Raw genomic sequence first — 55,687 nt, 5'->3', positions numbered from 1 at the left:
GCTTGAGTTGGTGGGGGATCCTGCGGACGTTTGCCACGTTGTCCTTGGCGTGGGGATTAATGTGAATATGCAATCGACTGATGAGGTCGACCAGCAATGGACATCCATGTGTCTTGAGGCAGGAAGGGATTTTGATCGAAATGAGCTGGTCGCACGATTGGGTGCGAAGCTTCAGCACTATCTGAGGCTTCATCACGCATCGGGGTTTGCTGCAATACAGTCGGAGTGGGAGCAATACCATCTTTGGCAGGGCAGGGCTGTCTCCCTGATTGCTGGTGTTAATAAAATTGACGGTATTGTGCTGGGCATTGATCACCAGGGTGCGCTGCGTTTGAAGGTAGACGGTGTGGAAAAAAACTTTAGCGGTGGTGAGCTCAGCCTGAGGTTGCGTGATGATTCTTGAGCTTGACTGCGGCAATAGCTTTATCAAATGGCGTGTTCTTCGTGCCGATGGGGTGACGCCGGTCGAAGGTGGCGTGGTCAGCTCTGACAGCGATTTGCTGGTGAGCCTGAGCAATGCCGAGAAGTTCCAACTCAAGAAATGTCGTCTTGTTAGTGTAAGGACTCCGGAGGAGACGGATTCATTGGTCGCCTCTCTCGTTGATGTATTTGGGGTGTCGGTGACCCGCGCTGTGCCTGCCCGAGAAATGGCGGGGGTGAAAAACGGCTACCAGGATTACGAGCGGTTGGGGCTTGATCGATGGTTGGCCTTGCTGGGTGGGTACCATCTTGCTTCAGGCGCGTGCCTGGTCCTTGATTTCGGTACTGCCATTACGGCTGATTTTGTGGCGGCGGATGGTGAGCATCTCGGCGGATTCATTTGTCCGGGCATGCCTTTGATGCGTAACCAACTGCGTACTCATACGCGAAGAATTCGCTATGACGATATGGCTGCCGAGCGTGCCCATGAGAGTCTCGCTCCAGGTCGGACAACTGTCGAAGCGGTCGAGCGCGGTTGCATGCTGATGCTCAGGGGGTTTGTCCTGACTCAGCTTGAATTGGCGCAGCAATATTGGGGAGAGGATTTCATGGTGTTTCTCACGGGTGGGGACGCCAATCTGGTTTCCGGGGTTGTTCCTGATGCCAAGGTGGTGCCCGACCTGGTTTTTGTCGGTTTGGCGATGGCCTGTCCCTTGTCTTGAGGTTTTCTATGCGGTGGTTGTTTCTGTTGTTGCTGGTTTTGAATGTCTTCTACTACATCTGGCATCAGCAGGAGGCCCCGCTTCGCGCCAAGGATGTGACTCCGCTCAGTTTGTACCGCGGTTCGCAGCAGGATATTCACCTGTTGAGCGAAACGGCGGATGCGCTTGTCAGGCGCGACCTGGGTAAATCCGGTGAGGCGCAAAAGACTTGTGTTTACTTGGGTGGTTTTGTTCGTCCGGAGCTGGCCAGGCAGTTGGAGCAGCGATTGGCTGCCTCGGGCGTCGTAAGTCGTTCTGCTGCGCCGAACTCGCCAAATGCCCCTGAGGGTGGGGGATTCTGGGTTCAGGTTTCCCAGGAAAGCGTGGGAAAGGTGAATGAAGCGTTGCTTCAAAACCTTTCTAAAGAATTCAATGAGTTAAAACATAAAATAATGCCGTGCGAGGGGGTTGCACCCGCTGGGTAGTTTGCATAGAATGGCGCCCGCTTCGCAGCGAAGACCTTTAAAGGTTAGCGGTACGAAGCGACGTCAACGCAGCTAACCTCAGGTTTTTAATGAGAAAATGCTTGACAGAAGGCTGGCATGATATAGAATGCCGGCTCGCTTAGGAGGGGTTCCCGAGCGGCCAAAGGGATCAGACTGTAAATCTGACGTCTACGACTTCGAAGGTTCGAATCCTTCCCCCTCCACCATTTTTAGCGTGAGCTGCAAGCTCCGCGGGTATAGTTTAGTGGTAGAACCTCAGCCTTCCAAGCTGATGATGCGGGTTCGATTCCCGCTACCCGCTCCAAGTTTGCAGGTTGTGCAAAGTGTTTCGCTCTTGTAGCTCAGTTGGTAGAGCACACCCTTGGTAAGGGTGAGGTCAGCGGTTCAAATCCGCTCAAGAGCTCCATATAACAAGGCAGATATGAAAATATCTGCCTTTGTTTTAATGGCTTGTGTGACTCGCTAAATTCTTCTCCTAGGGGTGATTTCGATGGCTAAGGAAAAGTTCGAACGTAATAAGCCGCACGTCAACGTCGGTACCATTGGTCACGTTGACCACGGTAAAACCACGCTGACCGCTGCTCTGACCCGTGTCTGCTCCGAAGTTTTCGGTTCGGCCAAGGTTGACTTCGACAAGATCGACAGCGCCCCGGAAGAGAAAGCTCGCGGTATCACCATCAACACCGCTCACGTTGAATACGATTCGGCCGTGCGTCACTACGCACACGTTGACTGCCCAGGTCACGCCGACTACGTAAAAAACATGATCACCGGTGCTGCCCAGATGGACGGCGCGATCCTGGTTTGCTCGGCCGCTGATGGTCCGATGCCACAAACCCGTGAGCACATCCTGCTGTCCCGTCAGGTAGGCGTTCCGTACATCGTTGTCTTCCTGAACAAGGCTGACATGGTTGACGACGCTGAGCTGCTGGAACTGGTTGAGATGGAAGTGCGCGATCTGCTGAGCACTTACGACTTCCCAGGTGATGACACTCCAATCATCATCGGTTCGGCTCTGATGGCTCTGAACGGCCAAGACGACAACGAAATGGGCACCACTGCTGTCAAGAAGCTGGTGGAAACTCTGGACAGCTACATCCCAGAGCCAGAGCGTGCTATCGACAAGCCGTTCCTGATGCCAATCGAAGACGTATTCTCGATCTCCGGTCGCGGTACTGTTGTGACTGGTCGTGTTGAGCGTGGCATCGTCCGTATCCAGGAAGAAGTTGAGATCGTCGGTCTGCGCGACACTCAGAAAACTACCTGCACCGGCGTTGAAATGTTCCGCAAGCTGCTCGACGAAGGTCGTGCTGGCGAGAACTGCGGCGTACTGCTGCGTGGCACCAAGCGTGACGACGTTGAGCGTGGCCAGGTTCTGGTCAAGCCAGGCACCGTCAAGCCGCACACCAAGTTCACCGCAGAAGTTTACGTTCTGAGCAAGGAAGAAGGCGGTCGTCACACTCCGTTCTTCAAAGGCTACCGTCCACAGTTCTACTTCCGTACAACTGACGTGACTGGTAACTGCGAGCTGCCAGAAGGCGTTGAAATGGTAATGCCAGGTGACAACATTCAGATGACTGTTACCCTGATCAAGACCATCGCGATGGAAGACGGTCTGCGTTTCGCTATCCGTGAAGGCGGTCGTACCGTCGGCGCTGGCGTCGTAGCTAAAGTCATCGAGTAAACAGTTGTAATGTCTTTTTCGGGCCGGCATAATGGTCGGCCTGATTTTGTTTTAGGTCAGTAGCTCAATTGGCAGAGCGACGGTCTCCAAAACCGTAGGTTGGGGGTTCGATTCCCTCCTGACCTGCCAGATTCACTCGGTGTGTCTGGCTTTCTTTTCACAGGATCTTCATAGATGACTCCTAAAGCTGAAGCTCAAGGCTCTCGCTTCGATCTGCTCAAGTGGCTAGTGGTAGTCGCTTTGGTGGTTATTGGCGTTGTTGGCAATCAGTATTATTCTGCTTCGCCGATCCTGTACCGCGTACTTGCATTGCTCGCCATTGCTGCTGTTGCTGCCTTTGTAGGCCTGCAGACAGCCAAGGGCAAGTCTTTCTTTGTACTCGCTAAGGAAGCTCGCACCGAGATTCGTAAAGTCGTATGGCCGACTCGCCAAGAAACCACGCAGACCACGTTGATCGTTGTGGCTGTTGTTCTGGTAATGGCGTTGCTGTTGTGGGGGCTCGATTCCCTGCTCGGCTGGCTTGTTTCCTTGATTGTTGGCTAAGGGTGTCCCGTGGCTAAGCGTTGGTACGTTGTGCATGCTTACTCGGGTTACGAGAAGCATGTTATGCGCTCGCTGGTAGAGCGCGTAAAGCTGGCTGGCATGGAAGATGGCTTTGGCGAGATTCTGGTCCCCACTGAAGAAGTGGTTGAGATGCGTAATGGCCAGAAGCGCAAAAGTGAACGCAAGTTCTTTCCGGGCTATGTGCTGGTGCAGATGGATATGAACGAAGGGACTTGGCACTTGGTCAAGGATACCCCTCGGGTGATGGGCTTTATTGGCGGTACCGCCGACAAGCCTGCGCCGATCACGGATAAAGAGGCAGAAGCGATTCTGCGTCGCGTCGCTGATGGTAGCGACAAGCCGAAGCCGAAGACGCTGTTTGAGCCAGGTGAGGTTGTACGCGTCACCGACGGTCCATTCGCTGATTTTAACGGCACGGTTGAAGAAGTTAACTACGAAAAGAGCCGGATCCAAGTGGCAGTGCTCATTTTCGGTCGCTCTACTCCGGTAGAGCTAGAGTTCAGCCAGGTCGAAAAGGTCTGATTGAATAGGCATCCCAACCCCGCAGCCCAAGGCTGTGGGGTTTTGTCGTCACCGGGATAAACGCGCAAGTAACCGGGGAGCCTTTCGAGGCGTTCGAACCCGTAATTGGAGTGCCTCATGGCCAAGAAAATTACCGCTTACATCAAGCTGCAAGTGAAGGCCGCTCAGGCTAACCCAAGCCCACCTGTTGGTCCTGCCCTGGGTCAGCACGGCGTGAACATCATGGAATTCTGCAAGGCCTTCAACGCCCGTACTCAGGGTCTTGAGCCAGGTCTGCCGACTCCAGTGATCATCACTGTCTACAGCGACCGTAGCTTCACTTTCGAAACAAAAAGCACCCCAGCTTCGGTTCTGCTGAAGAAGGCTGCAGGTTTGACCAGCGGTTCCGCTCGTCCAAACACCGTTAAGGTTGGCACCGTTACCCGTGCTCAGCTGGAAGAAATCGCGAAAACCAAAAACGCGGATCTGACTGCAGCTGATATGGATGCAGCCGTGCGTACTATCGCCGGTTCTGCTCGTAGCATGGGCCTTAACGTGGAGGGTGTGTAATGGCTAAGCTGACCAAGCGTCAAAAGGCTATCGCCGGCAAAATCGAAGCAGGCAAGGCCTACAACTTTGTAGACGCCGCCGCTCTGCTGGCTGAGCTGTCGACTGTCAAGTTCAGCGAGTCGTTCGACGTTGCTGTGAACCTGGGCGTTGACCCACGTAAATCCGACCAGGTCGTTCGTAGCGCTACCGTGCTGCCACACGGCACTGGCAAGACCGTTCGTGTAGCTGTCTTCACCCAGGGCCCAGCAGCTGAAGCTGCTCTGGCTGCTGGTGCTGATCGCGTAGGCATGGACGATCTGGCTGCTGAAATGAAGGGCGGCGACCTGAACTATGACGTAGTGATCGCATCCCCGGATGCCATGCGCGTTGTAGGTCAGTTGGGTCAGATCCTCGGTCCACGTGGTCTGATGCCTAACCCTAAAGTCGGCACCGTAACGCCAGACGTAGCCACTGCGGTTAAAAACGCCAAGGCTGGTCAGGTTCGTTATCGCACCGACAAAAACGGCATCATCCACACTTCCGTTGGCAAGATCGGCTTCGATGCCGTCAAGCTGAAGGAAAACGTTGAAGCCCTGATCGCTGATCTGAAGCGTATCAAGCCAGCTTCTTCGAAAGGTATCTACGTCAAGCGCGTTACCCTGAGCACCACTATGGGCCCAGGTCTGGTTATCGATCAGAGCTCGCTCGACGCGTAAGACTCGGATTGGCGCAAGTAATTGCGCCAATCAAAAAAATTGGGGTCCCTGCCTGGCGGGGGCTGTCCAAGACCGTAGGCGACGCAAGTCTTAAACCACAAGCCTACGCAGATGGTGCTCCCGGTTCCTTACCGAATCAGACACCAAAACGACATTCGGTTTCGACCGGATGAAACGGTAACAAGCAGGAGTTAAACCCGTGGCAATTAAACTCGAAGACAAGAAGGCCATCGTCGCTGAAGTCAACGAGGCTGCCAAAGCTGCTCTGTCCGCTGTCGTGGCTGATGCCCGTGGCGTAACAGTAGGCGCTATGACCGGACTCCGTAAAGAGGCTCGTGAAGCTGGCGTTTACGTACGTGTTGTACGTAACACCCTGCTCAAGCGCGCTGTTGCTGACACTGAATACAGTGTCCTCAACGACGTGTTCACCGGCCCGACCTTGATCGCGTTCTCCACCCAACATCCTGGCGCTGCTGCCCGTTTGTTCAAGGAATTCGCCAAAGGTCAGGACAAGTTCGAGATTAAGGCAGCTGCGTTCGAGGGCAAGTTCCTCGCAGCTAACCAGATCGACGTACTGGCAACTCTGCCGACCCGTGACGAAGCAATTTCCCAGCTGATGAGCGTGATTCAAGGCGCAACCAGCAAGTTGGCTCGTACTCTGGCGGCACTGCGCGACCAGAAAGAAGCTGCCGCAGCCTAAGGCTCGACACTCCTTTTCGCGTTTTTTGTTTATTTCGATGGTCGCGTAGGCCGTCCCCCAATCCAGGAATTTAGAGTCATGTCTATCTCTCAAAACGATATCCTCGAAGCCGTTGGCAACATGTCCGTAATGGAAGTTGTTGAGCTGATCAAAGCTTTCGAAGAAAAATTCGGTGTTACCGCTGCTGCTGCTTCCGCTGGTCCAGCTGTTGCTGCTGCCGTTGCTGAAGAGCAAACCGAATTCAACGTCATGCTGACCGAAGCTGGCGAGAAGAAAGTAAACGTGATCAAGGCAGTACGTGAACTGACCGGTCTGGGCCTGAAAGAAGCCAAGGCTGTAGTTGACGGCGCTCCTGCCATGGTTCTGGAAGCTGTTGCCAAAGACGCAGCTGACAAAGCCAAGGCCGCTCTGGAAGAAGCAGGCGCTAAAGTCGAGCTGAAGTAAGCATCGACTTTGCGTCTCCAGCCCGAGCGTTAAGCGACAGGCTGATGGCTGGTGGCTCTTGCCACCGGCCTTTTTCCGTTATTGGCAGCCGACTGGGTCGGTGCCGATAGCGAGCTGTAACCACCCTATGTGGTGGCGCAAACCATGGGGTTTGCACGATTTTCTGGCTGCTCCCGTCGGGAGGGGCCAAACAAGCAGGTGACCAAGCTGGGGAACGCTGATGGCTTACTCATATACTGAGAAAAAACGTATCCGCAAGGACTTTAGCAAGTTGCCGGACGTCATGGATGTGCCGTACCTCCTGGCCATCCAGCTGGATTCGTATCGTGAATTCTTGCAAGCGGGAGCGACTAAAGATCAGTTCCGCGACGTGGGCCTGCATGCGGCCTTCAAATCCGTTTTCCCGATCATCAGCTACTCCGGCAATGCTGCGCTGGAGTACGTCGGTTATCGCCTGGGCGAACCGGCATTTGATGTCAAAGAATGCGTATTGCGCGGTGTTACTTACGCCGTACCTTTGCGGGTAAAAGTGCGCCTGATCATTTTCGACAAAGAATCGTCGAACAAAGCGATCAAGGACATCAAAGAGCAAGAAGTCTACATGGGTGAAATCCCCCTGATGACTGAGAACGGTACCTTCGTAATCAACGGTACCGAGCGTGTAATCGTTTCCCAGCTGCACCGTTCTCCGGGCGTGTTCTTCGACCACGACCGTGGCAAGACGCACAGCTCCGGCAAACTGCTTTACTCTGCGCGCATCATTCCTTACCGCGGTTCGTGGTTGGACTTCGAGTTCGACCCGAAAGACTGCGTATTCGTGCGTATCGACCGTCGTCGCAAGCTGCCTGCATCGGTACTGCTGCGCGCGCTCGGCTATACCACCGAAGAAGTGCTGGACGCGTTCTACACCACCAACGTTTTCCATGTGCAAGGCGAAAACCTCAGCCTGGAACTGGTGCCTCAGCGCCTGCGCGGTGAAATCGCCGTCCTCGATATCCAGGATGACAAAGGCAAGGTTATTGTCGAGCAGGGTCGTCGTATCACCGCTCGCCACATCAACCAGTTGGAAAAAGCCGGGATCAAAGAGCTGCAGGTACCTCTGGACTACGTCCTGGGGCGCACCACGGCCAAGGTCATCGTGCATCCGGCCACCGGCGAAATCCTGGCAGAGTGCAACACCGAGCTGAACACCGAGATCCTGGCAAAAATCGCCAAGGCCCAGGTCGTTCGTATCGAAACCCTGTACACCAACGACATCGACTGCGGTCCGTTCATCTCCGACACGCTGAAGATCGACTCCACCGGCAACCAGTTGGAAGCCCTGGTCGAAATCTATCGCATGATGCGTCCTGGCGAGCCGCCAACCAAGGATGCCGCCGAGACCCTGTTCAACAACCTGTTCTTCAGCCCTGAGCGCTATGACCTGTCTGCGGTCGGCCGGATGAAGTTCAACCGTCGTATCGGTCGTACCGAAATCGAAGGTTCGGGTGTACTGAACAAGGACGACATCGTTGCTGTCCTCAAGACCCTGGTCGACATCCGTAACGGCAAGGGCATCGTCGATGACATCGACCACCTGGGTAACCGTCGTGTTCGTTGCGTAGGCGAAATGGCCGAGAACCAGTTCCGTGTTGGCCTGGTGCGCGTAGAGCGTGCGGTCAAGGAACGTCTGTCGATGGCTGAAAGCGAAGGCCTGATGCCGCAAGACCTGATCAACGCCAAGCCTGTGGCTGCGGCGGTGAAGGAGTTCTTCGGTTCGAGCCAGCTGTCCCAGTTCATGGACCAGAACAACCCGCTGTCCGAGATCACCCACAAGCGTCGTGTCTCCGCGCTCGGCCCGGGCGGTCTGACCCGTGAGCGTGCAGGCTTTGAAGTTCGTGACGTACACCCGACGCACTACGGTCGTGTATGCCCGATCGAAACGCCGGAAGGTCCGAACATCGGTCTGATCAACTCCCTGGCTGCCTATGCGCGCACCAACCAGTATGGCTTCCTCGAGAGCCCGTACCGTGTGGTGAAAGACGCCCTGGTTACGGACGAGATCGTGTTCCTGTCCGCCATCGAAGAAGCTGATCACGTGATCGCTCAGGCTTCGGCCACGATGAACGACAAGAAGGTCCTGGTCGACGAGCTGGTAGCTGTTCGTCACTTGAACGAGTTCACCGTCAAGGCGCCGGAAGACGTCACCTTGATGGACGTATCGCCGAAGCAGGTAGTTTCGGTTGCAGCGTCGCTGATCCCGTTCCTCGAGCACGACGACGCCAACCGTGCGTTGATGGGTTCGAACATGCAGCGTCAAGCTGTACCAACCCTGCGTGCCGACAAGCCGCTGGTAGGTACCGGTATGGAGCGTAACGTTGCCCGTGACTCCGGCGTTTGCGTCGTGGCTCGTCGTGGTGGCGTAATCGACTCCGTCGACGCCAGCCGTATCGTGGTTCGTGTTGCCGATGACGAAGTTGAAACTGGCGAAGCCGGTGTCGACATCTACAACCTGACCAAATACACCCGCTCCAACCAGAACACCTGCATCAACCAGCGTCCGCTGGTGAGCAAGGGTGATCGGGTTCAGCGCAGCGACATCATGGCCGACGGTCCGTCCACCGATATGGGTGAACTGGCGTTGGGTCAGAACATGCGCATCGCGTTCATGGCATGGAACGGCTTCAACTTCGAAGACTCCATCTGCCTGTCCGAGCGTGTGGTTCAGGAAGACCGCTTCACCACGATCCACATCCAGGAACTGACCTGTGTGGCCCGTGACACCAAGCTTGGCCCAGAGGAAATCACTGCGGACATCCCGAACGTGGGTGAAGCTGCACTGAACAAGCTGGACGAAGCCGGTATCGTTTATGTGGGTGCTGAAGTAGGCGCAGGCGACATCCTGGTGGGCAAGGTCACTCCGAAAGGCGAGACCCAGCTGACCCCGGAAGAAAAACTGCTGCGTGCCATCTTCGGTGAAAAAGCCAGCGACGTTAAAGACACCTCCCTGCGTGTGCCTACTGGCACCAAGGGTACGGTCATCGACGTACAAGTCTTCACTCGCGACGGCGTTGAGCGTGATGCTCGTGCACTGTCGATCGAGAAGACTCAACTCGACGAGATCCGCAAGGACCTGAACGAAGAGTTCCGTATCGTCGAAGGCGCAACTTTCGAGCGTCTGCGCTCCGCTCTGGTCGGCCACAAAGCCGAAGGCGGCGCCGGCCTGAAGAAAGGTCAGGAAATCACCGACGAAGTTCTCGACGGTCTTGAGCATGGCCAGTGGTTCAAACTGCGCATGGCTGAAGATGCTCTGAACGAGCAGCTCGAGAAGGCCCAGGCCTATATCGTTGATCGCCGCCGTCTGCTGGACGACAAGTTCGAAGACAAGAAGCGCAAACTGCAGCAGGGCGATGACCTGGCTCCAGGCGTGCTGAAAATCGTCAAGGTTTACCTGGCAATCCGTCGTCGCATCCAACCGGGCGACAAGATGGCCGGTCGTCACGGTAACAAGGGTGTGGTCTCCGTGATCATGCCGGTTGAAGACATGCCGCACGATGCCAATGGCACCCCGGTCGATGTGGTCCTCAACCCGTTGGGCGTACCTTCGCGTATGAACGTTGGTCAGATCCTTGAAACCCACCTGGGCCTCGCGGCCAAGGGCTTGGGCGAGAAGATCAACCGTATGATCGAAGAGCAGCGCAAGGTCGCTGACCTGCGTAAGTTCTTGCACGAGATCTACAACGAGATCGGCGGTCGCAACGAAGAGCTGGACACCTTCTCCGACCAGGAAATCCTGGATCTGGCGAAGAACCTGCGCGGCGGCGTTCCAATGGCTACTCCGGTGTTCGACGGTGCCAAGGAAAGCGAAATCAAGGCCATGCTGAAACTGGCTGACCTGCCAGAAAGCGGCCAGATGCAGCTGTTCGACGGCCGTACCGGCAACAAGTTCGAGCGCCCGGTTACCGTTGGCTACATGTACATGCTGAAGCTGAACCACTTGGTAGACGACAAGATGCACGCTCGTTCTACCGGTTCTTACAGCCTGGTTACCCAGCAGCCGCTGGGTGGTAAGGCGCAGTTCGGTGGTCAGCGTTTCGGGGAGATGGAGGTCTGGGCACTGGAAGCGTACGGTGCTGCATACACTCTGCAAGAAATGCTCACAGTGAAGTCGGACGATGTGAACGGCCGGACCAAGATGTACAAAAACATCGTGGACGGCGATCACCGTATGGAGCCGGGCATGCCCGAGTCTTTCAACGTGTTGATCAAGGAAATTCGTTCCCTCGGCATCGATATCGATCTGGAAACCGAATAACACGTGACGCGAATCGAGAGCGGGGCTGTCTTGCCCGCTCTCTGCTCCGCCAGGAGGAAAGGCCTTGAAAGACCTACTGAATTTGCTGAAAAACCAGGGTCAAGTCGAAGAGTTCGACGCCATCCGTATTGGATTGGCATCGCCTGAGATGATCCGTTCGTGGTCGTTCGGTGAAGTTAAAAAGCCGGAAACCATCAACTACCGTACGTTCAAACCCGAACGTGACGGCCTGTTCTGCGCCAAGATCTTTGGCCCGGTCAAGGATTACGAGTGCCTGTGCGGTAAGTACAAGCGCTTGAAGCACCGTGGTGTGATCTGCGAGAAGTGCGGCGTTGAAGTCGCGCTGGCAAAAGTTCGTCGTGAGCGCATGGCGCACATCGAACTGGCCTCGCCGGTTGCCCACATCTGGTTCCTGAAATCGCTGCCGTCCCGTATCGGCCTGCTGATGGACATGACCCTGCGTGATATCGAACGCGTTCTCTACTTCGAGAGCTATGTCGTTATCGATCCAGGCATGACCACCCTTGAAAAAGGTCAGTTGCTCAACGACGAACAGTACTTCGAAGCACTGGAAGAGTTCGGCGACGATTTCGATGCCCGCATGGGTGCCGAAGCTGTCCGCGAACTGCTGCACGCTATCGACCTGGAGCACGAGATTGGCCGTCTGCGCGAAGAAATTCCGCAAACCAACTCCGAAACCAAGATCAAGAAGCTGTCCAAGCGTCTGAAGTTGATGGAAGCCTTCCAGGGTTCCGGCAACCTGCCAGAGTGGATGGTGCTGACCGTTCTGCCGGTTCTGCCGCCAGACCTGCGTCCACTGGTTCCGCTCGATGGCGGTCGTTTCGCGACTTCCGACCTCAACGACCTGTATCGTCGAGTGATCAACCGTAACAACCGCTTGAAGCGCCTGCTTGATCTGTCCGCTCCGGACATCATCGTGCGCAACGAAAAGCGTATGTTGCAGGAAGCGGTCGACGCACTGCTCGACAACGGTCGTCGTGGCCGCGCTATCACCGGTTCCAACAAGCGTCCTCTGAAATCCCTGGCTGACATGATCAAGGGTAAGCAGGGTCGTTTCCGTCAGAACTTGCTCGGTAAGCGTGTTGACTACTCCGGTCGTTCGGTAATTACCGTTGGCCCGACCCTGCGTCTGCACCAGTGCGGTCTGCCTAAGAAAATGGCCTTGGAGCTGTTCAAACCGTTCATTTTCGGCAAGCTGGAAATGCGTGGTCTTGCGACCACCATCAAAGCGGCCAAGAAGATGGTCGAGCGCGAGCTGCCAGAGGTCTGGGACGTTCTCGCCGAAGTGATTCGCGAACACCCGGTCCTGCTCAACCGTGCACCGACCCTTCACCGTCTGGGTATCCAGGCGTTTGAACCGGTACTGATCGAAGGTAAGGCTATCCAGCTGCACCCGCTGGTCTGTGCTGCGTACAACGCCGACTTCGACGGCGACCAGATGGCCGTGCACGTACCGCTGACACTGGAAGCCCAGCTGGAAGCGCGTGCGTTGATGATGTCGACCAACAACATCCTGTCGCCAGCCAACGGTGAGCCAATCATCGTTCCGTCGCAGGACGTTGTATTGGGTCTGTACTACATGACGCGTGAAGCGATCAACGCCAAGGGCGAAGGTCGTGTGTTCGCCGATCTGCAGGAAGTTGACCGTGTGTTCCGTGCCGGCGAAGCCGCACTGCATGCCAAGGTCAAAGTGCGGATCAACGAAACCGTGAACGATCGTGATGGCGGCAGCGTGACCAACACCCGTATCGTCGACACCACCGTCGGCCGTGCGCTGTTGTTCCAGGTTGTGCCTAAAGGTCTGTCCTTCGACGTCGTCAACCTGCCGATGAAGAAAAAGGCGATCTCCAAGCTGATCAACCAGTGCTATCGCGTGGTGGGTCTGAAAGAGACCGTGATCTTCGCTGACCAGTTGATGTACACCGGTTTTGCCTATTCGACCATTTCCGGCGTTTCCATCGGTGTTAACGACTTCGTTATCCCGGATGAAAAAGCCCGCATCATCGGCGCCGCTACCGAAGAAGTGAAAGAGATCGAAAGCCAGTACGCCTCCGGCCTGGTAACCCAGGGCGAGAAGTACAACAAGGTGATCGACCTCTGGTCCAAGGCGAACGACGAAGTCTCCAAGGCGATGATGGCCAACCTCTCGAAAGAGAAAGTCATCGACCGTCATGGCAACGAAGTCGACCAGGAATCCTTCAACTCGATGTACATGATGGCCGACTCGGGCGCACGGGGTTCTGCTGCGCAGATCCGTCAGCTCGCCGGTATGCGTGGCCTGATGGCCAAGCCGGACGGCTCCATCATTGAGACCCCGATTACCGCGAACTTCCGTGAAGGCTTGAGCGTACTCCAGTACTTCATCTCCACTCACGGTGCTCGTAAGGGTCTTGCGGATACCGCCTTGAAAACGGCGAACTCCGGTTACCTGACGCGTCGTCTGGTAGACGTTGCCCAGGATCTGGTCGTGACCGAGATCGATTGCGGCACCGAACATGGCCTGGTAATGACTCCGCACATTGAAGGCGGTGACGTTGTAGAGCCGTTGGGTGAGCGCGTATTGGGTCGTGTCATCGCCCGTGACGTATTCAAGCCGGGCACCGAGGACGTGATCGTTCCTGCGGGCACCCTGGTTGACGAGAAGTGGGTCGAGTTCATCGAGCTCAATAGCATCGACGAAGTGATCGTACGTTCGCCGATCAGTTGCGAAACGCGCTACGGCATCTGCGCCAAGTGCTACGGTCGCGACCTGGCACGTGGTCACCAGGTGAACATCGGTGAAGCGGTCGGCGTTATCGCTGCCCAGTCCATCGGTGAGCCGGGTACCCAGCTGACGATGCGTACGTTCCACATCGGTGGTGCGGCAAGCCGGACCTCCGCGGCCGACAGCGTTCAGGTGAAGAATGGCGGTACCGTCCGTCTGCACAACCTGAAGCACGTCGAGCGAGTGGATGGTCACCTGGTTGCTGTGTCCCGTTCCGGTGAGCTGGCCATCGCTGACGACTTCGGTCGTGAGCGCGAGCGCTACAAGCTGCCGTACGGTGCTGTGATTTCGGTGAAGGAAGGCGACAAGGTCGACGCTGGTGCCATCGTGGCCAAGTGGGACCCGCACACTCACCCGATCGTTACCGAAATGAAAGGTACCGTGACCTACGTGGGCATGGAAGAAGGCATCACGATCAAGCGTCAGACCGACGAATTGACCGGTATGACCAACATTGAAGTACTCGATGCGAAAGATCGTCCAGCTGCCGGCAAGGACATCCGTCCTGCTGTGAAGATGGTCGACGACAACGGCAAGGATCTCTTGCTGCCAGGCACTGACGTAATCGCTCAGTACTTCCTGCCAGCCAACGCCTTGGTCGGTGTTGCGGACGGTGCACGGATCGCGATCGGTGATGTTATCGCTCGTATTCCGCAGGAAACTTCGAAGACCCGCGACATCACCGGTGGTCTGCCGCGTGTTGCCGACTTGTTCGAAGCTCGTCGTCCGAAAGAAGCCTCGATTCTGGCTGAAGTCAGCGGCACCATCGCGTTCGGTAAAGAGACCAAGGGCAAGCGTCGCCTGGTCATTACACCGAACGACGGTAGCGATCCGTACGAAGAGCTGATTCCGAAGTGGCGTCACCTGAACGTCTTCGAAGGCGAACAGGTAAACCGCGGCGAAGTTATCTCGGACGGTCCGAGCGATCCACACGACATCCTGCGTCTGCTGGGTGTGAGTGCGCTCGCCAAGTACATCGTGAACGAGATCCAGGACGTTTACCGTCTGCAAGGCGTGAAGATCAACGACAAGCACATCGAGACCATCCTGCGTCAGATGCTGCGTAAGGTCGAGATCGCTGAATCCGGCGACTCGAGTTTCATCAAGGGCGACCAGATGGAACTGACTCACGTACTGGTGGAAAACGAGCGCCTGGCGACCGAAGACAAGTTTGTCTCCAAGTTCACTCGCGTGCTGCTGGGTATCACCAAGGCGTCGTTGTCCACCGAATCGTTCATCTCGGCGGCTTCCTTCCAGGAAACCACCCGCGTACTGACCGAAGCGGCGGTAACCGGCAAGCGCGATTACCTGCGCGGCCTGAAAGAAAACGTGGTCGTGGGTCGTCTGATCCCGGCCGGTACCGGTTTGGCCTATCACAGCGAACGCAAGCGTCGCCGTGATGCTGACAAGCCGCTGCGCGTAAGCGCCAGTGAAGTGGAAGCTGCACTGACCGAAGCACTGAACTCGAGTGGTAACTGAGTTCTGCGGTAATTGAGTGCCAGGCCCTGGTCGCCCCGTTCGGCGGATCGAGACAAATTGTCGAGATCCGGCGGGCGGGGAGGTCGGGGCCTTGCCTTGACTGGGGACAAGATCCTCTTTAGACTCTTGATCCCCTAAATTTGGCGGGAATTCGTTCCTGCCATTTTGCTTTTCTTGTAAGACAATAGCGTCGCAAGACAACAGTGGAGCTAGTAGATGGCAACTATCAACCAGCTGGTACGTCAGCCGCGTAAGCGTATCGTCGAGAAATCCGACGTGCCTGCGCTGCAGAACTGCCCGCAACGTCGTGGCGTATGCACCCGTGTGTATACCACCACGCCGAAAAAACCTAACTCGGCACTGCGTAAAGTATGCCGTGTGCGTCTGACCAACGGTTTCGAGGTTTCCTCGTACATCGGCGGTGAAGGCCACAACCTGCAAGAACACAGCGTGGTCCTGATCCGCGGCGGTCGTGTAAAAGACTTGCCAGGTGTTCGTTACCACACCGTTCGCGGCTCTTTGGATACTTCCGGCGTTAAAGGTCGTAACCAAGGTCGTTCGAAGTACGGTACCAAGCGTCCGAAATAATCGGCCGTTTAGCAGTTTTTAATTTTATTGAGTCGATAAGAGTAAGGTCGGGCACGCATCCGCTGTCCCGGGCTAACCTGAAGACCGTTTGAGGGCTTATCAATGCCAAGACGTCGCGTAGCAGCCAAACGTGAGATTCTGGACGATCCGAAATACGGAAGCCAAATTCTCGCCAAGTTCATGAACCACGTAATGGAAAGCGGCAAGAAAGCCGTTGCCGAGCGTATCGTTTATGGCGCACTGGACAAAGTTAAGGAACGCAAGAACAGCGATCCCCTGGAAATCTTCGAGAAAGCTCTCGACGCCATCGCTCCGCTGGTCGAAGTGAAGTCGCGCCGTGTAGGCGGTGCTACTTACCAGGTTCCGGTCGAAGTTCGTCCGTCCCGTCGTAACGCCCTGGCAATGCGCTGGCTGGTAGACTTCGCCCGCAAGCGCGGCGAGAAGTCCATGGCTCTGCGTTTGGCTGGTGAACTGTTGGACGCTGCTGAAGGTAAAGGTGCTGCAGTTAAGAAGCGTGAAGACGTGCACCGTATGGCTGAAGCCAACAAGGCTTTCTCGCACTACCGCTTCTAATTTTAGCGTCACTCAATTTGCGAGGGCTTTATGGCTCGTACTACACCGATTAACCGCTACCGTAACATCGGTATCGTTGCTCACGTGGATGCTGGTAAAACCACCACCACCGAGCGCGTCCTTTTTTACACCGGCAAGAGTCACAAAATGGGCGAGGTGCATGACGGCGCCGCGACCACAGACTGGATGGTGCAGGAGCAGGAGCGTGGTATTACCATTACTTCTGCTGCTATCACCGCCTTCTGGAAAGGTTCCGAGAAGCAGTACGCGCACGAGCACCGCTTCAACGTTATCGATACCCCGGGCCACGTAGACTTCACCATCGAAGTTGAACGTTCCCTGCGTGTACTCGACGGCGCTGTCGTTGTGTTCTGTGGTACTTCGGGTGTTGAGCCTCAGTCGGAAACCGTATGGCGTCAAGCCAACAAATACGGCGTTCCACGTCTTGTTTACGTAAACAAGATGGACCGTGCTGGTGCCAACTTCCTGCGCGTGATCGCTCAGATCAAGCAGCGTCTGGGTCACACTCCGGTGCCTATCCAGTTGGCTATTGGTTCGGAAGACAACTTCCAGGGCCAGATCGACCTGATCAACATGCAAGCGGTTTACTGGAATGACTCCGACAAGGGCATGGTCCCTGTTCGCAAGGACATTCCTGCCGAACTGTTGGAAGAAGCCGAGCAATGGCGCAGCAACATGGTTGAGGCTGCGGCCGAAGCCAGCGAAGAGCTGATGAACAAGTACCTCGAAGGTGAAGAGCTCACCAACGAGGAAATCAAGGCCGCTCTGCGTCAGCGTACTATCGCTGGTGAGATCGTTCTGGCTGTTTGCGGTTCTTCCTTCAAGAACAAGGGTGTTCCCCTGGTTCTCGACGCCGTTATCGACTTCCTGCCTGCTCCAACCGACATTCCTGCTATCAAGGGTTCCAACCCGGATAACGAGGAAGAGGAAATGGAGCGTCACGCAAGTGACGACGAGCCGTTCGCGGCTTTGGCGTTCAAGATCGCTACCGACCCATTCGTGGGTACCTTGACCTTTGTTCGAGTTTACTCGGGCGTGTTGGCCTCCGGCGACGGCGTGATCAACTCGGTAAAAGGCAAGAAAGAGCGTGTGGGTCGTATGGTGCAGATGCACGCAAACGCCCGTGAAGAAATCAAGGAAGTACGCGCTGGCGACATCGCGGCCTTGATCGGCATGAAGGACGTCACCACCGGTGAAACTTTGTGCAACGCTGACAAGCCAATCATCCTGGTTCGCATGGACTTCCCGGAGCCGGTTATTTCGGTTGCCGTTGAGCCTAAGACCAAGGACGACCAGGAAAAAATGGGTATCGCTCTGGGCAAGCTTGCTCAGGAAGACCCGTCTTTCCGCGTCAAGACCGATGAAGAGACTGGTCAAACGATCATCTCCGGCATGGGCGAGTTGCACCTGGACATCCTGGTTGACCGGATGCGCCGTGAGTTCAACGTCGAAGCCAACATCGGTAAGCCTCAGGTTTCCTATCGTGAGCGCATCACGAAGAGCTGTGAAATCGAAGGCAAGTTCGTTCGCCAATCCGGTGGTCGTGGCCAGTTCGGTCACTGCTGGATCCGTTTTGCACCGGCTGACGAAGGTCAGGAAGGTCTGCAATTCCTGAACGAAGTCGTAGGTGGTGTGGTTCCTAAGGAATACATCCCGGCGATCCAGAAGGGTATCGAAGAGCAGATGAAGAACGGCGTTGTCGCCGGCTATCCGCTGATCGGCCTGAAGGCGACCGTGTTCGATGGTTCTTACCATGACGTCGACTCCAACGAGATGGCGTTTAAGGTGGCTGCCTCCATGGCAACCAAGCAGCTGGCCCAGAAGGGTGGTGGTGAGTTGCTTGAGCCGATCATGGCGGTGGAAGTCGTTACGCCTGAAGACTACATGGGTGATGTCATGGGCGACCTTAACCGTCGTCGTGGCATGATTCTGGGTATGGAAGATACGGTTTCCGGCAAAGTGATTCGTGCCGAGGTGCCGTTGGGTGAGATGTTCGGTTACGCAACCGACGTTCGTTCCATGTCTCAGGGTCGCGCAAGCTACTCTATGGAATTCAAAAAATACAATACAGCTCCGTCGCATATCGTCGAGACTGTTACCAAAAAGCAAGGCTGATTCAGCCCCTTTAAGCTAGGAGTTAATTGTCGTGGCTAAAGAAAAATTTGAACGGAACAAACCGCACGTCAACGTTGGCACCATCGGTCACGTTGACCACGGTAAAACCACGCTGACCGCTGCTCTGACCCGTGTCTGCTCCGAAGTTTTCGGTTCGGCCAAGGTTGACTTCGACAAGATCGACAGCGCCCCGGAAGAGAAAGCTCGCGGTATCACCATCAACACCGCTCACGTTGAATACGATTCGGCCGTGCGTCACTACGCACACGTTGACTGCCCAGGTCACGCCGACTACGTAAAAAACATGATCACCGGTGCTGCCCAGATGGACGGCGCGATCCTGGTTTGCTCGGCCGCTGATGGTCCGATGCCGCAAACCCGTGAGCACATCCTGCTGTCCCGTCAGGTAGGCGTTCCGTACATCGTTGTCTTCCTGAACAAGGCTGACATGGTTGACGACGCTGAGCTGCTGGAACTGGTTGAAATGGAAGTGCGCGATCTGCTGAGCACTTACGACTTCCCAGGTGATGACACTCCAATCATCATCGGTTCGGCTCTGATGGCTCTGAACGGCCAAGACGACAACGAAATGGGCACCACTGCTGTCAAGAAGCTGGTGGAAACTCTGGACAGCTACATCCCAGAGCCAGAGCGTGCTATCGACAAGCCGTTCCTGATGCCAATCGAAGACGTATTCTCGATCTCCGGTCGCGGTACTGTTGTGACTGGTCGTGTTGAGCGTGGCATCGTCCGTATCCAGGAAGAAGTTGAGATCGTCGGTCTGCGCGACACTCAGAAAACTACCTGCACCGGCGTTGAAATGTTCCGCAAGCTGCTCGACGAAGGTCGTGCTGGCGAGAACTGCGGCGTACTGCTGCGCGGCACCAAGCGTGACGACGTTGAGCGTGGTCAGGTTCTGGTCAAGCCAGGCACCGTCAAGCCGCACACCAAGTTCACCGCAGAAGTTTACGTTCTGAGCAAGGAAGAAGGCGGTCGTCACACTCCGTTCTTCAAAGGCTACCGTCCACAGTTCTACTTCCGTACAACTGACGTGACTGGTAACTGCGAGCTGCCAGAAGGCGTTGAAATGGTAATGCCAGGTGACAACATTCAGATGACTGTTACCCTGATCAAGACCATCGCGATGGAAGACGGTCTGCGTTTCGCTATCCGTGAAGGCGGTCGTACCGTCGGCGCTGGCGTCGTAGCCAAAGTCATCGAGTAAGTCTCTTTCAGAGTCAGCTTGATGAGTTGAAAAGCCCCCGCTCAGCGGGGGCTTTTTTATTGGGTTGACACCTATCAGGGGCGTCTATAGAATTGCGCCTCCTTTTAACGGGCGTATTGCGCCCGGTGGGAATAGCAGCCGGAGTCTGAAATCCAATGCAAAATCAGCAAATCCGTATCAGGTTGAAGGCTTTTGACCATCGCCTGATCGACCAATCCACCCAGGAAATCGTGGAAACCGCGAAACGTACTGGTGCTCAAGTGCGTGGTCCAATTCCACTGCCTACCCGTAAAGAGCGGTTCACCGTTCTGGTCTCCCCGCACGTCAACAAAGACGCGCGTGACCAGTACGAGATCCGTACTCATAAGCGCGTTCTGGACATCGTCCAGCCAACGGATAAAACCGTTGATGCTCTTATGAAGCTCGATCTTGCGGCCGGTGTGGAAGTGCAGATCAGCCTCGGCTAAGACTCGGTCTTAGTCGTGTAACGCTCTGAAATGGGCGGCCATAGCGGGTGAAAGCCCCGTACACTCATGAGGTTTACAACATGACTATTGGTGTAGTCGGTCGTAAATGCGGTATGACCCGTATTTTCACCGAAGAAGGTGTCTCCATTCCGGTCACGGTCATTGAGATCGAGCCGAATCGCGTCACCCAGTTCAAAACTGAAGAGACCGATGGCTATCGTGCAGTGCAAGTCACTGTCGGCGAGCGTCGTGCTTCGCGTGTAACAGCAGCTCAGGCTGGCCACTTCGCCAAGGCGAACGTTGCCGCTGGTCGTACCGTAATGGAATTCCGCCTTGAAGAAGGCGAGTACCAGGCCGGCGATCTGATCAACGCTGAAATCTTCGCCGCTGGTCAACTGGTTGATGTAACCGGTCAGTCCAAGGGTAAAGGCTTCCAGGGTACGATCAAGCGTTGGAACTTCCGCGGGCAAGATAACACCCACGGTAACTCCGTATCCCACCGCGTTCCAGGCTCTATCGGCCAGTGCCAGACTCCTGGTCGTGTATTCAAGGGCAAGAAAATGTCCGGTCATATGGGCGCTGAGCGCGTGACCGTGCAGTCCCTCGAAGTAGTGCGCGTGGACGCTGAACGCAATCTGTTGTTGGTCAAGGGCGCTGTTCCTGGCGCTACTGGCGGCAACTTGGTTGTACGTCCAGCAGCCAAGGCTCGCGGTTAAGGGGAAGCTGACATGCAATTAAATGTAAATGACGCTCAAGCGATCGAAGTTTCCGAACTGACATTTGGCGGCGAATTCAACGAGACGCTGGTTCACCAAGCAGTCGTGGCCTACATGGCTGGCGGCCGTCAAGGTAGCAAGCAGCAAAAGACCCGTTCCGACGTTTCCGGTGGCGGCAAGCGCCCATGGCGTCAGAAAGGTACTGGCCGTGCTCGTGCCGGTACTATCCGTAGCCCAATCTGGCGTGGCGGCGGTACCACTTTCGCAGCTCGTCCTCAGGATCACTCCCAGAAGCTGAACAAGAAGATGTATCGCGCAGCAATGCGTTCCATCCTTGCTGAGCTGGTGCGTACTGATCGTCTGGTCGTGGTTCAGGACTTCGCTGTTGAAGCACCGAAAACCAAAGATCTGCTGAACAAGCTGAACGGCATGGGCCTGACTGACGTCCTGATCGTGTCTGACGCTGTTGATCAGAACCTGTACCTGGCTGCTCGCAACCTGCCACACGTCGACGTTCGTGACGTGCAAGGTTCCGATCCGGTCAGTCTGATCGCATACGACAAGGTGTTGATCACCGTGTCGGCCGTGAAGAAATTCGAGGAGCTGCTGGGATGAACCAGGAACGCGTATTTAAAGTTCTGCTTGGCCCGCACGTTTCCGAGAAGGCTACGGTTCTGGCAGACAAGAAAGGCCAGTTCGTTTTCAAGGTTGCTACCGACGCAACCAAGCTGGAAATCAAGAAGGCCGTCGAAAGCCTGTTCAGCGTGAAAGTAGAGCGCGTGACTACCCTGAACGTTCTGGGTAAAAGCAAGCGCACTGCTCGCGGTCTGGGCAAGCGTAATGACTGGAAGAAGGCAGTTATCTCCCTTCAGCCAGGCCAAGATCTCGATTTCAGCAGCAGTGCTGAGTAAGGAAGGGGTGCATCATGGCAATCGTTAAATGCAAACCGACTTCCCCTGGCCGCCGTTTTGTGGTCAAGGTGGTCAACCAGGAGCTGCATAAAGGCGCTCCTCACGCACCGCTGCTCGAGAAAAAATCGAAGTCTGGTGGTCGTAACAACAATGGCCGTATTACCACTCGTCACATTGGTGGTGGTCATAAGCAGCATTATCGTCTGGTCGACTTCCGTCGCAACGACAAGGATGGCATCGCTGCCACCGTCGAGCGTATCGAATACGATCCAAACCGTACTGCTCACATCGCTCTGCTGCTGTACGCAGATGGCGAGCGTCGCTACATCATCGCCCCTAAAGGCGTGAGTGCTGGCGACCAGCTGATCGCAGGTGCCCTGGCACCGATCAAGCCGGGCAACGCTCTGCAACTGCGTAACATTCCAGTTGGTAGCACCGTACACGGCATCGAATTGAAGCCAGGTAAAGGCGCACAGATCGCTCGTTCCGCTGGTGCTTCGGCTCAGCTGATCGCTCGTGAAGGTGTCTACGTGACCCTGCGTCTGCGTTCTGGTGAGATGCGTAAAGTACTGGCTGAATGCCGTGCGACCCTGGGCGAAGTCTCGAACTCCGAGCACAGCCTGCGTTCGTTGGGTAAAGCTGGTGCCAAGCGCTGGCGTGGCGTTCGCCCAACCGTTCGTGGTGTTGCCATGAACCCGGTTGACCACCCACATGGTGGTGGTGAAGGTCGTACCTCTGGTGGTCGTCATCCGGTATCGCCATGGGGCTTCCCGACTAAGGGCGCGAAGACTCGTGGTAATAAGCGTACCGACAAAATGATCGTCCGTCGTCGCAAGTAAATAGAGGGATACGACAGTGCCACGTTCTCTGAAAAAAGGTCCTTTTATTGATCTTCACCTACTGAAGAAGATCGAAGTGGCGGCGGAAAAGAACGATCGCAAACCAGTTAAGACCTGGTCGCGTCGTTCGATGATCCTGCCACAAATGGTCGGTCTGACCATCGCAGTACACAACGGTCGCCAACACGTCCCAGTTCTCGTGAACGAAGACATGGTCGGCCACAAACTGGGCGAGTTCGCCGGTACCCGCACATACCGTGGGCACGTGGCTGACAAGAAAGCCAAGCGTTAAGGGGTAAGGAAATGGAAGTAGCCGCTAAGTTGTCGGGCGCTCGAATCTCCGCCCAGAAAGCCCGCTTGGTCGCCGACCAGATCCGCGGGAAGAAGGTGGGCGAAGCGCTCAACCTGTTGGCTTTCAGCAGTAAGAAAGCCGCCGAGATCATGAAGAAAGTGCTGGAGTCGGCCGTAGCCAACGCCGAGCATAACGAAGGCGCAGACGTTGATGACCTGAAGGTCAGCACCGTTTTCGTCAACGAAGGGCGTTCGCTGAAGCGCATCATGCCACGTGCCAAAGGCCGTGCTGATCGCATCGTCAAGCGGTCTTGCCATATCACTGTCAAGGTTGCTGACAAGTAACGGAGTCGAAGAGATGGGTCAGAAAGTACATCCCATTGGCATTCGCCTGGGAATCGTCAAGGAGCACACCTCCGTCTGGTACGCAGACGGTCGGACTTATGCGGACTACTTGTTCGCTGATCTGAAGGTGCGTGAGTATCTCCAAGACAAACTAAAAAGCGCGTCCGTAAGCCGTATCGATATCCATCGTCCGGCGCAGACTGCACGTATCACCATCCACACCGCTCGTCCAGGTATCGTTATCGGGAAGAAAGGTGAAGATGTTGAGAAACTGCGTCAGGACCTGACCAAGCAAATGGGTGTGCCTGTGCACATCAATATCGAAGAGATCCGCAAGCCGGAGCTCGACGGTATGCTGGTTGCGCAGAGCGTAGCTCAGCAGCTGGAGCGTCGCGTAATGTTCCGTCGCGCTATGAAGCGCGCTGTACAGAACGCAATGCGCATTGGTGCCAAAGGCATCAAAATCCAAGTGAGCGGTCGTCTCGGCGGTGCTGAAATCGCACGTACTGAATGGTATCGCGAAGGTCGTGTGCCACTGCACACCCTGCGTGCCGACATCGACTATGCCAACTACGAAGCTCACACCACCTACGGTGTGATCGGTGTAAAGGTTTGGATCTTCAAAGGCGAAGTAATTGGTGGTCGCCAAGAAGAACTGAAGCCACAAGCACCAGCGCCTCGTAAAAAAGCTGCTAAGTAAGGGGTACGCCAAATGTTGCAACCAAAGCGTACGAAGTTCCGCAAGCAGATGACCGGTCACAACCGTGGCCTGGCATTGCGCGGTAGCAAAGTCAGCTTCGGCGAGTTCGCGCTGAAGTCTGTTGCTCGTGGTCGTCTCACCGCTCGTCAGATCGAGTCAGCGCGTCGTGCTCTGACCCGTCACGTAAAACGTGGCGGCAAGATCTGGATCCGTGTATTCCCGGACAAGCCTGTCACCAAGAAGCCACTCGAAGTTCGGATGGGTAAAGGTAAGGGTAACGTGGAGTACTGGGTTGCCCAGATTCAGCCAGGCAAAGTCCTGTATGAAATCGAGGGTGTTTCTGAAGAGCTGGCGCGTGAGGCTTTCGCCCTGGCTGCTGCAAAGCTGCCGCTCGCCACCTCCTTTGTTAAACGGACGGTGATGTGATGAAAGCGAATGAACTTCGTGAAAAATCAGCACAGCAGCTGAACGAGCAACTGCTCGGCCTGCTGCGCGACCAGTTCAATCTGCGTATGCAGAAAGCAACTGGCCAGTTGGGGCAGTCTCATCTGCTCTCGCAAGTTAAGCGTGACATCGCTCGCGTGAAAACTGTGCTCAACCAGCAGGCAGGTAAGTAATCATGGCTGAAGCCGAAAAAACTGTCCGTACGCTGACTGGCCGTGTTGTCAGCGACAAGATGGACAAAACCATCACCGTTCTGATCGAGCGTCGCGTTAAGCACCCGATCTACGGTAAATACGTTAAGCGTTCGACTAAGCTGCACGCGCACGACGAAACCAATCAGTGCCACATCGGCGACAAAGTCACTATTCGTGAAACTCGTCCGATGGCCAAGACCAAGTCTTGGGCGCTGGTTGATGTTCTCGAACGCGCTGTGGAAGTCTAAGGGCTAGGGGTCGGAGAAATTATATGATTCAGACTCAATCCATGCTCGATGTGGCCGATAACAGCGGCGCTCGCCGTGTTATGTGCATCAAGGTGCTGGGTGGCTCCCATCGTCGTTACGCTGGTATCGGTGACATCATCAAAGTTACCGTCAAGGAAGCAATTCCTCGCGGTAAGGTGAAAAAAGGCCAGGTGATGACTGCTGTCGTAGTCCGCACTCGCCATGGCGTCCGTCGTGCTGACGGCTCCATCATCCGCTTTGATGGCAACGCTGCTGTTCTGTTGAACAACAAGCAAGAGCCGATCGGCACCCGTATCTTTGGGCCAGTGACCCGTGAACTTCGTACTGAGAAGTTCATGAAGATCGTCTCGCTCGCCCCAGAAGTGCTGTAAGGAGATCCGACATGCAAAAGATTCGTCGTGACGACGAGATCATCGTGATCGCCGGCAAAGACAAAGGTAAGCGCGGTAAGGTGCTGAAGGTTCTTGCTGACAACCGTCTGGTTGTTGGTGGTCTGAACCTGGTCAAGCGTCATACCAAGCCTAACCCGATGTCGGGCGTACAGGGCGGTATCGTCGAGAAAGAAGCGCCACTGCACGCTTCCAACGTCGCCATCTTCAACGGCGAAACCAACAAGGCTGACCGCGTTGGTTTCAAAGTAGAAGACGGTAAGAAAATTCGTGTCTTCAAGTCGACCCAAAAAGCGGTTGATGCTTGAACACTGCTAGGTAGAAGACCATGGCACGACTAAAAGAGATTTACCGGAAGGAAATCGCACCGAAACTTAAGGAAGAACTTAAGCTTTCGAACGTGATGGAAGTTCCGCGCGTTACCAAAATCACCCTGAACATGGGTCTGGGCGAAGCGATCGGCGACAAAAAAGTCATCGAGCACGCTGTTGCCGACCTGGAAAAGATCACCGGTCAGAAAGTCGTTGTGACTTACGCTCGGAAATCCATCGCTGGCTTTAAAGTCCGTGAAGGTTGGCCGATCGGTGTCAAAGTGACCCTGCGCCGTGAGCGTATGTACGAGTTCCTGGATCGTCTGCTGTCGATCTCCCTGCCTCGGGTTCGCGACTTCCGCGGCCTGAATGCCAAGTCCTTCGATGGTCGTGGCAACTACAGCATGGGCGTTAAAGAGCAGATCATTTTCCCGGAAATCGATTACGACAAGATCGACGCTCTCCGCGGTCTGGACATTACCCTGACCACCACTGCTCGGACGGATGACGAAGGTCGCGCACTGCTGCGCGCTTTCAAATTCCCGTTCCGCAACTGATTGGAGTAGGAAAATGGCCAAGAAGAGCATGAAGAACCGTGAGCTGAAGCGTCAGCTCACCGTTGCCAAGTACGCCACCAAGCGTGCAGCGCTGAAAGCTATCATCGTTGATCTGAACGCAAGTCCAGAAGCGCGTTGGGAAGCTACCGTAGCCCTGCAGAAGCAGCCACGTGACGCAAGCGCCTCGCGCATGCGTAACCGCTGCCGCCTGACTGGTCGTCCGCACGGCGTGTACCGCAAGTTCGGCCTTGGCCGTAACATGCTGCGTCAAGCTGCAATGCGTGGTGACGTTCCAGGTCTGGTTAAAGCCAGCTGGTAAGCACTGTCAAAGTCGCGGCGTTCGGGGTCGAAAGATCCTGACCGTCGGTGACCTTGAACATGAATCAAGCCCCTATTGGGGCTTGATTCATTTGTGGGGTGTGTCTAGAATACCCGGCTCGCCTGAGCCCGTGTTTTTATTGCACGGATGCGCTCGGCGACACGTACTAGCCGAAAGGCTAATTTTTTGTGTATTAGGAGCGTCTAGCCCATGAGTATGCAGGACCCGTTAGCGGACATGCTAACTCGTATCCGTAATGCCCAGATGGCTGAAAAGTCCGTCGTAAGCATGCCATCTTCTACGTTGAAGGTAGCTGTTGCCAAAGTCCTGAAGGACGAAGGTTACATTGCGGGTTATCAGATCAGCAGCGAAATCAAGCCACTGCTGTCCATCGAGCTGAAGTACTTCGAAGGCCGTCCGGTCATCGAGGAAGTGAAGCGCGTTAGCCGTCCAGGCCTGCGTCAGTACAAGTCCGTCGAGGATCTGCCGAAAGTTCGCGGCGGCCTGGGCGTGTCTATCGTCTCCACCAACAAAGGTGTGATGACGGATCGTGCTGCGCGCGCTGCCGGTGTCGGCGGCGAAGTTCTTTGCACTGTGTTCTAAGGGGGGATAAGCATGTCACGCGTCGCTAAGAACCCCGTTAAGCTGCCAGCCGGTGTCGAAGTCAAATTCGCAGGCCAACAGCTTTCGGTGAAGGGTGCCAAGGGCACTCTGCAACTGAACATCCATTCGTCCGTTGAGATCGTTGAAGAAGCTGGTGAGCTGCGTTTCGCTGCTCGCAATGGCGATCAACAGACTCGCGCAATGGCTGGTACCACTCGTGCGTTGGTAAACAACATGGTCCAAGGCGTAAGCCAAGGCTTCGAGCGCAAGCTCCAGCTGGTCGGTGTTGGTTACAAAGCGCAAGCAAAAGGCACAGTGCTGAACCTGGCTCTTGGCTTCTCGCACCCAGTGGATTATGAACTGCCGGAAGGCATCACCGCTGAGACTCCTAGCCAGACCGATATCCTGATCAAGGGCATCGACAAGCAGCTGGTAGGTCAAGTGGCCGCCGAGATCCGCGACTTCCGTCCACCAGAGCCGTACAAAGGCAAAGGTGTGCGCTACGCGGACGAAGTCGTCCGTCGTAAAGAAGCCAAGAAGAAGTAGGGCATAGCAAATGACCGACAAAAAAGTTACTCGACTGCGTCGCGCTCGCAAAGCACGCCTGAAAATGCACGAACTCGAAGTCGTGCGTCTCTGCGTGTTCCGCTCGTCGCAGCACATCTACGCCCAGGTCATTTCGGCCGACGGCAACAAAGTCCTGGCAAGTGCCTCGACTTTGGATAAAGAACTGCGTGATGGCGCCACTGGCAACATCGACGCGGCCACTAAGGTTGGCCAGCTGGTCGCTACGCGTGCAAAAGCCGCTGGCGTCTCGCAGGTGGCTTTCGACCGCTCTGGCTTCAAGTACCACGGCCGCGTCAAGGCGCTGGCTGATGCTGCTCGTGAAGCTGGGCTGGAGTTCTAAGTTATGTCAAATAACGACCAAAAGCGCGACGAAGGCTACATCGAGAAGCTGGTTCAAGTTAACCGCGTAGCCAAAACCGTTAAAGGCGGCCGTATCTTCACTTTCACTGCGTTGACCGTAGTGGGTGATGGTAAAGGCCGTGTTGGCTTCGGCCGTGGCAAGTCGCGTGAAGTGCCTGCTGCGATCCAGAAGGCAATGGAAGCTGCTCGCCGCAACATGATCCAGGTTGATCTGAACGGCACCACGCTGCAGTACGCAATGAAGTCCGCCCATGGCGCTTCGAAGGTGTACATGCAGCCTGCTTCTGAAGGTACCGGTATCATCGCTGGCGGCGCTATGCGTGCCGTCCTCGAAGTTGCTGGCGTTCAGAACGTTCTGGCCAAGTGCTACGGCTCGACTAACCCAGTAAACGTGGTTCACGCCACTTTCAAGGGTTTGAAAGCAATGCAGTCTCCTGAATCCATTGCCGCCAAGCGTGGCAAAAGCGTCAAGGAGATCTTCTGATCATGGCTACCGTAAAAGTTACGCTGATCAAAAGCATGACCGGCCGCATCCCTAACCACAAACTGTGCGTTAAGGGTCTGGGTCTGCGTCGCATCGGTCACACTGTAGAAGTCCTGGATACTCCCGAGAATCGCGGGATGATCAACAAGGCTTACTACATGCTGCGTGTCGAGGGTTAATCGATGAAACTCAATGATCTGAGTCCAGCGCCGGGTTCCCGTCGCGAAAAGCATCGTCCGGGCCGTGGTATCGGTAGTGGTTTGGGCAAGACCGGTGGCCGTGGCCACAAAGGTCAGACCTCCCGCTCCGGTGGCACCATTGCTCCAGGCTTTGAAGGCGGTCAACAGCCGCTGCATCGTCGCCTGCCGAAGTTCGGTTTCGTTTCCCTGAAAGCCATGGACCGCGCAGAAGTGCGTCTGTCCGAGCTGGCCAAAGTGGAAGGCGACATCGTCACCGTGCAGTCCCTGAAGGATGCCAACGTGATCAACCAGAACGTTCAGCGTGTGAAAATCATGCTGTCGGGCGAAGTTGCTCGTGCTGTCACCATCGGAAAGGGAATCGGCGCCACCAAAGGTGCGCGTGCGGCTATCGAAGCAGCTGGCGGCAAGTTCGAGGAATAAATGGCTAAGCAAGGTGCTCTCTCTGCGCTCGGCAAAGGCGGTATGTCTGAACTCTGGGCTCGTCTGCGTTTTCTGTTCCTGGCGATTATCGTCTACCGAATAGGCGCACACATCCCGGTTCCAGGTATCAACCCGGACCGACTCGCGGACCTGTTTCGACAGAATGAGGGGACCATTCTTAGCTTGTTCAACATGTTTTCCGGCGGCGCGCTGGAGCGGATGAGCATCTTTGCACTGGGGATCATGCCGTACATTTCGGCATCGATCATCATGCAATTGATGAGCGCCGTCAGCCCGCAGCTGGAGCAGTTGAAGAAGGAAGGTGAAGCTGGCCGTCGCAAGATCAGCCAGTACACCCGCTACGGCACTGTCGTCCTCGCTCTCGTTCAAGCCATTGGCATGTCCATCGGCTTGGCGGGGCAGGGCGTTTCGTTCACTGCTGACTTCAGCTTTCATTTCGTTGCGGTAACCACTTTTGTGGCAGGCGCGATGTTCATGATGTGGCTGGGTGAGCAGATTACTGAGCGTGGTGTTGGCAACGGTATCTCGATGTTGATCTTCGCAGGTATCGTCGCCGGTCTTCCGAGAGCGATCGGGCAGTCTTTCGAGTCTGCGCGTCAGGGTGATATCAACATTTTCGCCCTGGTTGCCATCGGTCTGCTGGCAGTAGCGATTATCGGTTTCGTGGTGTTCATTGAGCGTGGTCAGCGTCGTATTGCTGTTCACTACGCCAAGCGTCAGCAGGGCCGCAAGGTATTTGCTGCGCAGACCAGCCACTTGCCGTTGAAGGTGAACATGGCCGGCGTCATTCCGGCTATTTTCGCGAGCAGCATCCTGCTGTTCCCGGCTTCGTTGGGTGCCTGGTTCGGCCAGTCTGAAGGTATGGGCTGGTTGCAGGACATCTCGCAGTCGATCGCTCCTGGTCAGCCGTTGAATATTCTGCTGTTTAGTGCAGGGATTATTTTCTTCTGCTTCTTCTATACGGCGTTGATGTTCAATCCGAAAGACGTAGCGGAAAACCTGAAGAAGTCCGGTGCCTTTATTCCGGGCATCCGTCCAGGTGAGCAGTCTGCGCGCTACATTGATGGCGTTCTGACTCGCTTGACCATGTTCGGTGCTCTTTACATGACGGCCGTCTGTCTGTTGCCCCAGTTCCTGGTGGTTGCGGCAAACGTACCGTTCTACCTTGGCGGGACCTCGTTGCTGATCGTGGTCGTGGTTGTGATGGACTTCATGTCCCAAGTACAATCGCACCTCGTTTCGCACCAGTACGAATCCCTGATGAAGAAAGCCAACCTGAAGGGCTACGGCAGCGGCATGTTGCGCTGAGTAGCGTCCATAAGGTTCGAGGAGTTGGTGATGAAAGTTCGTGCATCGGTGAAAAAGCTGTGCCGTAACTGCAAGATTATTCGCCGCGAAGGTGTTGTTCGGGTAATTTGCAGCGCGGAACCGCGTCACAAACAGCGCCAAGGCTGAGTGTGATTGTGCTTTAAGCCCGGCAGCTAGTGCGCTGCCGGGTTGATTATTTGTTATTACAGCGATATTATCTCGCGCCCTATTTCTTGGCTTCCGGGGCGTAGGTAGCTGTCAATTGGAGTCCCACTGAATGGCCCGTATTGCAGGCGTCAACATTCCAGATAACAAGCATACTGTTATCTCGCTGACCTACATCTATGGTGTTGGTCGCACTACTGCACAGAAAATTTGTGCAGTGACTGGGGTCAACCCAGCGGCAAAGATCAAAGATCTGAGCGACGAGCAGATTGAACAGCTGCGTGGCGAAGTGGCGAAGTTCACCACTGAAGGTGACCTGCGTCGCGAAATCAACATGAAAATCAAGCGCTTGATGGACCTCGGTTGCTATCGCGGTCTGCGTCATCGTCGTGGTCTGCCAGTACGCGGTCAGCGTACCAAGACCAACGCGCGTACCCGTAAAGGTCCGCGTAAGCCGATCCGCAAGTAATCGCCCCAGCGAATCGACAGGAATTTAATCATGGCAAAACCTGCTGCTCGTCCTCGTAAAAAAGTTAAAAAGACAGTGGTTGATGGCATCGCCCACATCCATGCTTCTTTTAACAACACCATCGTGACCATTACCGACCGTCAAGGTAACGCTCTTTCCTGGGCTACCTCCGGTGGTTCGGGTTTCCGCGGTTCCCGCAAGTCCACCCCGTTCGCTGCTCAAGTAGCTGCTGAGCGTGCTGGTCAAGCTGCGCTGGAATACGGCCTGAAAAACCTCGACGTCAACGTCAAGGGTCCAGGTCCAGGTCGTGAATCCGCAGTCCGCGCTTTGAACGGCTGTGGCTACAAGATCGCCAGCATCACCGACGTGACGCCAATCCCGCACAACGGGTGCCGTCCGCCGAAGAAGCGCCGCGTGTAATCCAGGAGATTGTAAAGAATGGCTCGTTACATTGGTCCAAAATGCAAACTCGCTCGTCGCGAAGGCACCGATCTTTTTCTGAAGAGCGGCGTGCGCGCGATCGAATCGAAGTGCAACATTGAAGCAGCACCTGGTATCCACGGCCAACGCCGCGGTCGCCAGTCCGACTACGGCACCCAACTGCGTGAAAAGCAGAAGGTCCGTCGTATCTACGGCGTTCTCGAGCGTCAATTCAGCGGCTACTACAAAGAAGCTGCTGGCAAGAAAGGCGCAACCGGCGAAAACCTGTTGCAGCTGCTCGAATGCCGCCTGGACAACGTTGTATACCGTATGGGTTTCGGTTCTACTCGTGCCGAATCTCGTCAGCTGGTATCGCACAAGTCGATCAGCGTTAACGGTCAGACCGTAAACGTTCCGTCCTACCAGGTTCGTGCTGGTGACGTGGTTGCTGTTCGCGAGAAAGCAAAGAACCAACTTCGCATTGTCCAAGCTCTCGATCTGTGTGCCCAACGTGGCCGCGTAGAATGGGTAGAAGTAGACACTGAGAAGAAGTCGGGCGTTTTCAAGAACGTTCCTGCTCGCAGTGATCTGTCCGCCGACATCAACGAAAGCCTGATTGTCGAGCTCTACTCCAAGTAAGGGCTAGAAAATAGGTGCATCCATGCAGATTTCGGTAAATGAGTTCCTGACACCCCGCCATATTGATGTGCAGGTTGTCAGTCCAACCCGCGCCAAGATCACACTCGAGCCTCTCGAGCGTGGTTTCGGCCACACCCTGGGCAACGCGCTGCGCCGCATCCTGTTGTCCTCAATGCCCGGCTGTGCAGTAGTCGAGGCCGAGATTGACGGTGTGCTCCATGAGTACAGCGCCATCGAAGGTGTACAGGAAGACGTAATTGAAATCCTGTTGAACCTGAAAGGTCTGGCTATCAAGCTGCACGGTCGTGACGAAGTTACGCTGACCTTGTCGAAGAAGGGTTCGGGGGTGGTTACCGCTGCCGATATTCAGCTGGATCATGATGTCGAGATCGTTAACCCCGATCACGTAATCGCTAACCTGGCGTCTAACGGCGCCCTGAACATGAAGCTCACCGTAGCTCGTGGTCGTGGTTATGAACCGGCAGACTCGCGTCAGAGCGATGAAGACGAAAGCCGCAGCATCGGTCGCTTGCAGCTTGACTCTTCGTTCAGCCCAGTACGCCGTATCGCATACGTGGTGGAAAACGCCCGTGTCGAACAGCGTACCAACCTGGACAAGCTGGTTATTGATCTGGAAACCAACGGTACCCTGGATCCTGAAGAGGCTATCCGCCGTGCTGCAACCATCCTGCAACAGCAGTTGGCTGCGTTCGTCGACCTCAAGGGTGACAGTGAGCCAGTGGTTGTCGAGCAGGAAGACGAGATCGATCCGATCCTGCTTCGCCCGGTTGACGATCTGGAACTGACTGTACGTTCGGCTAACTGCCTTAAGGCGGAAAACATCTACTACATCGGCGACCTGATTCAGCGTACCGAAGTAGAGCTGTTGAAGACTCCGAACCTTGGCAAGAAATCCTTGACTGAAATCAAGGACGTTCTGGCCTCCCGCGGTCTGTCCCTCGGCATGCGCCTCGACAACTGGCCGCCTGCAAGTCTTAAGAAGGACGACAAGGCGACTGCCTGATCGTCGTAATCACCGAACGTTGTGTTTGGTAAGGAATGAACCATGCGTCATCGTAAAAGTGGTCGTCACCTGAGCCGCACCAGCTCGCACCGCAAGGCCATGTTCCAAAACATGGCGGTGTCGCTGTTCGAGCACGAGCTGATCAAAACTACACTGCCGAAAGCCAAAGAACTGCGCCGCGTTGCTGAGCCGCTGATCACTCTGGCCAAGACAGATAGCCTGGCTAACCGCCGTCTGGCTTTCGACCGTACTCGTTCGAAAGCTATCGTTGGTAAGCTCTTCAACGACCTGGGCAAGCGTTACGCTACCCGTGAGGGTGGCTACCTGCGCATCCTCAAGTGCGGTTTCCGCGCTGGCGACAACGCGCCTATGGCGTACGTCGAGTTGGTTGATCGTGCTACCAGCGGCGAAGCTGTATCCGCTGAGTAAGTCGGCAACATACAAAAAACCGGGCCTTGTGCCCGGTTTTTTGTTGCCTGAAGAAAAAGCAGGCAAGCCGCTTCGACCGGCTTGGCTATTGGCAAGTATTCAGTGTTAGATATTGACTATCGATGTCCATGATTTAATGAATTTGGATACTGTCATTAATATGATCAATACTCCTTTCCAGCCGATTAGCCGGCAGTTCGAAGACCGACCTAGGAAGATTGAGCATGAGCCAGACCAAAACGCTTACGACCGCCAGCGGCGCTCCTGTCGCCGATAACCAGAACTCTCGCTCCGCCGGCCCACGCGGCCCGCTGCTGCTCGACGATTTCCACTTGATCGAGAAACTCGCCCACTTCAACCGCGAAAATATTCCTGAACGCCGTGTGCACGCCAAAGGCTCGGGCGCCTACGGTACATTTACCGTGACCCGGGATATCACGCAGTACACCAGCGCCAAGTTGTTCGACACAGTCGGCAAGCAAACCCCAACTTTCCTGCGGTTCTCCACCGTGGGCGGTGAGCGTGGTTCTGCCGACACCGAACGCGATCCGCGCGGTTTCGCCCTGAAGTTCTACACCGAGGAAGGCAACTGGGACATCGTCGGCAACAACACCCCGGTATTCTTCATCCGTGATCCGTTGAAATTTCCAGACTTCATCCACACCCAGAAACGTCTGCCGCAAAGCAATCTGAAAAGCGCCCAGGCGATGTGGGATTTCTGGTCGCATTCGCCTGAGGCGTTGCACCAGGTCACCATTCTGTTTTCCGATCGCGGTATTCCGGATGGCTACCGCCACATGCACGGCTTCGGCAGCCACACCTACAGCCTGATCAACGCACAGGGTGAGCGCCACTGGGTGAAGTGGCACTACAAGACCCAGCAAGGGATCAAGAACCTCGCGCCGGCAGAGGCAGCACGCCTGGCGGGGACGGACCCGGATTACGCCCAGCGTGACTTGTTCAGTGCCATCGAGCGCGGTGACTTCCCGAAATGGAGCGTTTGCATCCAGGTCATGACTGAAGCCCAGGCTGCAGCCCATTACGAGAATCCGTTCGACGTCACCAAGACCTGGTCGCAGAAAGAGTTTCCGCTGATCGAAGTCGGTGTGCTCGAGCTCAACCGCAACCCGCAAAATTACTTTGCCGAAGTCGAGCAAGCGGCGTTTGGCCCTAGCAACATGGTGCCAGGGGTTGGCCTCTCGCCGGACCGCATGCTGCAGGGCCGTGTCTTCGCCTACGCTGATGCGCATCGCTACCGTGTGGGCACCAATCACCAGCAATTGCCGGTGAATGCGCCACGTAGCCCGGTCAACACTTACCAGCGCGACGGTGCCATGGCGTTTGGCAGCAACGGCGGGGCGGCACCGAACTACGAGCCGAACAGCTACGTGGAGGCGCCGAAGCAAGCCCCACGTTACGCAGAACCAGCACTGGCTCTCAGTGGCGCGGCGGACCGTTACGATCATCGCGAAGACACCGACTACTACAGCCACGCCGGTGCGCTGTTCCGCTTGATGAGCGATGAGCAGAAGGCGCTGTTGATCAGCAATATCGCCGGTGCAATGGCAGGCGTGTCGGCAGATGTGGTTGACCGTCAGCTGCAGCATTTCTTCAAGGCCGATGTTGCTTATGGAGAGGGCATCGCAAAAGCCTTGGGTGTAGCGCTTAACTAAGTCTAAACGAGAAGCAGAACCGCCCTCATTTGGGCGGTTTTTGCGTTATTTAACCTGGTTTTCTCGGATTTTCTTCGCTTTTGTAGCGTTGAGACAGTGACCTTGCGCTCAGCTTGGTTCAAACTACAACCTTTAAGAGCTTGTGGAGATGTAGGGCGATGCAAGGTCACCCAGACGTAATCGATTACCTCAACACGTTGCTGACAGGCGAACTGGCAGCCCGTGATCAATATTTCATCCATTCGCGGATGTACGAGGATTGGGGTTTTACCGAGCTCTACGAACGTATCAACCACGAGATGGAAGAAGAGACCCAGCACGCCGATGCGCTGATGCGCCGGATCCTGATGCTTGAAGGCACGCCACGCATGCGTGCCGATGACCTCGACGTCGGTACCACGGTGCCCGACATGCTCGCCGCCGACCTGCGCCTGGAATACAAAGTCCGCGCCGCACTGTGCAAAGGCATCGAGCTCTGCGAGCAGCACAACGACTACGTGACCCGCGAGATCCTGCGGATCCAGCTCAACGACACCGAAGAAGACCATACCTACTGGCTGGAGAAGCAGTTGGGTCTGATCAAGCTGATCGGGTTGGAAAACTACCTGCAATCGCAATTCTGATTGCTGGGAAAGGGAACGCAGAGCGTCGCAAGCTGCATGCCCACGCAGAGCGTGGGAACGATCAAGCCCCTGTCACCGATGAGATGACAGGGGCTTTTTCGTGCCCGGGTGAAATCAGTCCCGATCACGTTCCAGCAGCGGCTTGAGGTAGTAGCCGGTGTAGGACTGCTTCATCTCGGCCACTTGTTCCGGCGTCCCTACGGCGATTATCTGGCCACCCTTGGAGCCGCCTTCCGGCCCCAGGTCCACCAGCCAGTCAGCGGTCTTGATCACGTCCAGGTTGTGTTCGATCACCACTACAGTATTGCCGTGGTCGCGAAGGCGGTGCAGCACGTCGAGCAATTGCTGGATATCGGCGAAGTGCAGGCCGGTGGTCGGCTCGTCGAGGATATACAGGGTCTTGCCGGTGTCGCGCTTGGACAGCTCGCGAGACAACTTGACCCGCTGGGCTTCACCGCCGGACAAGGTCGTTGCCGACTGCCCCAGCTTGATGTACGACAGGCCGACATCCATCAGCGTCTGGAGCTTGCGCGCCAGGGCCGGCACCGCGTCGAAGAACACCCGGGCCTCCTCGATGGTCATCTCGAGGGTTTCGTGGATGTTCTTGCCCTTGTATTTGATCTCCAGGGTTTCGCGGTTGTAGCGCTTGCTCTTGCACACATCGCACGGCACGTAGATGTCTGGCAGAAAGTGCATTTCCACTTTGATCAGGCCATCGCCCTGGCAGGCTTCGCAGCGCCCGCCCTTGACGTTGAACGAGAAACGCCCCGGGCCGTAGCCGCGCGAGCGGGACTCTGGCACGCCGGCGAACAGTTCGCGGATCGGTGTGAACAATCCGGTGTAGGTCGCCGGGTTGGAGCGCGGCGTGCGGCCAATCGGGCTCTGGTCGATGTCGACCACCTTGTCCAGGTGCTCCAGGCCCTTGATGCTGTCGTGGGCGGCCGCTTCCAGGGTCGTGGCGCCGTTCAGGGCCGTGGCGCTGAGGGGGAACAGGGTGTTGTTGATCAGCGTCGACTTGCCGGAGCCGGACACGCCGGTCACGCAGGTCAGCAAGCCGATCGGGATTTCCAGGTCGACGTTGCGCAAGTTGTTGCCGCGAGCCCCCTTGAGGGTCAGGGACAACTTCTTGTTGCGCGGCGTACGTTTGGCCGGAACCTTGATCTTCACCCGACCCGACAGGTATTTGCCGGTCAGGGAGTCAGGGTGCGCCATGACTTCGGCGGCGGTGCCCTGGGCAACGATATGCCCGCCATGGACCCCTGCGCCCGGGCCGATGTCCACCACGTAGTCCGCCAGGCGGATGGCGTCCTCGTCGTGCTCGACCACGATCACCGTGTTGCCGATGTCCCGCAGGTGCTTCAGGGTTCCAAGCAACCGGTCGTTGTCCCGCTGGTGCAGGCCGATGGATGGCTCGTCGAGGATATACATCACCCCCACCAGGCCGGCGCCGATCTGGCTGGCGAGGCGGATACGCTGGGCTTCGCCGCCGGACAGCGTGTCTGCGCTGCGGTCGAGGGTCAGGTAATCCAGGCCGACGTTCACCAGGAACTGCAGGCGCTCGCGGATTTCCTTGAGGATCTTGTCGGCGATTTCGCCCCGACGGCCGGTGAGCTTCAAGCCGCCGAAATAATCGGTAGCGTCGCCAATCGGCAGGCTGGTCACCGCCGGCAGGGTCTTCTCGCCCACCCACACATGCCGCGCCTCGCGACGCAGGCGAGTGCCACGGCAGTCCGGGCAGGGCTGGGTGCTGAGGAACTTGGCCAGTTCTTCGCGCACGCTGGCCGATTCGGTCTCGCGGTAGCGTCGCTCCAGGTTCGGCACGATGCCTTCGAACGGGTGGGAGCGCTTGACGATATCGCCGCGGTCGTTGAGGTATTTGAAGTCGACATTCTGCGAGCCGCTGCCCTGCAGGATGAATTTCTGCTGGTCGGCGGGCAGCTCGTTGAACGGTTTATCCAGGCTGAACTTGTAATGGGCCGCCAGCGAACCGAGCATCTGGAAATAGTAGACGTTGCGCCTGTCCCAGCCGCGAATCGCGCCTTCGGCCAGGGTCAGCTCGCCATTGACCAGGCGCTTGGTGTCGAAGAACTGCTTGACCCCCAGGCCATCGCAGGTCGGGCAGGCGCCAGCCGGGTTGTTGAAGGAGAACAGCTTGGGTTCCAGCTCGCTGATGGCATGGCCGCAGATCGGGCAGGCGAAACGCGCGGAGAAAATGATCTCCTCGCCGGGTTCGTCGTCCATCGGTGCGACCAGGGCGATGCCGTCGGCCAGTTTCAGTGCCGTCTCGAAGGACTCGGCCAGCCGCTGCTGCAAGTCGGCACGGACCTTGAAGCGGTCGACCACCACATCGATCGAATGCTTCTTCTGTTTATCCAGTTTCGGCAGTTCGTCCAGCTCGCACAGCTTGCCGTTGACCCGGGCCCGCACGAAGCCCTGGGCGCGCAGCTCTTCGAACACCATCAGGTGTTCGCCCTTGCGCTCGCGAACCACCGGGGCCAGCAGCATCAGCTTGCTGCCTTCGGGCTGGGCCAGCACCAGGTCGACCATCTGGCTGACGGTCTGGGCTTCCAGGGGAATGTCGTGGTCGGGGCAGCGGGGAATGCCGACCCGCGCATACAGCAAGCGCAGGTAGTCGTAGATCTCGGTGATGGTGCCGACCGTCGACCGGGGGTTATGGGAGGTCGATTTCTGTTCGATGGAAATGGCCGGCGACAGGCCTTCGATGGTGTCGACGTCGGGTTTTTCCATCATCGACAGGAACTGCCGGGCGTAGGCCGACAGCGATTCGACATAGCGTCGCTGGCCTTCAGCGTACAACGTGTCGAAGGCCAGGGATGATTTGCCGGATCCGGACAGGCCGGTGATGACGATCAGCTTGTCCCGTGGCAGGGTCAGGTCGATGTTCTTCAGGTTGTGGGTACGGGCCCCACGAATCAGGATCTTGTCCAAAGTGGCCTCGCTCGGCGGGCGTCGAAAACGTAGGAGTATACGGGCAAATACTGGATGGATGCACACTATTGAAGGTGCGATTGCAGCCATACATGAAGACTGCGCGGCAAACGGTCGCCATATACCCTCTCAATCGATGGGACTGGTAGAATCGCCGCCGGTTCACATGAGGTTTTTCCATGCAAGATCCCCACAGCGAACGCATGAGTCGTGGCGAGACACGCGCAGCAAGCGGTCTGGCCCTGGTGTTCGCCTTCCGTATGCTGGGCATGTTCATGGTGTTGCCGGTGCTGGCGACCTATGGCATGGACCTGGCAGGCGCCACCCCGGCCCTCATCGGCCTGGCGATCGGCGCTTATGGCCTGACCCAGGCGATCTTCCAGATCCCGTTCGGGGTCATTTCCGACCGTATCGGCCGGCGCCCGGTTATCTACCTGGGGCTGATCGTCTTCGCCCTGGGCAGTGTGCTGGCGGCCAATGCCGACTCGATCTGGGGCGTGATCGCCGGACGCATCCTGCAGGGCGCCGGGGCTATTTCCGCGGCCGTGATGGCGCTGCTGTCAGACTTGACCCGCGAACAACATCGGACCAAGGCCATGGCCATGATCGGCATGACCATCGGTCTGTCGTTCGCCGTGGCCATGGTGGTCGGTCCTTTGCTGACCCGCGCGTTTGGCTTGTCGGGCCTGTTCCTGGCGACCGGGGCCATGGCGCTGGTGGGAATCCTGATCGTGGCGTTCATGGTGCCGCGGTCCACCGGGCCGTTGCAGCACCGGGAATCCGGGGTGGCGCGCCAGGCATTGATCCCGACGCTCAAGCACCCGGACCTGCTGCGCCTGGACCTGGGTATTTTCGTGCTCCACGCCATGCTGATGTCCAGCTTCGTGGCCTTGCCGCTGGCCCTGGTCGAGAAGGCCGGCCTGCCCAAGGAGCAGCACTGGTGGGTTTACCTGACGGCGCTGCTGATTTCGTTCTTCGCCATGATTCCGTTCATCATCTATGGCGAGAAACGACGCAAAATGAAACGAGTTTTGCTCGGCGCCGTCATGACGCTGATGCTCACTGAGCTATTCTTCTGGCAGTTCGGCGATAGCTTGCGGGCGTTGGTGATCGGCACGGTGGTGTTCTTCACCGCGTTCAATCTGCTGGAAGCCTCGCTGCCGTCGCTGATCAGCAAGGTTTCGCCAGCGGGCGGCAAGGGCACGGCGATGGGGGTCTACTCCACCAGTCAGTTCCTGGGCTCGGCGTTGGGCGGGATCCTTGGCGGCTGGCTGTTCCAGCATGGCGGTTTGTCGGTTGTGTTCCTGGGTTGTGCCGCGCTGGCTGCACTTTGGTTAGCCTTTGCTGTTACCATGCGCGAACCTCCCTATGTGACGAGCCTGCGCTTGCCCTTATCGCCCGAGGCGATTCGTGAGGCTGGCCTGACCGAGCGTCTGAAGGCCGTCGTTGGAGTAACCGATGCAGTGGTGGTCGCCGACGAAGCGGCCGTGTATATCAAACTCGACACCGAATTATTGGATCGTGCGACGCTCGAGCGCCTGGTGAACAACCCGGCCCCGACTACGTGCGAAGCCTAGGAGAACGTTATGGCCCGTGGGGTTAACAAAGTCATATTGGTCGGTACTTGCGGCCAGGATCCCGAAGTTCGCTACCTGCCGAACGGCAACGCCGTGACCAACCTGAGTCTGGCGACCAGCGAACAGTGGACCGACAAGCAGACCGGCCAGAAGGTCGAGAAGACCGAATGGCACCGCGTGTCGATGTTCGGCAAAGTGGCTGAAATCGCCGGCGAATACCTGCGCAAGGGTTCGCAGGTGTACATCGAGGGCAAGCTGCAGACTCGCGAGTGGGAAAAAGACGGCATCAAGCGCTACACCACCGAAATCGTGGTCGACATGCAAGGCACCATGCAATTGCTGGGTGGCCGTCCACAGGGCGACCAGCAGCAAGGTGGCAACAACTACCAGCAATCGGCCCCTCGTCAGCAGGCACCTCGTCCACAGCAGTCGGCTCCGCAGCCACAACGTGAACGCCCGGCCCCACAACAGGCCGCGCCGCAACCGGCACCGGATTTCGACAGCTTTGATGACGATATTCCGTTCTGATGACGGGTTGAGACTACTCAGCCAATAGTTTGAAAAAAAGCCCCAAGCGCACTCTGCCCTTGGGGCTTTTTATTTATTGGCGCAGGCCAGGTTCATGACTTGAGGACCCCGGGCAATCCGGTCATGCTCACAAATCCAGATCCAATACTTCCTGCATCCTCTCGCCAATCGACTGCCTCAACCACTCGGCATGGAACGCCATGTCCCGCACCGTTACATCCGAAAACCGAAGTTCGATCGGTTTGCCATTGGCCCCGGCGAAGCACACCACAAAGTGACAAAAGTGGGCGGAAGCGGTCGTTATGTAGGGCCTGATGGAGTGGATATCGCTGTACGGCACGCATTCTTCGGTGGTCTGCCGGGCAGGGCGGCGCTGGGTGAAGGTGAGGCGTTGCTGGCGTTCGTCGAAGCAGAAGCCAAGCACCGTAGGCCCGGAGGCGAGCCAGTTGAGCACGCAGACGGCCGCGAATGCGCTGATGAACGCGAGCGCTATAAACAGGGGGGCCTCGATCACTCTTGTATGAATGGGCGACAGGTTTTGTCCGACATGAAACAACTTCGTCGATAGCACTGCCAGCCCGTAGACCGGCAAGGCCAGCAGCATCACCACGGCATACACCATCGTGCCCAGGTATCCCGGCCTGGATACGTCGCTTGAGCAATCCCACGTGGGCGGGTGCAGTGGCGCTGATGTAGCGGTCGGGAACGGGGATTCGACCAGGCGCGGCGGGCGTTTGCGTTTCATACGGCTGGCTCTTGGGAAAAATGCCCGGCCATTCTTATCGTTATTCCTCAAGTACGCCTAGTAAAAAACAGTTCCCGAGGTTGGGTTCTTCCTGAATCCCGCCCACCCAGGTTTTTTCTGCCTGGCCTGCAGTGCTATCACCCCCTCACGGCCGATAGTCCGCCGGTAATTCATGCCGCGTCGGCGCTTTTTCTTCGTGATAGTGCGGTTTGCCTTGGGGAGAGCTCATCAAGGTCGAGTTGGCCAGGATCGTCTCCGTCAGCAAACAGTCTTCACCTTCCCCGAACCAGCAGGCCAGCGCTGAGTTTCGATTGCCATGCAGGTCTACGACGGCCGGCCAGTTTTCGACGCCGTGGGCGTCACTGGGGGCGATGTCGGGGTAGTGCTTGGGCGGCAGGACCAGCGCATCGCCGGGTCGCAGCCAAAGGTCGGCCAAATGAATTTCCCTCGACGCCGGCCGCCAACGGGCGACGCTGATCACCAGTGGCAAGCGGCCATAACGGGAAAAGAACGCGTGGGGGAAGTTGTGGTATTCGAGGTCGGTCGGGTTGTAGGTCAGCAGCTCGCGCTGGCGCCCCGGGCCGAGGTAGGGCGATTGATGGCCGGCCCATTTGCCGTAGGTGTATTGGCCCAGGATCAATTGGTCGTACTCGAAACGCAGGCATTCGCCGTTGCCGAGCAGGGTCATGCCAAAGGCCTGCGCCGTTTCCTTGGTTGCCCAGATCGGTGCGTAGTGCACTTCGCTGGCGTGGAAGTCGAACGTCTTGATCCAGTAGGAACCGCTGTTCGTTGCAACCTCACGGTCCCGCCAACTGATACCCGAGTAGCGAGTGCCCAGAGACAGGGCCGGGTTCTCGGGGCTGAGCTGGATCAGGTGGCCGTGCTCCTGGACACTCGGTCGAGCCAGGCCATGGTCGTTGAACAGGTAGGGAAACCGGCGGGGATCGAGGGCCGTTTCCACGCCATCGCCGATAAAGGGAACACTGTTGAAGACTTGCATCGTATGGGGACCACGCACGCAAGAAAGCTAGAGAAAGGGCGCTCAATCGCCCGACGAACCTGTGGGAACGAGCTTGCTCGCGATGGCGGCGGCACATTCAACATTGAAGCAAGCTGAACCAGCGCTATCGCGAGCAAGCTCGCTCCCACAGGGGATCTCACTATCGGGTGTCAACTGTACGGACGATGCTGCTCACGCAACCAGTCCATGCCGTGAGGTTGGCGCCACGGCCGGACGGCGGCGCGCTTTTCAACCTGGGTCAGGCACAGGGCGTCCATCCAGTAGTAGACCATCAACAGGTGAAACACCTCATCGCCGCGTCGGTCCCAGATGACGTCGTCCTGCTGGCGACCCGGTTCGATGGGCTTGAGCCGGCAGTCGCCCTGGTCATGCATGCCCTGCAGGCAGGTTCCCGTCTCGTAGTTGATCAGCAGCACCGGGTGGTTGATTTCCGGATAAGGTTTTTCCAGCTCGGGCATGTACCAGTATTGCCCTGGATTGTGCCTGTCCGGCGTCTGCATGGCGATACGGGTCCGGTTTTGCGGATCGACCGCTAGGGCCGGTTTCGCGTCGGTATTGTTGCGCACGATGTACAGCGCGGTGCGAGGGTCTTCCTCGGTCGTTGCGGTTTTTACCAACTTGACCTTGCCAAACGAGTCGTGGGAAAACCGAGCCTTGACCTTCACCGTTGGGTTGAGGTCCTTGCCTGCCTGGCCAAAACCGGCAATGAGTCCATCGACACCGGGCACCTCGAAGTCATTTCCCGCCAGCACATAGGTCAGGCCGGACAACGGGTTGGGCTGCATGTGCTTGGTCAGCGTGTCCCAGCGCATCAGCGACACTTCGCTGGCGCCGTTGGACAGCAGGGCCTCACGCATGGCATACGTCGGGTAGTAGCGCGCGTCGCGCGGCCAGCGCTCAGTGGCCATCAGCAATTTTTGCCCGTTTTTTTGTCTCAGCAGCAGGGCCAGCGCATCCCAGAACTGTTCAAATTCCGTGGTCGATGCATTCGCGGCGGGTGGGTAGTGGAAGCTTTCGCTGGTTTCCTTGCTTTTGTTGTCCACGAACACCATTCGCAAGGCCGGGCGGGTTGCTTCAGCCTTGGAGGTGGCTTGCCGCCCGGAGCGGCCGAGGACAACCACCGATTCTTGCCAAGTGCCTTCGATTTCCGCCTTGTAGCTGGTGTACCACTGGTAGGCCTGCTCCAGTGCCGTACGGGTCTCGCCTTCCTTGACGAAGCGATAGACCGGCGCGATTGCCAACTCCACGACGGTCGGGTCGTCGGGCAGCGATTCGCGCCATTTGCCGAACTCCGCATTGCAATTGTTCGGGTCCACTGAGTTGAAAGCGATGGCGTGCGTGCCACCCCGGGTGGTCAGGTTGGCGTTGCGATGGGCGATGTTTTTCTTGACCGTTTCCGAGACCGAGGTGGTCGCGCTACCGCTGACGAAGGCGCCGTATTCGGCCTTGACCATGGCATCGAGGGTGTTGGTCTTGCTGAGGAAACTCTTGAGTGCGGTCATCGCATAGTTCAGCGAGCCACCGACAGTCACTTCGCTGACGATATCGGCACCAAAGTCGACCAGGAAATTGAAGAACGGTGCCGGATTGCCCGGGTCGAAGGCCTTGGGCAACTCATCGATGCGCTTCTTGAACGCTTCCGTGGCATTGGCGGGGCTGACCTCGAGGGTCAGTTTCCACAACCGCACCGTGTGACTGTAGAGCGCGGCTTCGCGCTCTTCGAGCGTCTTGATGTCGCTGCCGAAGGTGGCTTTGAAACCGGCGGAAAAGGCGCCGTATTTGCCGGAGGCTTCGACACTCGTCTGGGTATGTCTTTCGAACTCATCACGGGAGGCAAACGTCTCGGTGGAGAAATTGTCGTTGGCCACGACCGTGGACATGGTGACGTTTTTCCCCACGTTGTAAGACGTTTTCCGGTATGGCACCGCACGTTTGCCCGATTCGGTATCGCCGACCTTCAGGCACTCCTTGCTGTCGCCGGCCCAATCGAGCCGGTTCAGTCCGCGCCCCAGTAATTGCGAACCGCCGATATCCCGCACGTCATCGCCTGCGTTGCCCTTCAGTCCATCGCTCATCGCCTTTCTCCCATCGCTCAGGTTGTATCAACTGGGTGCCAATTGATGGGAGTGAGTATCGGGAGGGCGGTGATAGGCGGACAGTCCAGAGCGGTGTCAGTCCGGTATCAGTTTGGTATCAGGCAAAATGCCATCTTTTCATTAACCCGGGCGAGGCGCAGGAGTACACTCGATCGGCTGCCGTCGTCCCAGGGTAGAAGGGCTATCGACATGGACTCCCGACCAAACACTTTTGCTGCCCTGCCCAGGCGTGATGCCTCGATATCCGACGGCCGTGTCCTGCTGGACGCCGTGTCGTTGAAAGGCCTGCGCAAACAGCATGGCCTGAGCCAGGAAACCCTGGCCGAGGCCTGCCTGAACCGGCATTTGTGCGTCTCGATCGCCTCCATCAAGCGGGCCGAAACCGGCAAGCCGGTGCTTTACCGCACGGCTCGGCACTTGGCGACGGCCTTCGGGGTCGATGTGAGTGAGCTGCTGAGCACTCCCGCATCGGTGGCTTTGGCGCAGATCCAACAGACGATGAGCGCGGTGCACCAGACGGCCTTTGCGCAACAGGCGCTGAAACAGGTCGATGACAGCATCATCCGCTACGTGCTGGAGCTGTCCTTTCGGATCGATGGGCTGCCCGCGACGACGTTCATGGAAGAAATCGAGCGCCTGGTGCGTCAGTTCGGTGGCGTTCCACTGGGGATGACGCAGGATGTGGTGATCGCCCAGTTCGGTTCGCCACAGGCCTATCGCAGCGATAGCGAGCGGGGCCTGCTCTGCGCGTTGGCGCTGAGTCGGGAGCAATTCGTCATGTCCGGGCATGCCTTGTTGCTGCGGCTTGTGCGCCTGAGTGCCGACACCATGGAACCTGCGGTCGAGCCTGTCTTGCTCGCGCGAAAGCCGCTGTTGGAGCGTCATGGGCACGCGCCGGTGTATGTTGCGCAAAACCTGCTGGAACAGCTCGCCGCACGGTTTGAGTTTTCGTCCAGCGACGATGAGTTTCAGGCCTATCGCAAATGTCTGCGCCCGCGCAGCCTCGACGAAAACGCGCTGCGCCCGTTGGTGGGACGGGCCATCGAGCTCTTGCAGTTCAAGGCTGTGATCGAGGCCACCCAGGAATGCCAGGACGGGCACATCGTCTATGTGCGCGGCATGGCGGGCATCGGCAAGACCCGCCTGGTCAGCGAGTTTTTCGAAATGGCCCGGCAGCGGGGCTTTGCCTGCCATCGCGGCGATGTGCTGGATTTCGGCATGGACAACAGCCTTTGGCCCCTGGGGCAACTGCTGGCCAGTTTGCTCAACCTGGGGGGCGCGGCGTCTGTCAGCGCCTCGCTGTTGGACGCCGCTTTGTCCCGCCTGAAAGTGGCCGCCGAACATCGCATGTTCTTGCAAGTGCTGACGGGGGTGTCGTCTGCCGAGCCTCCGGCCCTGTATGCCGCGATGAGCAACCAGGCCCGTACCCAGGGGCTGTTCCAGGCCTTGCTCGACGTGTTGCTGCGCATCGCGGTGCAACAGCCTTTGCTGATTTGCGTCGAAGACCTGCACTGGGGCGATGCCAGGCTGTTTATGCTACTGGGCAGGCTGCTCGATGCCACTGACGAAGCGCCGGTGGTCTGGCTGCTGACGTCCCGTCCCGAAGGCGATCCGCTGGAAAGCGAAATCCGTACGCATTCCTCCAGCCCCATGAGTCTGCTCGACATCGCGCCGATCCGGGCGCGGGAGGCCACGGTCCTGGCGGAGCAGTTCACTGAGGTCGATCCGCGCTACCGGGCCGAGTGTGTCGCCCGTGCCCAGGGCAACCCGTTGTATCTGACGCAACTGCTGTCGAGCCAGCAAGGGGGGTTCCCTGACAGTCTTAGGCATTTGGTCCAGACCCGCTTTGACAAATTGGCCCCCGAGCAACGTCGCGCCCTGCATTACGCCGCGGTGCTGGGCAATCGCTTCGAGCTGACGCTGTGGCGCGAAGCGCTGGGGCAGCCCGGTTATCTGCCGACTGCGGACATGCGCCAGGGGCTATTGCGGGAGGTCGAGCCAGGCAGCTACCTGTTTGTCCACGACCTGGTCATGCACTGCCTCTACGATTCAATGCCCACGTTGCTGCGCGAGCAGTTGCACGGTGAGGTGGCGAATCTCTATCGCGCGCGCGACCGGGTGCTTTATGCCCAGCATTTGCTGCGGGCCAATGATCCGGCGGCGTTCGACGCACTGTTGGTGGCCATGGGCGAAAAACGGCTGGCCTGCCAGTACGACAGTGTCCTTGCGCTGGCGCGGCAATGCTCGGCGTTTGCCGAGCGCGCGCAGGGCAATTTTCCTTTCGCGTTGCTGTGCGGCCAGGCGTGTTCGGGCCTGGGCCAGACCGTGGAGGCCCGGACGCATTTCCAGCGAGCCTTGGCATTGGCCGAGCGGCCGCAGGATCGGATCGAGGCCGCGTTGGGGCTGGCTGCAGTTCTCAATACCCTCGATTGCCTGGACGAGGAGGAGCGCCTGATCGAGGACATGCTGCCCATCGCCCGGTCCATGCAGGCCCATGCGGCGCTTGCCCGGTTGAATCACTTGCGCGGGAATATCTATTTCCCACGGGGTGATTACGCCGAGTGTCGCCGCCTTCATGAAGAAGCGGTGTCCTCTGCTCGCATCGGTCGGGACCTGGAAACCGAGGTCAAGGCCTTGAGTGGCATTGGCGACTCCTACTACGCACAAGGGCGTATGCAGACTGCCTACGAGGTATTCGATCAATGCGTACGCTTGTGCGAGCGCAATGGGTGGACACACGTGGAGGCGGCCAATCGCAGCGCCCGTGGATCGGCGCAGTTGTACCTGGGCCAGCCAGAGCCCGCCTTGCGTGACGCCATGGAGGCCATCGAATGCAGCGCCCGGCTGGGCAATCATCGAGCGCAGGTTTTCTCGCGGCTCACTGCGGCCTGGGTACTGGTGGCGGGCGGCCAGGATGCCTTGGCGGAACAAGAGTTGAGCAGTGCCCTGACGCTGGCACGCAGCCTTGGCGCCAGCCGTTTCGAAGCGATCCTGCTGGAAGGGTTGGCGCGGGTGGCGTTGCGCCAGGGCGAGCGCGGGCTGGCGCAGACCTTGATCATGGAGGCGGCGAGCCTGGTGGAACGCTTCGAGTTGCAGCACTACATCGGGCCTTGGGTCTACGGCAGCCTGGCGATGATCAGCGATGACGAACCGTTCAGCCAGCAGGCCTTGGCGAAGGGCGAAGCCCAGCTCACCCAAGCCTGCCTGGCCCACAACGCCTTGCGCTTTCGTGTGGCTGCCGCTGAAACCTGCCTGTTGGCGGGTAATACCGAAAAGGCTATCTGGCATGGGCAACAGATGGCGGCGTTGCCCGAGTCGGCGTCGTGCGCCTGGATCAACCATCATGTTCGGTTGATCGATGTGGCGGGGCAGTGGCTGTGCAACGCCGATCAAGCCAGCGGCGAGAAGCTGCAGGGGATGGCGCGCGAAGCGCAGCACATGGGGTTCGTGGCGACGATGCCGCGGTTGTTGCACGTGCTGGAGACTTGAGCGCTTCCAGGTACACCGTTGGTGCCTGAGACAAAACCGCACTTGGGTGATGAAGCGCGGTTTTTTAGCTGTGCCGTGGGTTTACTGATGGTCGGCCAGGAATTGCTCGGTACTCACCACATTCGCGTAGGCAAACCCCAGCGCCGCCATGAACGCCGCATGCACCTGGGCAGCCGGCACGACGACGCCGTTGAACTCCAGGTCGAGGGTGGCGCAGGCATCGTGGATCACCGTGACGCCGTAGCCCAGGTCTGCCGCCGCCCGCACGACGCCGTCGACGCACATGTGGCTCATGCTGCCGACCACCACCAGTTGTTCGATGCCATGGTGCTCGAGGAGGGATTGTAGTTCGGTCTCACGAAACGAATTGACGAAATGTTTGAGCACCACCGGTTCGTCGGCGCGGTTGAGCACTTTAGGATGCAGTTGTGCGCCTTCCGAGCCTGGGGTGAAGAACGGGGCGTCGTCGGAGGTGAACTCGTGGCGGATGTGCACCACGCGATCACCGGCCTGACGGAAGGCTTCGATCAACCGTACGGCATTGTCGGCGGCGGCTTCGGCGCCGACCAACGGCCATTTGCCCTGGGGGAAGTAGTCGTTCTGGATATCGACTACGATGAGCGCTTGCTTGGACATGGGGGCTTCCTCGATCAGATTGGGTGTGAAGCCAGTATTGGCTTTTGCCGTCGCTTCGAGGATTGGCCGCAACGACAATAAGCGAGGGAAAACTGACAATGACGCAGCAAAGGGCAGTCGCCGAGCTTGGGGTGCTCATCTACCCTGGTGCGCAACTGGCGGCGGTGCATGGCTTGACCGATCTGTTCGCCGTGGCGCAGCGGATCGCGGCCGAGCATGCCAGTGTGCAGTTGCCAACGCTGCGGGTAAGTCACTGGCGGGCGGAGGAGGGCGAGGCGCCGTTGCGGGTGTTCGACAGCGAAACAGGCCCGGCGGGCAAGCTGGTGGCGTTGTTGATTCCACCGTCCCTTGCCGGTTTCAGTGAAGGCTTGGTCTCTCAGGCGCTGATGGATTGGCTGCGGGCGCAGCATGCCGACGGCACAGTGCTGGGCGGGGTTTGCGTGGGCTCGATCCTGCTGGCCGAAAGCGGCCTGCTCGACGGGCGCAGCGCCACCACCCACTGGACTTCGGCCAAGACCTTTGCCGCGCGTTACCCGAAAATCAAGCTCAACGCCGACAAACCCATCGTCGACGACGGCGACCTGATCACCACCGCCGGGCTGATGGCTTGGTCGGAACTGGGGCTACGCCTGGTGGACCGTTTGCTCGGGCCCAGCATCGCCACGCGCACGGCGCAATTTCTGGTGATCGAGCACAGCGACAGCGCGAGCCAGTGCGGCAGTAATTTTGCGCCCATCCTCGGCCATGGCGACCCGGCGATTCTCAAGGTCCAGCATTGGTTGCAAAGCAGCGGCGCGGTGGAGGTTTCCCTCGGTGCGATGGCCGAACGCGCTGGGCTGGAAGAACGCACCTTCCTGCGCAGGTTTCGCGCCGCCACCGGGCTCAAGCCCACCGAATACTGCCAGCATCTGCGCGTCGGCAAAGCCCGGGAAATGCTGGAGTTCACCAATGGCACCATCGACCACATTGCCTGGACCGTCGGTTACCAGGACCCGAGCGCCTTTCGCGCGACGTTCAAGAAAATCACCGGGTTGGCGCCGAGTGATTACCGGGCGCGGTTTGGGGTAAGTCCACCGGGCACTCCCAAAGGCTGACACTGGACCTTTGTGGCGAGGGAGCTTGCTCCCGCTGGGCTGCGCAGCAGCCCCACCATCTCAACTGACTACATCTGGTGTAGGTTCTTTTGGGGGGGCGCTTCGCACCCCAGCGGGAGCAAGCTCCCTCGCCACAGGGGGCTGTGTCTGCTGCTGGATATCGTGCAATTTGCGGGATGCCAAGCGTGTGTCGTGCAGAATGAAACAGGCCCGATGCTATCAACTGCGCACTAGACGCCCGTTTGGCTGAGCCATCCCTGCCGATGGCACCGTTGGCCTGATCTCTGCAACTTTCCTGATTTGCAGACATATCCAAAGCCATCGAGCGCAGGAAAAAGGGCAACGCATGACACCAGTCAATCGCAACAAGCGGGTAGTGGCCTATTCGGTCAATCCACAAGCGCCGCGCCATGAGGTCGAGACCAATCGTGCACTGGCCCGGTGGCTGGCACAGATCCTGGGATGGGAGTACGACGACAGTCATGACCCTCAGGCCGGTCATGATCTTTATCTGTTGCCCACGCAAACCCTGATCGGTACCGAAACCTTGATGCGCCTGGGGGTCAAGGGGCCGGAGGATGTGTGGGGTGGGTATGTCGAGCATGATTTTATCTGCACCAAGGCGATTACCCACGGTCTGTTGAATAAGGATGCCGTGGCGCCCAAAGGCTGGTCGCCGCTGTTTGCCAAGCTCACGCGAGGCGCGGTACTCGATGGCGTGACGGTCTTTTCGCTCAAGGATGCGCGCCCGGCCGCCGAGCACTTGCTGTACACCGGGCCGATTCGCCTCAAGCCGATCCATGCCTGTGCCGGGCGCGGGCAACGGCTGATCAAGAGCCTGGCGCAGTTCGATGAAATTGTCGCCGGGCCGGACGCCCAGGCGCTGTTTCGCGATGGGGTGGCGCTGGAACAGCACCTCAACGAGGTCAAGACCCAGAGCGTCGGCCAGAGCTTCATCAACGGCAAGGTCCTGAGTTATTGCGGTGTGCAACACCTGACCCACGACAGCGAGGGGGTGGAGGTGTACGGCGGGTCGGACCTGCTGATAGTACAGGGCGGTTATATCGAGTTGCTCAGGCTCGAACTGCCCGACGATGTGCGCGAGGCGGTGCGCCTGGCGCAGGTGTTCGATGACGCCGCCAATCAGGCCTACCCGAGCTTTTTTGCATCGCGGCGCAATTACGACATCGCCCAGGGCCTGGATGCCGCCGGCCAGCCCCGTGGCGGTGTGTTGGAACAGTCATGGCGCATGGGCGGCGCCAGCAGCGCCGAACTGGCGGCGTTGCAGGTGTTCGTCGAAGCGCCGCAAACCAGCGCGGTGCGGGTGTCCTCGGTGGAGACCTACACCGAGCAACCGCTGCCGCCCGGTGCGAGGGAGGTCTATCGCGGCGAGGCGCACAACGGTGACTTCCTTCTCAAATACGTAACGGTTCAATCCTATGACGGCTAGAAGTGAAACCATTCAGATCGAGATTGACGATGAACGCATGAACGGGACATTCCTGAGTCCCAAGTCGAAGGTTCCTGGCGTGTTGTTCGTGCACGGCTGGGGCGGTAGCCAGGAGCGGGACCTGGAACGGGCCAAAGGCATCGCCGGCCTGGGTTGCGTGTGCCTGACCTTCGACTTGCGTGGGCACACCGGCGGAGCGGGGATCCCGTTGGCGCGGGTCACCCGCGAGGACAACCTGCGAGACCTGTTGGCGGCCTACGACCGCTTGCTCGCGCACCCGGCCTTGGATACCTCGGCGATTGCCGTGGTGGGCACCAGTTATGGTGGCTACCTGGCTTCGATCCTGACTTCGTTGCGTCCGGTACGCTGGCTGGCCCTGCGGGTGCCAGCGCTGTACCGCGACGAGCAATGGCACACCCCCAAGCGCGACCTGGACAAGACCGACCTGCTGGATTACCGCAGCACGCTGGTGCACGCCGGAACCAATCGCGCCTTGCATGCGTGTTCGCAGTTCACCGGCGATGTGTTGCTGGTGGAGTCCGAGACCGATGCCTACGTGCCCCATGCCACCATCATGAGCTACCGGGCGGCGTGCCAGCAGACCCACTCGCTGACTCACCGGATCATCGACGGTGCCGATCATGCCTTGAGCGACCCCGTGTCACAGCAGGCCTACACCTCGATCCTGGTGGACTGGATCACGGAAATGGTGGTGGGAGAGCGCTTGAGCATCATCCAGGAACGCTGATCGTGCGGTGTTGGGGGCCCATCGCGAGCAGGCTCGCTCCCACAGGGGATGTGTAGCGATCGAGATAAGTGTGTTCACAACCGATCCAATGTGGGAGCGAGCTTGCTCGCGATGAGGCCAGGCCAGGCAACTCATCACTTGACCCCAGGCTTGACCCGCAACGCCTTGGCCTTCGCCTCGATCACCAGGTACATCACCACGGTAATCAGCAACGGCAGGATGAAATAGATCGCCCGGTAGGCGATCAATCCCGCCAGCAGGCTGCCCCGCGACACTTCATGTTGCAGCAGCGCAACGAACACCGCTTCCAACACCCCAAGCCCCGCCGGAATGTGGGTGATGACCCCCGCAATGCTGCTGATCAGCAACACCCCGAGCACCACCGGATAATCCAGTTTGCCGGGCAGCAACGTGAAGATCACCGCCGCCATCAACGACCAGTTCAGCGCGCCCAACGCCAGTTGCAGCACCGCCATGCGCGGTGATGGCAGGTTGATTTCCATGCCGCGAATCGTCCAGGCGCGGCGCTTGGAAAACCGGCAGGCCACCAGGTAACCGGCACTCACCAGCAGCAACAGCGCGCCGACGCCTTGCAACGCATCGCTGCTGAGTTTCCAGCCCGGCGGCATGGTCACCAGGCCACTGCTGAACACCACCCCGGCCAAGGTCATGTAGCCGAACCAGTTGGTGGCCAGGCTCAGGCCGAGAATCTTGGCGATGTTCCCGTTGCTGACCCCCAGTCGCGAATACAGGCGATAGCGCATGGCGATGCCACCGACCCAGGCGCTGAGGTTGAGGTTGAACGCGTAACTGATCACCCCCACCGGCAAGATCTGCCGCCAACCGAGTTTCTGGCGGATGTAGGTGCGGCCGATCAGGTCGAAGCAGGCATAGGTGATGAAACTGGTGACGGTCAGCGCGGCGGCGATGATCAAGGTGCGCACCTTGAAGTCTGCCAGGGTGGCGAACACTTCCGACCAATCGATGCGTCGGGCCAAGGTGGTGAACAGCACGATCAACAGCAGGAAAAACGCCAGGGTCAGCGGTCTTTTCCAGCGGCTCCAGCGGGATTTGGGCTTGGACTGTTCCGGCGCATGGGCATCTCTCGGCGCGGCGTGCGCTTCAGAGTGGTTCATGGGGTTCGCTCCGGACCGCCGTCGGCGGTGAAAATGGTTTCAGACGCGGTTTATGGGCCGGCAGCCAGCCGGCCCAGGCCGGGAAATGGCGCAAAAAGTGGAACACCATGAAACCGATGGTCATACGCCACAACAGGCCCCGGGGGGCGTGGTCCTCGGGCATGGCGGTGCAATGGTTGCGGCTCAGATAGTCGAGGCGCTCGAACAACTCGCGATTGAACGCCCGGTCGCGGATCAGCACATTGGCTTCCAGATTCAGGGACAGGCTCAGCGGGTCGAGGTTGCTCGAACCCACCGTGCTCCAATCCTCATCCACCAGGGCGACCTTGCCGTGCAGCGGTCGCTCGCAATATTCGTAGATCACCACGCCGGCCTTGAGCAGGTAGCTGTAGAGCATGCGCGCGGCGAGCTTGGCGATCAGCATGTCCGGCTGGCCTTGCAGGATCAGCCGTACTTCCACGCCCCGCCGTGCCGCGTTGCGGATCTCGCGCAGCAACCGGTAGCCAGGGAAGAAGTAGGCATTGGCGATCACCACCCGCCGCTGGGCGCTGCGCAGCACTTGCAGGTAAACCTCTTCAATGTCGGTCTGGTGTTCGTGATTATCCCGGTAGACCAGGCGCACCTGGCCGTCGTGGTCGTTGATGGCCAATTCGTTGCGCCGACTGCGGCGCCGTTGCCACCAGTATTTGGCCCGGGCAGGCCGTCCGCTCTGCAACAGCGCGAAGTGATGGATATCCACCACCGCCGGGCCTTTGATTTCCACGGAGTAATCCTGCTTGGCCTCGGGTCCGAAATCGCCCAGGTGGTCGGCGGAAAAATTGATCCCGCCGATAAACGCAATCACCCCGTCCACCACCACGATCTTGCGGTGCAGACGACGGAACCAGTTGGTGCGGATCCCCAGGCGCCGGGGCGCCGGGTCGAACATCTGCAAGCGCACCCCGGCGTCGCTCAATGAGGCCAGGAAACCAGTGGTCAGCTCACCGCAGCCGAAGCCATCGAGGCTGACGGTGATGCGCACGCCCCGTGCGGCAGCTTCGACCAACAGGTCCCGCAGTTCATAACCGACCTTGTCCTCGAACAGGATGAAAGTCTCCAGGAGGATTTCTGCCTCGGCCCGGCGAATGGCTTCGAAGACCCTGGGGAAATACTCTTCACCGTTTTCTAACAGCTTGACGCGATTGTTGCCGTGCCAGCCGTATTCGATATCCGTCAGTGCCGGGTTGCGCTCGGTGAGGGGCGACTCGACCTGCTCAACCGTCGCCTTGTTCATTGTCGCGCTCATAATTCGATCTCCACCGACAGCGGTGCGTGGTCGGAGAGGTGCGACCAGGGTCGTACGCTCAACACCTTGGGATGACGGGCCTTGAGGTTGCGCACGTAGATGCGGTCCAGGCGCAGGACCGGCAGGCGCGCCGGAAAGCTGCGGGCCGGTTTGCCCCACTGTTCGGCGAACACTTCCCGCAGGCCGCAGGGTGCGAGCAGTTCACTGGCCTTGCCGCGCCAGTCGTTGAAGTCGCCAGCGACGATCACTGGCGCGTCGGACGGCAGTTCGCTCAAGCGCTGGCAAAGCAGCTTGAGTTGCTCGACACGATGACCTTCGCGCAGCCCCAGGTGCACGCAAATGGCATGCACTTGCTGTCCATCGCCCGGCAGGCGCAGCACGCTGTGGAGCATGCCGCGGTTCTCATGGCCGCTGATGGACACGTCCAGGTTGTCGTGGCGGATGATCTGGAATTTCGACAGCAGCGCGTTGCCGTGGTCGCCCGCCGGGTACACCGCGTTGCGCCCGTAGGCGAACTGCGGCCAGAGGCTGTCGGCCAGGAACTCGTATTGCGGCATGCTCGGCCAGTTGCTATAGCGCTGGGGGTGGTGTTCGTGGGTGCCGTGGACTTCCTGCAAGAACACCACATCGGCGGACACGCTGCGCACCGCTTCGCGCAGTTCCGGCAGGATGAAGCGCCGGTTCAGGGCGGTGAAACCCTTGTGGGTGTTGACCGTCAGCACGGTGAAACGGCTGACCGGGTCGAGAATCTGGGCCTGTTGCTGGGTCGGCTCGTGGGTCGCTTCGCTGGTTTCCGGGCGGTTCATGGCAACACCCCTTCGGCCGGGCGCTCGCCGGGCGCGGTGGCGAGGTCCTTGTCCAGATGGAAGTGCTCCAGCAAGTGGCGTGCGTCATAGGGCGCGCGGACTTTG

General features: G+C 58.0%; 61 protein-coding genes and 4 tRNA genes (2 of these 65 cut by a window edge). 56 read left to right on the top strand and 9 right to left on the bottom strand.

Annotated features, from left to right (window positions below):
* The 50 genes from birA to bfr all read left to right on the top strand — a co-directional run.
* On the top strand, positions 1-403 hold the 3' portion of the coding sequence (gene birA, locus V7773_RS17155; protein WP_336074233.1) for a bifunctional biotin--[acetyl-CoA-carboxylase] ligase/biotin operon repressor BirA. It extends 554 nt beyond the left edge of the window; 403 of the gene's 957 nt are visible here — the last part of the coding sequence; its start codon lies off the left edge, out of view; it ends in the stop codon at positions 401-403.
* Entirely contained in the window at positions 393-1,142 is a 750-nt protein-coding gene (locus V7773_RS17150; protein WP_336074229.1) for a pantothenate kinase, read from the top strand. Before birA ends, V7773_RS17150 begins: the two co-directional genes overlap by 11 nt.
* Before the next feature lie 8 nt (positions 1,143-1,150).
* Positions 1,151-1,606: a hypothetical protein gene (locus V7773_RS17145; protein WP_063324138.1), complete on the top strand. Its 456-nt coding sequence runs from the start codon at positions 1,151-1,153 to the stop codon at positions 1,604-1,606.
* A 142-nt stretch (positions 1,607-1,748) separates the two neighbouring features.
* Positions 1,749-1,833, top strand: a tRNA-Tyr gene (locus V7773_RS17140).
* A 24-nt stretch (positions 1,834-1,857) separates the two neighbouring features.
* Positions 1,858-1,931: transfer RNA gene (locus tag V7773_RS17135), tRNA-Gly, on the top strand.
* Positions 1,932-1,957: 26 nt separating this feature from the next.
* Positions 1,958-2,033: transfer RNA gene (locus tag V7773_RS17130), tRNA-Thr, on the top strand.
* A gap of 84 nt (positions 2,034-2,117) precedes the next feature.
* A complete protein-coding gene (gene tuf, locus V7773_RS17125; RefSeq protein ID WP_003186103.1) occupies positions 2,118-3,311 on the top strand; it encodes an elongation factor Tu in 1,194 nt (397 codons plus the stop codon).
* A 53-nt stretch (positions 3,312-3,364) separates the two neighbouring features.
* A tRNA-Trp gene (locus tag V7773_RS17120) sits at positions 3,365-3,440 on the top strand.
* 45 nt (positions 3,441-3,485) lie between these two features.
* On the top strand, positions 3,486-3,854 hold the full coding sequence (gene secE, locus V7773_RS17115; RefSeq protein WP_003206102.1) for a preprotein translocase subunit SecE: 369 nt from the start codon (positions 3,486-3,488) through the stop codon (positions 3,852-3,854).
* 9 nt (positions 3,855-3,863) lie between these two features.
* Positions 3,864-4,397, top strand: a complete 534-nt coding sequence (gene nusG, locus V7773_RS17110; RefSeq protein ID WP_003186097.1) for a transcription termination/antitermination protein NusG — start codon at positions 3,864-3,866, stop codon at positions 4,395-4,397.
* Between the two features lie 117 nt (positions 4,398-4,514).
* Positions 4,515-4,946: a 50S ribosomal protein L11 gene (rplK, locus tag V7773_RS17105; RefSeq protein ID WP_003176435.1), complete on the top strand. Its 432-nt coding sequence runs from the start codon at positions 4,515-4,517 to the stop codon at positions 4,944-4,946.
* Positions 4,946-5,641: a 50S ribosomal protein L1 gene (gene rplA, locus V7773_RS17100; protein WP_003186095.1), complete on the top strand. Its 696-nt coding sequence runs from the start codon at positions 4,946-4,948 to the stop codon at positions 5,639-5,641. Before rplK ends, rplA begins: the two co-directional genes overlap by 1 nt.
* A gap of 199 nt (positions 5,642-5,840) precedes the next feature.
* Positions 5,841-6,341 (top strand): 50S ribosomal protein L10, encoded by a 501-nt coding sequence (rplJ, locus tag V7773_RS17095; RefSeq protein WP_003206099.1) that lies wholly within the window; start codon positions 5,841-5,843, stop codon positions 6,339-6,341.
* A 78-nt stretch (positions 6,342-6,419) separates the two neighbouring features.
* A complete protein-coding gene (rplL, locus tag V7773_RS17090) occupies positions 6,420-6,785 on the top strand; it encodes a 50S ribosomal protein L7/L12 (protein ID WP_007970414.1) in 366 nt (121 codons plus the stop codon).
* Between the two features lie 220 nt (positions 6,786-7,005).
* Positions 7,006-11,079, top strand: coding sequence for a DNA-directed RNA polymerase subunit beta (gene rpoB, locus V7773_RS17085; protein WP_013694338.1), 4,074 nt, complete (start codon positions 7,006-7,008; stop codon positions 11,077-11,079).
* A 64-nt stretch (positions 11,080-11,143) separates the two neighbouring features.
* A complete protein-coding gene (rpoC, locus tag V7773_RS17080; RefSeq protein WP_047230482.1) occupies positions 11,144-15,343 on the top strand; it encodes a DNA-directed RNA polymerase subunit beta' in 4,200 nt (1,399 codons plus the stop codon).
* A 216-nt stretch (positions 15,344-15,559) separates the two neighbouring features.
* Positions 15,560-15,931, top strand: a complete 372-nt coding sequence (gene rpsL, locus V7773_RS17075) for a 30S ribosomal protein S12 (protein WP_003186084.1) — start codon at positions 15,560-15,562, stop codon at positions 15,929-15,931.
* A gap of 102 nt (positions 15,932-16,033) precedes the next feature.
* Complete coding sequence (gene rpsG, locus V7773_RS17070; RefSeq protein ID WP_003186074.1) at positions 16,034-16,504, top strand: 30S ribosomal protein S7; 471 nt, start codon at positions 16,034-16,036, stop codon at positions 16,502-16,504.
* A 30-nt stretch (positions 16,505-16,534) separates the two neighbouring features.
* A complete protein-coding gene (fusA, locus tag V7773_RS17065) occupies positions 16,535-18,640 on the top strand; it encodes an elongation factor G (protein WP_336074227.1) in 2,106 nt (701 codons plus the stop codon).
* A 31-nt stretch (positions 18,641-18,671) separates the two neighbouring features.
* On the top strand, positions 18,672-19,865 hold the full coding sequence (gene tuf / locus V7773_RS17060; protein ID WP_003186103.1) for an elongation factor Tu: 1,194 nt from the start codon (positions 18,672-18,674) through the stop codon (positions 19,863-19,865).
* A 155-nt stretch (positions 19,866-20,020) separates the two neighbouring features.
* On the top strand, positions 20,021-20,332 hold the full coding sequence (gene rpsJ / locus V7773_RS17055; protein WP_003186070.1) for a 30S ribosomal protein S10: 312 nt from the start codon (positions 20,021-20,023) through the stop codon (positions 20,330-20,332).
* A gap of 80 nt (positions 20,333-20,412) precedes the next feature.
* Positions 20,413-21,048 (top strand): 50S ribosomal protein L3, encoded by a 636-nt coding sequence (rplC, locus tag V7773_RS17050; protein ID WP_003186059.1) that lies wholly within the window; start codon positions 20,413-20,415, stop codon positions 21,046-21,048.
* Positions 21,049-21,060: 12 nt separating this feature from the next.
* Positions 21,061-21,663: a 50S ribosomal protein L4 gene (gene rplD / locus V7773_RS17045; protein ID WP_003186057.1), complete on the top strand. Its 603-nt coding sequence runs from the start codon at positions 21,061-21,063 to the stop codon at positions 21,661-21,663.
* Positions 21,660-21,959, top strand: a complete 300-nt coding sequence (rplW, locus tag V7773_RS17040) for a 50S ribosomal protein L23 (RefSeq protein ID WP_002555488.1) — start codon at positions 21,660-21,662, stop codon at positions 21,957-21,959. Before rplD ends, rplW begins: the two co-directional genes overlap by 4 nt.
* A gap of 14 nt (positions 21,960-21,973) precedes the next feature.
* Positions 21,974-22,798: a 50S ribosomal protein L2 gene (rplB, locus tag V7773_RS17035; protein ID WP_003186055.1), complete on the top strand. Its 825-nt coding sequence runs from the start codon at positions 21,974-21,976 to the stop codon at positions 22,796-22,798.
* Between the two features lie 16 nt (positions 22,799-22,814).
* Positions 22,815-23,090 carry a 30S ribosomal protein S19 gene (gene rpsS / locus V7773_RS17030; RefSeq protein WP_002555486.1) on the top strand — a complete coding sequence of 92 codons (276 nt, stop codon included), beginning with the start codon at positions 22,815-22,817 and terminating at the stop codon, positions 23,088-23,090.
* An 11-nt stretch (positions 23,091-23,101) separates the two neighbouring features.
* On the top strand, positions 23,102-23,434 hold the full coding sequence (rplV, locus tag V7773_RS17025; protein ID WP_003103908.1) for a 50S ribosomal protein L22: 333 nt from the start codon (positions 23,102-23,104) through the stop codon (positions 23,432-23,434).
* A 13-nt stretch (positions 23,435-23,447) separates the two neighbouring features.
* On the top strand, positions 23,448-24,134 hold the full coding sequence (rpsC, locus tag V7773_RS17020; RefSeq protein ID WP_003176422.1) for a 30S ribosomal protein S3: 687 nt from the start codon (positions 23,448-23,450) through the stop codon (positions 24,132-24,134).
* A gap of 12 nt (positions 24,135-24,146) precedes the next feature.
* Complete coding sequence (gene rplP, locus V7773_RS17015; protein ID WP_003186052.1) at positions 24,147-24,560, top strand: 50S ribosomal protein L16; 414 nt, start codon at positions 24,147-24,149, stop codon at positions 24,558-24,560.
* Positions 24,560-24,751: a 50S ribosomal protein L29 gene (gene rpmC / locus V7773_RS17010; RefSeq protein ID WP_002555481.1), complete on the top strand. Its 192-nt coding sequence runs from the start codon at positions 24,560-24,562 to the stop codon at positions 24,749-24,751. Before rplP ends, rpmC begins: the two co-directional genes overlap by 1 nt.
* A gap of 2 nt (positions 24,752-24,753) precedes the next feature.
* Positions 24,754-25,020, top strand: a complete 267-nt coding sequence (rpsQ, locus tag V7773_RS17005) for a 30S ribosomal protein S17 (RefSeq protein ID WP_003194644.1) — start codon at positions 24,754-24,756, stop codon at positions 25,018-25,020.
* Positions 25,021-25,043: 23 nt separating this feature from the next.
* Positions 25,044-25,412 carry a 50S ribosomal protein L14 gene (gene rplN / locus V7773_RS17000; RefSeq protein ID WP_002555479.1) on the top strand — a complete coding sequence of 123 codons (369 nt, stop codon included), beginning with the start codon at positions 25,044-25,046 and terminating at the stop codon, positions 25,410-25,412.
* Positions 25,413-25,423: 11 nt separating this feature from the next.
* Positions 25,424-25,738 carry a 50S ribosomal protein L24 gene (gene rplX, locus V7773_RS16995; RefSeq protein WP_003186046.1) on the top strand — a complete coding sequence of 105 codons (315 nt, stop codon included), beginning with the start codon at positions 25,424-25,426 and terminating at the stop codon, positions 25,736-25,738.
* 20 nt (positions 25,739-25,758) lie between these two features.
* Positions 25,759-26,298, top strand: a complete 540-nt coding sequence (gene rplE / locus V7773_RS16990; RefSeq protein WP_003186044.1) for a 50S ribosomal protein L5 — start codon at positions 25,759-25,761, stop codon at positions 26,296-26,298.
* Positions 26,299-26,311: 13 nt separating this feature from the next.
* Positions 26,312-26,617: a 30S ribosomal protein S14 gene (gene rpsN, locus V7773_RS16985; protein WP_003186042.1), complete on the top strand. Its 306-nt coding sequence runs from the start codon at positions 26,312-26,314 to the stop codon at positions 26,615-26,617.
* 210 nt (positions 26,618-26,827) lie between these two features.
* Complete coding sequence (gene rpsH, locus V7773_RS16980; RefSeq protein WP_017848802.1) at positions 26,828-27,220, top strand: 30S ribosomal protein S8; 393 nt, start codon at positions 26,828-26,830, stop codon at positions 27,218-27,220.
* A 12-nt stretch (positions 27,221-27,232) separates the two neighbouring features.
* On the top strand, positions 27,233-27,766 hold the full coding sequence (gene rplF / locus V7773_RS16975; RefSeq protein WP_003186039.1) for a 50S ribosomal protein L6: 534 nt from the start codon (positions 27,233-27,235) through the stop codon (positions 27,764-27,766).
* Between the two features lie 10 nt (positions 27,767-27,776).
* The gene (rplR, locus tag V7773_RS16970; RefSeq protein ID WP_003186037.1) at positions 27,777-28,127 is read left to right on the top strand and encodes a 50S ribosomal protein L18; all 351 of its coding nucleotides are present in this window, start codon (positions 27,777-27,779) and stop codon (positions 28,125-28,127) included.
* Positions 28,128-28,130: 3 nt separating this feature from the next.
* The gene (gene rpsE / locus V7773_RS16965; protein WP_003186035.1) at positions 28,131-28,631 is read left to right on the top strand and encodes a 30S ribosomal protein S5; all 501 of its coding nucleotides are present in this window, start codon (positions 28,131-28,133) and stop codon (positions 28,629-28,631) included.
* 2 nt (positions 28,632-28,633) lie between these two features.
* Complete coding sequence (gene rpmD, locus V7773_RS16960; protein ID WP_003186033.1) at positions 28,634-28,810, top strand: 50S ribosomal protein L30; 177 nt, start codon at positions 28,634-28,636, stop codon at positions 28,808-28,810.
* 3 nt (positions 28,811-28,813) lie between these two features.
* On the top strand, positions 28,814-29,251 hold the full coding sequence (gene rplO, locus V7773_RS16955) for a 50S ribosomal protein L15 (protein WP_063324140.1): 438 nt from the start codon (positions 28,814-28,816) through the stop codon (positions 29,249-29,251).
* On the top strand, positions 29,252-30,580 hold the full coding sequence (secY, locus tag V7773_RS16950) for a preprotein translocase subunit SecY (protein WP_003186029.1): 1,329 nt from the start codon (positions 29,252-29,254) through the stop codon (positions 30,578-30,580). It begins immediately after the preceding gene.
* A 30-nt stretch (positions 30,581-30,610) separates the two neighbouring features.
* The gene (rpmJ, locus tag V7773_RS16945) at positions 30,611-30,727 is read left to right on the top strand and encodes a 50S ribosomal protein L36 (RefSeq protein WP_002555468.1); all 117 of its coding nucleotides are present in this window, start codon (positions 30,611-30,613) and stop codon (positions 30,725-30,727) included.
* Positions 30,728-30,857: 130 nt separating this feature from the next.
* Entirely contained in the window at positions 30,858-31,214 is a 357-nt protein-coding gene (gene rpsM, locus V7773_RS16940; RefSeq protein WP_003186020.1) for a 30S ribosomal protein S13, read from the top strand.
* A gap of 30 nt (positions 31,215-31,244) precedes the next feature.
* Positions 31,245-31,634 carry a 30S ribosomal protein S11 gene (gene rpsK, locus V7773_RS16935; protein WP_002555466.1) on the top strand — a complete coding sequence of 130 codons (390 nt, stop codon included), beginning with the start codon at positions 31,245-31,247 and terminating at the stop codon, positions 31,632-31,634.
* An 18-nt stretch (positions 31,635-31,652) separates the two neighbouring features.
* On the top strand, positions 31,653-32,273 hold the full coding sequence (gene rpsD, locus V7773_RS16930; protein WP_003176404.1) for a 30S ribosomal protein S4: 621 nt from the start codon (positions 31,653-31,655) through the stop codon (positions 32,271-32,273).
* Positions 32,274-32,295: 22 nt separating this feature from the next.
* Entirely contained in the window at positions 32,296-33,297 is a 1,002-nt protein-coding gene (locus V7773_RS16925) for a DNA-directed RNA polymerase subunit alpha (RefSeq protein WP_003186012.1), read from the top strand.
* Positions 33,298-33,339: 42 nt separating this feature from the next.
* Positions 33,340-33,726: a 50S ribosomal protein L17 gene (gene rplQ / locus V7773_RS16920; RefSeq protein WP_003186009.1), complete on the top strand. Its 387-nt coding sequence runs from the start codon at positions 33,340-33,342 to the stop codon at positions 33,724-33,726.
* Positions 33,727-33,950: 224 nt separating this feature from the next.
* On the top strand, positions 33,951-35,399 hold the full coding sequence (locus V7773_RS16915; protein WP_063324141.1) for a catalase: 1,449 nt from the start codon (positions 33,951-33,953) through the stop codon (positions 35,397-35,399).
* A gap of 158 nt (positions 35,400-35,557) precedes the next feature.
* Positions 35,558-36,022: a bacterioferritin gene (bfr, locus tag V7773_RS16910; RefSeq protein WP_014340470.1), complete on the top strand. Its 465-nt coding sequence runs from the start codon at positions 35,558-35,560 to the stop codon at positions 36,020-36,022.
* A gap of 114 nt (positions 36,023-36,136) precedes the next feature.
* Here the strand turns inward: bfr and uvrA are convergent, their stop codons facing one another.
* Positions 36,137-38,971 (bottom strand): excinuclease ABC subunit UvrA, encoded by a 2,835-nt coding sequence (gene uvrA / locus V7773_RS16905; RefSeq protein WP_063324142.1) that lies wholly within the window; start codon positions 38,969-38,971, stop codon positions 36,137-36,139.
* 179 nt (positions 38,972-39,150) lie between these two features.
* Here uvrA and V7773_RS16900 point away from each other — a divergent pair, with 179 nt between their 5' ends.
* A complete protein-coding gene (locus V7773_RS16900; protein ID WP_336074226.1) occupies positions 39,151-40,548 on the top strand; it encodes an MFS transporter in 1,398 nt (465 codons plus the stop codon).
* Between the two features lie 9 nt (positions 40,549-40,557).
* The gene (locus V7773_RS16895) at positions 40,558-41,076 is read left to right on the top strand and encodes a single-stranded DNA-binding protein (protein ID WP_092444796.1); all 519 of its coding nucleotides are present in this window, start codon (positions 40,558-40,560) and stop codon (positions 41,074-41,076) included.
* A 127-nt stretch (positions 41,077-41,203) separates the two neighbouring features.
* Here V7773_RS16895 and V7773_RS16890 read toward each other — a convergent pair whose 3' ends face one another.
* The 3 genes from V7773_RS16890 to V7773_RS16880 all read right to left on the bottom strand — a co-directional run bounded on the left by V7773_RS16890 (position 41,204) and on the right by V7773_RS16880 (position 44,917).
* Positions 41,204-41,821 (bottom strand): hypothetical protein, encoded by a 618-nt coding sequence (locus tag V7773_RS16890; protein ID WP_336074225.1) that lies wholly within the window; start codon positions 41,819-41,821, stop codon positions 41,204-41,206.
* Between the two features lie 145 nt (positions 41,822-41,966).
* On the bottom strand, positions 41,967-42,821 hold the full coding sequence (locus tag V7773_RS16885) for a hypothetical protein (RefSeq protein WP_336074223.1): 855 nt from the start codon (positions 42,819-42,821) through the stop codon (positions 41,967-41,969).
* 170 nt (positions 42,822-42,991) lie between these two features.
* Entirely contained in the window at positions 42,992-44,917 is a 1,926-nt protein-coding gene (locus tag V7773_RS16880) for an MAC/perforin domain-containing protein (protein WP_336074222.1), read from the bottom strand.
* Positions 44,918-45,127: 210 nt separating this feature from the next.
* On the opposite strand from V7773_RS16880, the gene V7773_RS16875 reads away from it, so the two are divergent.
* Positions 45,128-48,427 carry an ATP-binding protein gene (locus tag V7773_RS16875; RefSeq protein ID WP_336074221.1) on the top strand — a complete coding sequence of 1,100 codons (3,300 nt, stop codon included), beginning with the start codon at positions 45,128-45,130 and terminating at the stop codon, positions 48,425-48,427.
* Between the two features lie 81 nt (positions 48,428-48,508).
* On the opposite strand, the gene V7773_RS16870 is transcribed toward V7773_RS16875, so the two are convergent.
* Entirely contained in the window at positions 48,509-49,063 is a 555-nt protein-coding gene (locus tag V7773_RS16870) for a cysteine hydrolase family protein (protein ID WP_336074220.1), read from the bottom strand.
* Between the two features lie 98 nt (positions 49,064-49,161).
* Here V7773_RS16870 and V7773_RS16865 point away from each other — a divergent pair, with 98 nt between their 5' ends.
* From V7773_RS16865 to V7773_RS16855, 3 genes are all read left to right on the top strand, one after another.
* Positions 49,162-50,157: a GlxA family transcriptional regulator gene (locus tag V7773_RS16865; RefSeq protein WP_336074219.1), complete on the top strand. Its 996-nt coding sequence runs from the start codon at positions 49,162-49,164 to the stop codon at positions 50,155-50,157.
* A gap of 346 nt (positions 50,158-50,503) precedes the next feature.
* On the top strand, positions 50,504-51,607 hold the full coding sequence (locus V7773_RS16860) for a DUF3182 family protein (protein WP_336074218.1): 1,104 nt from the start codon (positions 50,504-50,506) through the stop codon (positions 51,605-51,607).
* Entirely contained in the window at positions 51,597-52,355 is a 759-nt protein-coding gene (locus tag V7773_RS16855; protein ID WP_003206064.1) for an alpha/beta hydrolase family protein, read from the top strand. The genes V7773_RS16860 and V7773_RS16855 overlap by 11 nt, the downstream gene beginning before the upstream one ends.
* Before the next feature lie 134 nt (positions 52,356-52,489).
* On the opposite strand, the gene V7773_RS16850 is transcribed toward V7773_RS16855, so the two are convergent.
* The 4 genes in view from V7773_RS16850 to V7773_RS16835 are tightly spaced (each overlapping or abutting the next) and all read right to left on the bottom strand, a layout consistent with a single transcriptional unit that may run on beyond the window.
* A complete protein-coding gene (locus V7773_RS16850; RefSeq protein WP_336074217.1) occupies positions 52,490-53,491 on the bottom strand; it encodes a lysylphosphatidylglycerol synthase domain-containing protein in 1,002 nt (333 codons plus the stop codon).
* Positions 53,478-54,776 carry a cardiolipin synthase ClsB gene (gene clsB / locus V7773_RS16845; RefSeq protein WP_442963491.1) on the bottom strand — a complete coding sequence of 433 codons (1,299 nt, stop codon included), beginning with the start codon at positions 54,774-54,776 and terminating at the stop codon, positions 53,478-53,480. The genes V7773_RS16850 and clsB overlap by 14 nt, the downstream gene beginning before the upstream one ends.
* Positions 54,773-55,582 (bottom strand): endonuclease/exonuclease/phosphatase family protein, encoded by an 810-nt coding sequence (locus V7773_RS16840; RefSeq protein ID WP_336074216.1) that lies wholly within the window; start codon positions 55,580-55,582, stop codon positions 54,773-54,775. The genes clsB and V7773_RS16840 overlap by 4 nt, the downstream gene beginning before the upstream one ends.
* Positions 55,579-55,687: the 3' portion of a DUF72 domain-containing protein gene (locus tag V7773_RS16835; protein WP_072346380.1), read on the bottom strand. It continues 818 nt past the right edge of the window; 109 of the gene's 927 nt are visible here — the last part of the coding sequence; the start codon falls outside the window, past its right edge; it ends in the stop codon at positions 55,579-55,581. Before V7773_RS16835 ends, V7773_RS16840 begins: the two co-directional genes overlap by 4 nt.

The organism is Pseudomonas sp. 3JA (assembly GCF_036961705.1).
Taxonomy (GTDB): Bacteria; Pseudomonadota; Gammaproteobacteria; order Pseudomonadales; family Pseudomonadaceae; genus Aquipseudomonas; species Aquipseudomonas fluorescens_Q.
Note: the sequence above shows the minus strand (reverse complement) of the source record. Positions and strands in the feature narration are given on the sequence as shown.

Excerpts from the sequence above, each read along its gene's own strand:
- V7773_RS17150 (WP_336074229.1), top strand. The coding sequence starts at position 393 with ATGATTCTTGAGCTTGACTGCGGCAATAGCTTTATCAAATGGCGTGTT.
- V7773_RS17145 (WP_063324138.1), top strand. The coding sequence starts at position 1,151 with ATGCGGTGGTTGTTTCTGTTGTTGCTGGTTTTGAATGTCTTCTACTAC.
- tuf (WP_003186103.1), top strand. The coding sequence starts at position 2,118 with ATGGCTAAGGAAAAGTTCGAACGTAATAAGCCGCACGTCAACGTCGGT.
- secE (WP_003206102.1), top strand. The coding sequence starts at position 3,486 with ATGACTCCTAAAGCTGAAGCTCAAGGCTCTCGCTTCGATCTGCTCAAG.
- rplK (WP_003176435.1), top strand. The coding sequence starts at position 4,515 with ATGGCCAAGAAAATTACCGCTTACATCAAGCTGCAAGTGAAGGCCGCT.
- rplA (WP_003186095.1), top strand. The coding sequence starts at position 4,946 with ATGGCTAAGCTGACCAAGCGTCAAAAGGCTATCGCCGGCAAAATCGAA.
- rplL (WP_007970414.1), top strand. The coding sequence starts at position 6,420 with ATGTCTATCTCTCAAAACGATATCCTCGAAGCCGTTGGCAACATGTCC.
- rpoB (WP_013694338.1), top strand. The coding sequence starts at position 7,006 with ATGGCTTACTCATATACTGAGAAAAAACGTATCCGCAAGGACTTTAGC.
- rpsL (WP_003186084.1), top strand. The coding sequence starts at position 15,560 with ATGGCAACTATCAACCAGCTGGTACGTCAGCCGCGTAAGCGTATCGTC.
- rpsG (WP_003186074.1), top strand. The coding sequence starts at position 16,034 with ATGCCAAGACGTCGCGTAGCAGCCAAACGTGAGATTCTGGACGATCCG.
- fusA (WP_336074227.1), top strand. The coding sequence starts at position 16,535 with ATGGCTCGTACTACACCGATTAACCGCTACCGTAACATCGGTATCGTT.
- rpsJ (WP_003186070.1), top strand. The coding sequence starts at position 20,021 with ATGCAAAATCAGCAAATCCGTATCAGGTTGAAGGCTTTTGACCATCGC.
- rplC (WP_003186059.1), top strand. The coding sequence starts at position 20,413 with ATGACTATTGGTGTAGTCGGTCGTAAATGCGGTATGACCCGTATTTTC.
- rplD (WP_003186057.1), top strand. The coding sequence starts at position 21,061 with ATGCAATTAAATGTAAATGACGCTCAAGCGATCGAAGTTTCCGAACTG.
- rplW (WP_002555488.1), top strand. The coding sequence starts at position 21,660 with ATGAACCAGGAACGCGTATTTAAAGTTCTGCTTGGCCCGCACGTTTCC.
- rplB (WP_003186055.1), top strand. The coding sequence starts at position 21,974 with ATGGCAATCGTTAAATGCAAACCGACTTCCCCTGGCCGCCGTTTTGTG.
- rplV (WP_003103908.1), top strand. The coding sequence starts at position 23,102 with ATGGAAGTAGCCGCTAAGTTGTCGGGCGCTCGAATCTCCGCCCAGAAA.
- rpsC (WP_003176422.1), top strand. The coding sequence starts at position 23,448 with ATGGGTCAGAAAGTACATCCCATTGGCATTCGCCTGGGAATCGTCAAG.
- rplP (WP_003186052.1), top strand. The coding sequence starts at position 24,147 with ATGTTGCAACCAAAGCGTACGAAGTTCCGCAAGCAGATGACCGGTCAC.
- rpmC (WP_002555481.1), top strand. The coding sequence starts at position 24,560 with ATGAAAGCGAATGAACTTCGTGAAAAATCAGCACAGCAGCTGAACGAG.
- rpsQ (WP_003194644.1), top strand. The coding sequence starts at position 24,754 with ATGGCTGAAGCCGAAAAAACTGTCCGTACGCTGACTGGCCGTGTTGTC.
- rplN (WP_002555479.1), top strand. The coding sequence starts at position 25,044 with ATGATTCAGACTCAATCCATGCTCGATGTGGCCGATAACAGCGGCGCT.
- rplX (WP_003186046.1), top strand. The coding sequence starts at position 25,424 with ATGCAAAAGATTCGTCGTGACGACGAGATCATCGTGATCGCCGGCAAA.
- rplE (WP_003186044.1), top strand. The coding sequence starts at position 25,759 with ATGGCACGACTAAAAGAGATTTACCGGAAGGAAATCGCACCGAAACTT.
- rpsN (WP_003186042.1), top strand. The coding sequence starts at position 26,312 with ATGGCCAAGAAGAGCATGAAGAACCGTGAGCTGAAGCGTCAGCTCACC.
- rpsH (WP_017848802.1), top strand. The coding sequence starts at position 26,828 with ATGAGTATGCAGGACCCGTTAGCGGACATGCTAACTCGTATCCGTAAT.
- rplF (WP_003186039.1), top strand. The coding sequence starts at position 27,233 with ATGTCACGCGTCGCTAAGAACCCCGTTAAGCTGCCAGCCGGTGTCGAA.
- rplR (WP_003186037.1), top strand. The coding sequence starts at position 27,777 with ATGACCGACAAAAAAGTTACTCGACTGCGTCGCGCTCGCAAAGCACGC.
- rpsE (WP_003186035.1), top strand. The coding sequence starts at position 28,131 with ATGTCAAATAACGACCAAAAGCGCGACGAAGGCTACATCGAGAAGCTG.
- rpmD (WP_003186033.1), top strand. The coding sequence starts at position 28,634 with ATGGCTACCGTAAAAGTTACGCTGATCAAAAGCATGACCGGCCGCATC.
- rplO (WP_063324140.1), top strand. The coding sequence starts at position 28,814 with ATGAAACTCAATGATCTGAGTCCAGCGCCGGGTTCCCGTCGCGAAAAG.
- secY (WP_003186029.1), top strand. The coding sequence starts at position 29,252 with ATGGCTAAGCAAGGTGCTCTCTCTGCGCTCGGCAAAGGCGGTATGTCT.
- rpmJ (WP_002555468.1), top strand. The coding sequence starts at position 30,611 with ATGAAAGTTCGTGCATCGGTGAAAAAGCTGTGCCGTAACTGCAAGATT.
- rpsM (WP_003186020.1), top strand. The coding sequence starts at position 30,858 with ATGGCCCGTATTGCAGGCGTCAACATTCCAGATAACAAGCATACTGTT.
- rpsK (WP_002555466.1), top strand. The coding sequence starts at position 31,245 with ATGGCAAAACCTGCTGCTCGTCCTCGTAAAAAAGTTAAAAAGACAGTG.
- rpsD (WP_003176404.1), top strand. The coding sequence starts at position 31,653 with ATGGCTCGTTACATTGGTCCAAAATGCAAACTCGCTCGTCGCGAAGGC.
- V7773_RS16925 (WP_003186012.1), top strand. The coding sequence starts at position 32,296 with ATGCAGATTTCGGTAAATGAGTTCCTGACACCCCGCCATATTGATGTG.
- rplQ (WP_003186009.1), top strand. The coding sequence starts at position 33,340 with ATGCGTCATCGTAAAAGTGGTCGTCACCTGAGCCGCACCAGCTCGCAC.
- V7773_RS16915 (WP_063324141.1), top strand. The coding sequence starts at position 33,951 with ATGAGCCAGACCAAAACGCTTACGACCGCCAGCGGCGCTCCTGTCGCC.
- bfr (WP_014340470.1), top strand. The coding sequence starts at position 35,558 with ATGCAAGGTCACCCAGACGTAATCGATTACCTCAACACGTTGCTGACA.
- V7773_RS16900 (WP_336074226.1), top strand. The coding sequence starts at position 39,151 with ATGCAAGATCCCCACAGCGAACGCATGAGTCGTGGCGAGACACGCGCA.
- V7773_RS16895 (WP_092444796.1), top strand. The coding sequence starts at position 40,558 with ATGGCCCGTGGGGTTAACAAAGTCATATTGGTCGGTACTTGCGGCCAG.
- V7773_RS16890 (WP_336074225.1), bottom strand. The coding sequence starts at position 41,821 with ATGAAACGCAAACGCCCGCCGCGCCTGGTCGAATCCCCGTTCCCGACC.
- V7773_RS16885 (WP_336074223.1), bottom strand. The coding sequence starts at position 42,821 with ATGCAAGTCTTCAACAGTGTTCCCTTTATCGGCGATGGCGTGGAAACG.
- V7773_RS16880 (WP_336074222.1), bottom strand. The coding sequence starts at position 44,917 with ATGAGCGATGGACTGAAGGGCAACGCAGGCGATGACGTGCGGGATATC.
- V7773_RS16875 (WP_336074221.1), top strand. The coding sequence starts at position 45,128 with ATGGACTCCCGACCAAACACTTTTGCTGCCCTGCCCAGGCGTGATGCC.
- V7773_RS16870 (WP_336074220.1), bottom strand. The coding sequence starts at position 49,063 with ATGTCCAAGCAAGCGCTCATCGTAGTCGATATCCAGAACGACTACTTC.
- V7773_RS16865 (WP_336074219.1), top strand. The coding sequence starts at position 49,162 with ATGACGCAGCAAAGGGCAGTCGCCGAGCTTGGGGTGCTCATCTACCCT.
- V7773_RS16860 (WP_336074218.1), top strand. The coding sequence starts at position 50,504 with ATGACACCAGTCAATCGCAACAAGCGGGTAGTGGCCTATTCGGTCAAT.
- V7773_RS16855 (WP_003206064.1), top strand. The coding sequence starts at position 51,597 with ATGACGGCTAGAAGTGAAACCATTCAGATCGAGATTGACGATGAACGC.
- V7773_RS16850 (WP_336074217.1), bottom strand. The coding sequence starts at position 53,491 with ATGAACCACTCTGAAGCGCACGCCGCGCCGAGAGATGCCCATGCGCCG.
- clsB (WP_442963491.1), bottom strand. The coding sequence starts at position 54,776 with ATGAGCGCGACAATGAACAAGGCGACGGTTGAGCAGGTCGAGTCGCCC.
- V7773_RS16840 (WP_336074216.1), bottom strand. The coding sequence starts at position 55,582 with ATGAACCGCCCGGAAACCAGCGAAGCGACCCACGAGCCGACCCAGCAA.